General features: G+C 60.8%; 52 protein-coding genes (1 of these 52 running past the window's edge). 24 read left to right on the top strand and 28 right to left on the bottom strand.

Annotation, left to right across the window (positions count from 1 at the left end; translation table 11 throughout):
- From G3574_RS26865 to G3574_RS26780, 18 genes are all read right to left on the bottom strand, one after another.
- Positions 1-938: the 5' portion of an ATP-binding protein gene (locus tag G3574_RS26865; protein WP_163968644.1), read on the bottom strand. 448 nt of this gene lie to the left of the window's left edge; the window shows 938 of its 1,386 coding nt (coding positions 1-938); its start codon is at positions 936-938; the stop codon falls past the left edge of the window.
- The gene (locus G3574_RS26860) at positions 938-1,594 is read right to left on the bottom strand and encodes a response regulator transcription factor (RefSeq protein ID WP_163968643.1); all 657 of its coding nucleotides are present in this window, start codon (positions 1,592-1,594) and stop codon (positions 938-940) included. The genes G3574_RS26865 and G3574_RS26860 overlap by 1 nt, the downstream gene beginning before the upstream one ends.
- 13 nt (positions 1,595-1,607) lie before the next feature.
- Positions 1,608-1,844: a hypothetical protein gene (locus tag G3574_RS26855; RefSeq protein WP_163968642.1), complete on the bottom strand. Its 237-nt coding sequence runs from the start codon at positions 1,842-1,844 to the stop codon at positions 1,608-1,610.
- Positions 1,845-1,995: 151 nt separating this feature from the next.
- Positions 1,996-2,889, bottom strand: coding sequence for a LysR family transcriptional regulator (locus tag G3574_RS26850; protein ID WP_163968641.1), 894 nt, complete (start codon positions 2,887-2,889; stop codon positions 1,996-1,998).
- 203 nt (positions 2,890-3,092) lie between these two features.
- Positions 3,093-4,157: an XdhC family protein gene (locus tag G3574_RS26845; RefSeq protein WP_163968640.1), complete on the bottom strand. Its 1,065-nt coding sequence runs from the start codon at positions 4,155-4,157 to the stop codon at positions 3,093-3,095.
- A gap of 1 nt (position 4,158) precedes the next feature.
- Positions 4,159-4,503, bottom strand: a complete 345-nt coding sequence (locus G3574_RS26840) for a hypothetical protein (RefSeq protein WP_163968639.1) — start codon at positions 4,501-4,503, stop codon at positions 4,159-4,161.
- On the bottom strand, positions 4,503-5,225 hold the full coding sequence (locus G3574_RS26835; protein ID WP_163968638.1) for an ABC transporter ATP-binding protein: 723 nt from the start codon (positions 5,223-5,225) through the stop codon (positions 4,503-4,505). The genes G3574_RS26840 and G3574_RS26835 overlap by 1 nt, the downstream gene beginning before the upstream one ends.
- Positions 5,206-5,970, bottom strand: coding sequence for an ABC transporter ATP-binding protein (locus tag G3574_RS26830; protein ID WP_163968637.1), 765 nt, complete (start codon positions 5,968-5,970; stop codon positions 5,206-5,208). The genes G3574_RS26835 and G3574_RS26830 overlap by 20 nt, the downstream gene beginning before the upstream one ends.
- The gene (locus tag G3574_RS26825; RefSeq protein ID WP_163968636.1) at positions 5,967-6,980 is read right to left on the bottom strand and encodes a branched-chain amino acid ABC transporter permease; all 1,014 of its coding nucleotides are present in this window, start codon (positions 6,978-6,980) and stop codon (positions 5,967-5,969) included. Before G3574_RS26825 ends, G3574_RS26830 begins: the two co-directional genes overlap by 4 nt.
- Positions 6,977-7,846: a branched-chain amino acid ABC transporter permease gene (locus tag G3574_RS26820; RefSeq protein WP_163968635.1), complete on the bottom strand. Its 870-nt coding sequence runs from the start codon at positions 7,844-7,846 to the stop codon at positions 6,977-6,979. The genes G3574_RS26825 and G3574_RS26820 overlap by 4 nt, the downstream gene beginning before the upstream one ends.
- Positions 7,847-7,860: 14 nt before the next feature.
- A complete protein-coding gene (locus G3574_RS26815; protein ID WP_163968634.1) occupies positions 7,861-9,039 on the bottom strand; it encodes an ABC transporter substrate-binding protein in 1,179 nt (392 codons plus the stop codon).
- Between the two features lie 76 nt (positions 9,040-9,115).
- Complete coding sequence (locus tag G3574_RS26810; protein ID WP_163968633.1) at positions 9,116-9,757, bottom strand: isochorismatase family protein; 642 nt, start codon at positions 9,755-9,757, stop codon at positions 9,116-9,118.
- Complete coding sequence (locus tag G3574_RS26805) at positions 9,754-10,797, bottom strand: M29 family metallopeptidase (protein WP_163968827.1); 1,044 nt, start codon at positions 10,795-10,797, stop codon at positions 9,754-9,756. Before G3574_RS26805 ends, G3574_RS26810 begins: the two co-directional genes overlap by 4 nt.
- A gap of 25 nt (positions 10,798-10,822) precedes the next feature.
- The gene (locus tag G3574_RS26800) at positions 10,823-11,818 is read right to left on the bottom strand and encodes an amidohydrolase family protein (RefSeq protein WP_163968632.1); all 996 of its coding nucleotides are present in this window, start codon (positions 11,816-11,818) and stop codon (positions 10,823-10,825) included.
- 20 nt (positions 11,819-11,838) lie between these two features.
- A complete protein-coding gene (locus tag G3574_RS26795) occupies positions 11,839-12,354 on the bottom strand; it encodes an aromatic-ring-hydroxylating dioxygenase subunit beta (RefSeq protein WP_163968631.1) in 516 nt (171 codons plus the stop codon).
- Positions 12,351-13,661, bottom strand: coding sequence for an aromatic ring-hydroxylating oxygenase subunit alpha (locus G3574_RS26790; protein WP_163968630.1), 1,311 nt, complete (start codon positions 13,659-13,661; stop codon positions 12,351-12,353). The genes G3574_RS26795 and G3574_RS26790 overlap by 4 nt, the downstream gene beginning before the upstream one ends.
- 46 nt (positions 13,662-13,707) lie before the next feature.
- A complete protein-coding gene (locus G3574_RS26785; protein ID WP_163968629.1) occupies positions 13,708-14,964 on the bottom strand; it encodes an NAD(P)/FAD-dependent oxidoreductase in 1,257 nt (418 codons plus the stop codon).
- Positions 14,961-15,278, bottom strand: a complete 318-nt coding sequence (locus G3574_RS26780) for a non-heme iron oxygenase ferredoxin subunit (protein WP_163968628.1) — start codon at positions 15,276-15,278, stop codon at positions 14,961-14,963. Before G3574_RS26780 ends, G3574_RS26785 begins: the two co-directional genes overlap by 4 nt.
- Positions 15,279-15,722: 444 nt before the next feature.
- Between G3574_RS26780 and G3574_RS26775 the strand changes: the two genes are divergently transcribed.
- From G3574_RS26775 to G3574_RS26755, 5 genes are all read left to right on the top strand, one after another.
- Positions 15,723-18,104: a xanthine dehydrogenase family protein molybdopterin-binding subunit gene (locus tag G3574_RS26775; protein ID WP_163968627.1), complete on the top strand. Its 2,382-nt coding sequence runs from the start codon at positions 15,723-15,725 to the stop codon at positions 18,102-18,104.
- Positions 18,101-18,964, top strand: a complete 864-nt coding sequence (locus G3574_RS26770; protein ID WP_163968626.1) for an FAD binding domain-containing protein — start codon at positions 18,101-18,103, stop codon at positions 18,962-18,964. Before G3574_RS26775 ends, G3574_RS26770 begins: the two co-directional genes overlap by 4 nt.
- 4 nt (positions 18,965-18,968) lie before the next feature.
- A complete protein-coding gene (locus G3574_RS26765; protein ID WP_163968625.1) occupies positions 18,969-20,225 on the top strand; it encodes a xanthine dehydrogenase family Fe-S subunit in 1,257 nt (418 codons plus the stop codon).
- Between the two features lie 90 nt (positions 20,226-20,315).
- A complete protein-coding gene (locus G3574_RS26760; protein WP_163968624.1) occupies positions 20,316-21,128 on the top strand; it encodes an alpha/beta fold hydrolase in 813 nt (270 codons plus the stop codon).
- 85 nt (positions 21,129-21,213) lie between these two features.
- Positions 21,214-21,765 (top strand): MarR family winged helix-turn-helix transcriptional regulator, encoded by a 552-nt coding sequence (locus G3574_RS26755; RefSeq protein WP_205609947.1) that lies wholly within the window; start codon positions 21,214-21,216, stop codon positions 21,763-21,765.
- A gap of 555 nt (positions 21,766-22,320) precedes the next feature.
- Here the strand turns inward: G3574_RS26755 and G3574_RS26750 are convergent.
- Both G3574_RS26750 and G3574_RS26745 read right to left on the bottom strand, forming a co-directional pair.
- Positions 22,321-23,100, bottom strand: coding sequence for an SDR family oxidoreductase (locus G3574_RS26750; RefSeq protein WP_163968623.1), 780 nt, complete (start codon positions 23,098-23,100; stop codon positions 22,321-22,323).
- A 25-nt stretch (positions 23,101-23,125) separates the two neighbouring features.
- Positions 23,126-24,265: a 2-methylaconitate cis-trans isomerase PrpF family protein gene (locus G3574_RS26745; RefSeq protein WP_163968622.1), complete on the bottom strand. Its 1,140-nt coding sequence runs from the start codon at positions 24,263-24,265 to the stop codon at positions 23,126-23,128.
- A 227-nt stretch (positions 24,266-24,492) separates the two neighbouring features.
- On the opposite strand from G3574_RS26745, the gene G3574_RS26740 reads away from it, so the two are divergent.
- The 7 genes from G3574_RS26740 to G3574_RS26710 all read left to right on the top strand — a co-directional run bounded on the left by G3574_RS26740 (position 24,493) and on the right by G3574_RS26710 (position 32,366).
- The gene (locus G3574_RS26740; protein WP_163968621.1) at positions 24,493-24,849 is read left to right on the top strand and encodes a Zn-ribbon domain-containing OB-fold protein; all 357 of its coding nucleotides are present in this window, start codon (positions 24,493-24,495) and stop codon (positions 24,847-24,849) included.
- Positions 24,850-24,852: 3 nt separating this feature from the next.
- A complete protein-coding gene (locus G3574_RS26735) occupies positions 24,853-25,989 on the top strand; it encodes a thiolase family protein (RefSeq protein WP_163968620.1) in 1,137 nt (378 codons plus the stop codon).
- 11 nt (positions 25,990-26,000) lie between these two features.
- Positions 26,001-26,780, top strand: a complete 780-nt coding sequence (locus G3574_RS26730; protein ID WP_163968619.1) for an SDR family NAD(P)-dependent oxidoreductase — start codon at positions 26,001-26,003, stop codon at positions 26,778-26,780.
- Positions 26,781-26,825: 45 nt separating this feature from the next.
- Positions 26,826-28,010 carry a CaiB/BaiF CoA transferase family protein gene (locus G3574_RS26725; RefSeq protein ID WP_163968618.1) on the top strand — a complete coding sequence of 395 codons (1,185 nt, stop codon included), beginning with the start codon at positions 26,826-26,828 and terminating at the stop codon, positions 28,008-28,010.
- A gap of 12 nt (positions 28,011-28,022) precedes the next feature.
- Positions 28,023-28,799 carry an enoyl-CoA hydratase/isomerase family protein gene (locus G3574_RS26720; protein WP_163968617.1) on the top strand — a complete coding sequence of 259 codons (777 nt, stop codon included), beginning with the start codon at positions 28,023-28,025 and terminating at the stop codon, positions 28,797-28,799.
- Positions 28,800-29,964: 1,165 nt separating this feature from the next.
- Entirely contained in the window at positions 29,965-31,659 is a 1,695-nt protein-coding gene (locus G3574_RS26715; protein ID WP_163968616.1) for a sensor histidine kinase, read from the top strand.
- A 14-nt stretch (positions 31,660-31,673) separates the two neighbouring features.
- Positions 31,674-32,366 (top strand): response regulator transcription factor, encoded by a 693-nt coding sequence (locus tag G3574_RS26710; protein ID WP_163968615.1) that lies wholly within the window; start codon positions 31,674-31,676, stop codon positions 32,364-32,366.
- On the opposite strand, the gene G3574_RS26705 is transcribed toward G3574_RS26710, so the two are convergent.
- From G3574_RS26705 to G3574_RS26685, 5 genes are all read right to left on the bottom strand, one after another.
- Positions 32,363-33,076, bottom strand: a complete 714-nt coding sequence (locus tag G3574_RS26705) for a LuxR C-terminal-related transcriptional regulator (protein WP_163968614.1) — start codon at positions 33,074-33,076, stop codon at positions 32,363-32,365. The genes G3574_RS26710 and G3574_RS26705 overlap by 4 nt on opposite strands.
- A gap of 126 nt (positions 33,077-33,202) precedes the next feature.
- Positions 33,203-34,621: a PxKF domain-containing protein gene (locus G3574_RS26700; protein ID WP_163968613.1), complete on the bottom strand. Its 1,419-nt coding sequence runs from the start codon at positions 34,619-34,621 to the stop codon at positions 33,203-33,205.
- A 357-nt stretch (positions 34,622-34,978) separates the two neighbouring features.
- Positions 34,979-35,950, bottom strand: a complete 972-nt coding sequence (locus G3574_RS26695; RefSeq protein WP_163968612.1) for a PxKF domain-containing protein — start codon at positions 35,948-35,950, stop codon at positions 34,979-34,981.
- A gap of 1,213 nt (positions 35,951-37,163) precedes the next feature.
- On the bottom strand, positions 37,164-38,036 hold the full coding sequence (locus G3574_RS26690; protein WP_163968611.1) for a LysR substrate-binding domain-containing protein: 873 nt from the start codon (positions 38,034-38,036) through the stop codon (positions 37,164-37,166).
- Between the two features lie 67 nt (positions 38,037-38,103).
- Complete coding sequence (locus G3574_RS26685; protein WP_163968610.1) at positions 38,104-38,241, bottom strand: recombinase family protein; 138 nt, start codon at positions 38,239-38,241, stop codon at positions 38,104-38,106.
- Between the two features lie 556 nt (positions 38,242-38,797).
- Here G3574_RS26685 and G3574_RS28890 point away from each other — a divergent pair.
- The 10 genes from G3574_RS28890 (at position 38,798) to leuD (ending at position 50,101) form a co-directional block, all read left to right on the top strand.
- Positions 38,798-40,342 carry a methyl-accepting chemotaxis protein gene (locus tag G3574_RS28890; RefSeq protein ID WP_163968609.1) on the top strand — a complete coding sequence of 515 codons (1,545 nt, stop codon included), beginning with the start codon at positions 38,798-38,800 and terminating at the stop codon, positions 40,340-40,342.
- A gap of 95 nt (positions 40,343-40,437) precedes the next feature.
- A complete protein-coding gene (locus G3574_RS26675) occupies positions 40,438-41,322 on the top strand; it encodes a LysR family transcriptional regulator (RefSeq protein WP_163968608.1) in 885 nt (294 codons plus the stop codon).
- 161 nt (positions 41,323-41,483) lie between these two features.
- Complete coding sequence (locus G3574_RS26670) at positions 41,484-42,491, top strand: ABC transporter substrate-binding protein (protein ID WP_407941720.1); 1,008 nt, start codon at positions 41,484-41,486, stop codon at positions 42,489-42,491.
- Positions 42,475-43,374, top strand: a complete 900-nt coding sequence (locus G3574_RS26665) for an ABC transporter ATP-binding protein (protein WP_235953642.1) — start codon at positions 42,475-42,477, stop codon at positions 43,372-43,374. Before G3574_RS26670 ends, G3574_RS26665 begins: the two co-directional genes overlap by 17 nt.
- A 3-nt stretch (positions 43,375-43,377) precedes the next feature.
- Positions 43,378-44,229 carry an ABC transporter permease gene (locus tag G3574_RS26660; protein WP_163968606.1) on the top strand — a complete coding sequence of 284 codons (852 nt, stop codon included), beginning with the start codon at positions 43,378-43,380 and terminating at the stop codon, positions 44,227-44,229.
- A 49-nt stretch (positions 44,230-44,278) separates the two neighbouring features.
- On the top strand, positions 44,279-45,682 hold the full coding sequence (locus tag G3574_RS26655; RefSeq protein WP_163968605.1) for an MFS transporter: 1,404 nt from the start codon (positions 44,279-44,281) through the stop codon (positions 45,680-45,682).
- Positions 45,683-45,823: 141 nt separating this feature from the next.
- Positions 45,824-46,735: a hydroxymethylglutaryl-CoA lyase gene (locus G3574_RS26650; RefSeq protein ID WP_163968604.1), complete on the top strand. Its 912-nt coding sequence runs from the start codon at positions 45,824-45,826 to the stop codon at positions 46,733-46,735.
- A 42-nt stretch (positions 46,736-46,777) separates the two neighbouring features.
- Positions 46,778-48,016, top strand: a complete 1,239-nt coding sequence (locus G3574_RS26645; protein WP_205609946.1) for a CaiB/BaiF CoA transferase family protein — start codon at positions 46,778-46,780, stop codon at positions 48,014-48,016.
- 26 nt (positions 48,017-48,042) lie between these two features.
- On the top strand, positions 48,043-49,443 hold the full coding sequence (leuC, locus tag G3574_RS26640; protein ID WP_328804869.1) for a 3-isopropylmalate dehydratase large subunit: 1,401 nt from the start codon (positions 48,043-48,045) through the stop codon (positions 49,441-49,443).
- Between the two features lie 13 nt (positions 49,444-49,456).
- Positions 49,457-50,101 carry a 3-isopropylmalate dehydratase small subunit gene (gene leuD, locus G3574_RS26635; protein WP_163968602.1) on the top strand — a complete coding sequence of 215 codons (645 nt, stop codon included), beginning with the start codon at positions 49,457-49,459 and terminating at the stop codon, positions 50,099-50,101.
- 190 nt (positions 50,102-50,291) lie between these two features.
- Here leuD and G3574_RS26630 read toward each other — a convergent pair whose 3' ends face one another.
- Complete coding sequence (locus G3574_RS26630) at positions 50,292-51,020, bottom strand: TetR/AcrR family transcriptional regulator (RefSeq protein WP_235953641.1); 729 nt, start codon at positions 51,018-51,020, stop codon at positions 50,292-50,294.
- 29 nt (positions 51,021-51,049) lie between these two features.
- Here G3574_RS26630 and G3574_RS26625 point away from each other — a divergent pair, with 29 nt between their 5' ends.
- Positions 51,050-52,165: a DUF2855 family protein gene (locus G3574_RS26625; RefSeq protein ID WP_163968601.1), complete on the top strand. Its 1,116-nt coding sequence runs from the start codon at positions 51,050-51,052 to the stop codon at positions 52,163-52,165.
- A 160-nt stretch (positions 52,166-52,325) separates the two neighbouring features.
- On the opposite strand, the gene G3574_RS26620 is transcribed toward G3574_RS26625, so the two are convergent.
- Together G3574_RS26620 and G3574_RS26615 are read right to left on the bottom strand one after the other, a co-directional pair.
- A complete protein-coding gene (locus G3574_RS26620; RefSeq protein ID WP_163968600.1) occupies positions 52,326-53,453 on the bottom strand; it encodes an ABC transporter substrate-binding protein in 1,128 nt (375 codons plus the stop codon).
- Between the two features lie 705 nt (positions 53,454-54,158).
- Entirely contained in the window at positions 54,159-54,407 is a 249-nt protein-coding gene (locus tag G3574_RS26615) for a hypothetical protein (protein WP_163968599.1), read from the bottom strand.
- A 698-nt stretch (positions 54,408-55,105) separates the two neighbouring features.
- Here G3574_RS26615 and G3574_RS26610 point away from each other — a divergent pair.
- Positions 55,106-57,559: a bifunctional diguanylate cyclase/phosphodiesterase gene (locus G3574_RS26610; protein ID WP_163968598.1), complete on the top strand. Its 2,454-nt coding sequence runs from the start codon at positions 55,106-55,108 to the stop codon at positions 57,557-57,559.
- Positions 57,560-57,671: the final 112 nt, after the last annotated feature.

Here is a 57,671-nt window from a genome sequence, read left to right as displayed (position 1 = left end):
ATGCCCCGGCTTCCGCCGAGCAGGATGGTGTCGGCGATGGCCTTGCGCACCACGTCGGCCAGAGACGCCCGCGTGCCGTCGGCGCGCTCGGGAACGCGTTCCTGGCGCGCCAGCGCAAGCAATTGCTCGATCAGGCGCCGGGAACGCTCCACGCCTTCGGCAAGGCGGCGGGTCGCCTGTTCCTTCGCCTCCGGACTCCGCGCGCGCGACAAGGTCTGGATCTGCAGCGTCAGCGCGGTCAGGGGCGAGCGCAATTCATGCGCGGCGTCGGCAATGAAATGCTGCTGGGAATCGATTGCCTTGGCCAGTCGGCCGAGCAGCGAGTTCAGTTCGGCGACCAGTGGCATCACTTCGCGGGGAACGCCGAGGTGGGACACCGGCGTGAGCGACATCGCATTCCGGTCCGCGAGCTCGGCGCCGATGCGGTTGACCGGCCGCAGCGCGCTGGTGACGACCCACCAGGCCGCGCCGAACAGCAGGAAGGCCACCGGCAGCAAGGGCCAGACGGATTCGAAGGCGATGGTCATCGCGCGGCTGCGGCGGCGGTCGAGCAGCTGGGCGATCTGCACCACGCGGCCATTGCTTTCCACCTTGTAGGTGCGCCACTTGCCCATGCTGGACTGGATGACGCCGTATCCCGTCGGCCCCGGCGGCGGCAGGTTGCGGTAGCTCGGCGTCTGGTAGACCCGTTTCCCTTCCGCCGTCCAGACCTGGATGATGAATTCGAGGAAGGGGCTTTGCTCGTTGTTCGGCAAGGTCCATTCCGGCTGGTCGAAATTGCTGTCCTGCAAGGCGAGCGCCATCTGCCGCATGTGGAAGTCGAACAGCGTATCCGCACGGTCCATGGAGGTGCGGAAGGTGGCGGCGAACTGCGCGATGGTCGCCAGCGCGATGACCACGCCGAGCAGCAGCAGCAAACGGATGCGCAGGGAATACATCAGCCCTTCCCGATCATGTAGCCGAGGCCGCGCACGTTGATCACGAAATGCTGGCCGAGCTTCTTGCGCAGGCCGTGGATGTACACCTCCACCGCGTTGCTTTCCACTTCGCCGGACCAGCCGTACAGGCGAGATTCGAGCTGCGCGCGCGACAGGATGGCGCCGGGACGCGCCAGCAGGGCTTCGAGCACCGCCCATTCGCGGGCCGACAGCATGACCTGATCCTCGCCGAGGAATACCTGCCGCGTCTCGAGGTTGACGCTCACGTCGCCGTTGCGGTAGACGGTGGCGTTGCCCCGGGCCCGCCGCACCACGGCCTGCAGGCGGGCGATCAGTTCCTCGATGTCGAATGGCTTCACCAGGTAATCGTCCGCCCCGGAACGCAGTCCGAGGACCCGCTGCGGCACCGTGTCGCGCGCGGTCAGGACGAGCACCGGCGTGCGGTCGCCGGTGGCGCGCAGGTCCTTGAGCACGTCGATGCCATCCTTGCCCGGCAGACCGAGGTCGAGCAGGATGGCGTCGAAACTGTGGGTGCGCAAGGCATTCTCGGCGGCGGTCCCGTCACGCACCCAGGCGATCGCCATGCCCTCGCCGGCAAGCGCGACCTGTATGCTCTCGCCGATCATGCGGTCATCTTCGGCCAGCAGGATGTTCATGACTGATCCCCGTTCAGGATGCCGGGCGGCCCTTGCCCGGCCTGCCGCACAGTATAGCCTCCTCTTCCTCGGAGAAGGCATGGGTGAAATACAGGGTGTCGGGGTCGGCGCTGGTCGTCCAGCCGCAATGCGGGCAGGCGATCGTGCCCGCCGGAGCCGGGCAAGACATTCCCGCGTCGAAGCGATTGACCTGGAAGGGACGGCCGCACGCGGGGTCCTTGCAGAAATAGGGAGTGCGGTGTTGAGGCATGATGTCGACTGCGCCGGCGGGGCCGGCTTGCTTGCTGCATCTGGAATTGTCGCGGCAAAGACTTAGGGGAATCTTAAGAGGAGCATCGAATCATTTGCCGCGGAGCAAGCTTTTCGCCTCCGGACCACCCTGCCGCACATTTCCGGAATGATCAGACAGGCGCGTTGGCCAGGATGAAATCGATGAACACGCGTGCCTTCGAGGTCAGGTAAAACCGCCCTGGATAGGTGATGACGAGATCGGCGTCGGCGCACCGATATGCGCCGAGCACCTGCCGCATGTTTCCCGTCTCGATCACGTCCTTGGCGAGCAACGCGGGAAGCCGTCCTATTCCAAGGCCATTGAGCACGCACTGGTAGACCATGGCCGTCGTGTTACACGAAATGGCTGGCTCCATCGAAAAATCGATCAACTCGCCGTTCGGCCCGGCGAGCTGCCAAGTATCGTTCCACAACCGGCTTCGCTTGACCGTGATCCGTTGATGGGATCGCAGGTCGTCGATGCCGTCCAGGCGCGGACTGCGCGCCAGATAAGACGGCGTGGCGCAAAGTATCGTTTCCGCGGACCCGAACTTTCGCACCACGACATCGACCCCGGTCACGTTCTCGGCAAGCGCGAGGTAGACGTCGCAGCCGCTGGCGATGAAGTCCACGGGATCATCCGTGAGCAGGATGTCAAACTGGACCTGAGGATATTGCTCCTTGAACCTGGACAACAAGGCGGGCAGGACATACAAGCCATAGACAGCGGTGACGGCGATCCTGAGCGTGCCGACGACCATTGCCGCCGCCGAACCAACGCTGCTTTCCGCGTCAGCAACCTCGGCCAGGATGGTCTTGACCCGCTTCAGATAGATTTCACCGCGCTCGGTCAGCGTCAGGCGTCGCGTCGTACGTACCAGAAGCGGCGTTCCCAGGCGTTTTTCGAGCGACGCGACGTTCCGCGTCACCACCGCTGGAGCGATTCCCAGGTGGCCGGCGGCGCGCGCGAAGCCGCCGCGTTCGACCACCTCCATGAAGATGCGCATTGCCTGAAGCTTGTCCATGCTACGTTGCGCCGTAGGCATCCACCGCCCGGGATCGCACCAGTCCTTTCATCTTGTCCGGGCGTGCGTTCCAAGCGGGTGCTTGAAGGTCCTTTGAATTAACTTGAACACCATTGATCGTGCTCTGTCATCCTCGCCTGCGCGGGGGTGACAGAGGTGGTTTGGGAGCATGCGGTCATGTCACAACACTTCCATAGACCTGCTTAGGACAACGGGGACGTGCCGCACAGCCCCGGTCCGGATGGTCCTTCATCGATGGCGTGAAGCCGCTTCGCCTGGGCGATATCCGCTTCCGGCGGCAACCTGACCTCGTTCTTCACCGCGACGACTTCGGCCATGATGCTGACCGCGATTTCAGCCGGCGTCTTGCTTGCGATGAAAATCCCGATCGGTCCCCGCAGCCGCTCCAGTTCCTGTTCGGACTTTCCGAAGTGTTCCGCCAAGCGCCGATGGCGTGCCTCGGTGTTGCGCCGGCTGCCGATCGCGCCGATATAGAACGCCTCCGTATCGAGCGCCTCGAGCAATGCCAGGTCGTCCAGCTTCGGATCGTGGCTCAATGCGATCACGCAGCTGCGGCGATCGGGCCGGAAGGCCGCCAGCGCATCGTCCGGCATGTCGCGGACCAATGCAACGCCTGGAACGCTCCATCCGCGAAAATACTCCTCCCGGGGATCGCAAACGGCTACCGAGAACCCATTGAACAGCGCCATGGTGGCAAGGTATTCGGCAAGTTGACCCGCCCCGATCAGGAACATGCGATAAGCCGGACCGAAGGTATTCACCAGTGCATCGCCAATGCTCAACTGACCGGGCGCGGCGGCGGTTTCCAGCTCTACCCTGCCGTCACTCAGGCGCACCGTCCGCTTCACCAGCTTTCCAAGTTCGAGCGCGCGCACGAGATCTTCCAGCTTCGCGAAGTCGGGATCGAACTCGATCACCAGCTCCAGCGTTCCACCGCAAGGCAAGCCAAACCGGTGTGCCTCGTCGGCGCTGATCCCGTACCGCAGGAACTGCGGCCGAGCCGCGAACACGCGGAGATCGGATTCACTGCCTGCCAGGGCGTCGACGTAGCGCAACTTCAGATCGTCTTCGATGCATCCGCCAGACACCGAACCCACCGCGCTGCCATCCTCGCACAACGCCATGATCGAACCGACCGGACGTGGCGATGACCCCCATGTGCGCACGATGGTCACCAGCAGGGCACGTCTTCCCGCCGATCGCCAGTCGCGCAAGGTCCGCAGGACCAGGATGTCGAGGCTTTCCAATTCATCGACCGCTCATGGCGACATCCGGACCGAAGGCAGCGTCCTTGATGGCCTTCGGGTTCAGAATCTCCAGCAGCCGGGCGACGAACCTGGAGTTGAATGCATGGTACTCGGCATCGCTCGTGCTCTGCGCTTCCATGGCCTTTCGTTCCGAATTCCGGAGGTCGCGGCGCAGCGCTTCAAGCAGCGCTTCTCTTTCGTAGTCGAAGAGGAATTCCATATTTTCCATGTGATCACCTGCACTTCCTTCCTGCCTGCCTGCCGCACCGGAAGCCCGGCGGAAAACATCCGCCGGACATCGCGAGAACATGCCGCAGGCAGCTTCACTTCCTTTCGGATTCGACATCAGCATTTCTCGAGTCCGATGGTGCGGTTCAACAGCGCCGCATCTTCGCTCAGTTTCGCCGTCGGGCCGGAAAACGCGGCGACACCGCGTTCGAGCACGATGACGCTGGAAGAAAATTTCATCACGACGTCCACGTGCTGCTCCACGAGGACGCAACCAACGCCGAACTGCTCGCTCATGCGCACGATGGCGTCCATCAACTCGTCGCGCACCATCGGCGCAAGGCCTTCCAGGGGCTCGTCGAGCAGCAGGATGCGCGGCTTGCCAACGAGCGCCCTGGCCACGGACAGCATTTGCTGTTCGCCGCCCGACAATTTCGTGCCGCCGTTGTTCCGCCGCTCCTTCAGCCGGGGAAACAACTTATAAACCTGTGCCAGCGCCTCGCCCGCCGAGCGCCCCTGGAGGCCCGCCAGCAGGTTTTCCTCGACCGTCAGCGAAGGAAAGATGTCGCGGCTCTGGGGAACGTAGCCGAGGCCGGCACGGGCGCGCGCAAAGGTGCTCGCCCGGCTGATGTCGGCTTCGCCAAGGTAAATGCGGCCATCGATCAGATCGGCCAGGCCCATCGCCGTCGCCAGCGTTGTCGTCTTTCCGGCGCCATTGCGGCCGATGAGCCCCAGGCGCTCGCCTTCGCGCACGGTAAAGCTGAGGCGCTCGACCACGGGAAGATTGCCGTAGCCGGCGGTGACGCCTTCGAAGCGCAGTTTAAAAATGGGCTTGGCCATGTCCGTCCCGTCCAAAATAGATCTGTTTCACGCGTTCGTTCGCGGCGACTTCCCGCGGCGCGCCTTCCGCCAGGACGGCGCCCGCCGCCAGGACGATGATGTGCGAGGCAAACCGGAACACCAAGTCCATGTCGTGTTCGATCAGCAGCACGGACAGGTCCTTCGGCAAGCTTTCGACGGCGTCCATGATGCGGCCGCCCTCTCCTTGCGGCACCCCCGCGGCAGGCTCGTCGAGCAGCAGTACCCGCGGCTTCATCGCCAGTGCAAGCGCGATTTCAGCCAGGCGTTGCTCGCCGAGCGCCAGCTTGCCAACGACACGCCGCGCGTACGGACGAAGTCCGAGCAGCCCTAGCGTCTCGTCGACCTCGTCTCGTACCCGCGACGTCCGGGCGCGCGAGGGCCACCATTCCGTCGCAAGGCGAAGCCGTTGCAATACCGCGATTTCGACGTTTTCGGCGACGGTCAATTCCTTGAACAGGCGGCTTATCTGGAAGGTCCGCACGATTCCGCTGCGCACCCGCTCGTACTGCGGCAACTTCACGATCGACTGCTCGCCCATGAGGATGTCGCCGGAATTGGGACGGAGGACTCCGCTGAGCAGGTTGATCAGCGTGGTCTTCCCTGCCCCGTTGGGACCGATCAGCGCGGTACGGGCGCCCTCAGCGAGGGAAATGTTGACGTCGCGCGTGACCGCCAGTCCGCCGAACGACAGGGAAAGGTTCCGCGTTTGCAGGCTATGCTTCATGACGGCTTCCCCTTTCGGTCAAGGCGCGCGGCCAGCAGGACCGCGCGATCGACGATCCCGACCAGGCCCTCCGGCAGCACGACGAGGACGACGATGAGCATCAGCCCGATGACGAACAGCCAATGGTGCGGATTCAAGGTCGATGCAATGTGATGGATGGTCATGAAGGCAACGGTTCCCAGGATGGCGCCCGACAGGCGGCGCCGGCCTCCCAGGACCATCATCACCACCACGCCGGCGGAGGTCTGGAAGTCCAGCATGCCGAGGTTTGCCACGTTGCTGGTCTGCGCCGTCAAGGCGCCGGCAATTCCGGCGACCATTCCGCCCACGGTGTACACCGCAAGCAGGTGCGGATACACCCGCCCGCCCAGCGCTTCCACCCGTCCGGCGTCCTGCCGGATCGCCTTCACCGTCAAGCCGAAGGGAGATGCGATCAGGACGCGCATCAGGAAATACACGATGACCAGCACGCCCAGCGCATAGAGAAACCCGGTCTGGCCAAGGAAGTTGAACTCCCAGATGCCGAACAAAGGCCCGATGCTGAAGCCCGAGAGACCGTCATCGCCGCCCGTGAACTCGCGTGCCCAGTTTGCCAGCTCAAGCAGGAACTGGGCGGCGGCGATGGTCAGCATGACGAGCGTGAGCTTGGTCGACCGCAGCACCACCGCGCCGCTCAGCAATGCCACCAGGCCGCCGCCCAGGCCGCCGAACAGCAATCCGACGAGCGGGTTCGTCGAGAAATGCAGCGCGGTCCAGGCTGCCACGTAGGCGCCGGTGCCATAGAGGGCTGCCTGGCCCATCGTCGCGATGCCGGCTTGCCCGAGAACGAGACTCAGCGACATCGCAAAGATGGACATGGCGGCCATGTTCGTGAGCAGCCCGAGGTTCTGGGGAAACAGCACGTAGGCGAGAAGGCCAGCCAGTACCAGCAGGATCTCGCCCTTGAACCGGAACCGTTGCTCCGACCCGGCGGGCGTAACCACGAAAAGAAAATCCTTCGTCATGCTCATGCGTTTCTCCCGAACAGGCCATGCGGTCGCACCAGCAGGACGATGAACATCGTCAGGAAGAACGCCGCCGATGCTAGTTGCGGCACCATGTATTTCATCGAGGTTTCCACGATGCCCAGCAAGAGGGCAGCAAAGAACGAACCGAACAAGTTTCCATGGCCGCTCACCGCGACCACGGCAAGGAAAGTGACGAGGTACTTGGACGCATAAGTGGGCTCCATCGGCAGCAGCTCCGCGCCGGCGATCCCGCCCAGTGCAGCGAGCATGGCGCCGAGCGCGAAGGTCATGGCGTAGATGGTCGCGGTGTTGATGCCGATTGCCCGTGCGATGGGAGCGTTGTCCACCGATGCCCTGACGCGGATGCCGAAGGACGACTTATCGACCGCGAGCCAAAGAACCGTGACCACCGCCAGCCCGGCCGCGACGACTACCAGGCGATGCCGGGCGATGGACCGGAACCCGAGATCGACCGTCCCGGTGAACGCCTCGGGAAGCGGTACCGACGAAAGCGCTGAACCGAACAGCAGGTTCGCGGCGGCCGTCGCGACGAACATCAGGCCGATCGTCACCAGCATCTGGTCCAGTTCGTCGCGCCGGTAGAACCGCCTGATGAGTATGCGTTCGATTGGCACGGAAATCAGTCCGACCGTTCCGATCGCCAGCACGAAGCCCACCCAGATGGGCAGGTTCAAGGCCGAGGGAATCTTCGCCGCGAGAAACCCGCCGAGCATGGCAAAGGCGCCATGGGCAAGATTCACCACTCTCATCAGGCCCATGGTCATCGACAGGCCCACGGTGATCATGAACAGGATCATCGCGTAGGCCACCCCGTCGATCAGGATGCTGCTTATAAGGGTAAGAGACACTGCACACCTCTTGGTTATTTCGCCGCGGCCGGTGCACGCCCGTAATCGGGTTGCATCTCGAAGGTACGGATTTCACGGTTGATGTAGCGGCCGGCAGGATCCTTCTCGACCACGCGCATATACACGTTCTGCAGCAGGTCGCGGGTGTTGGGATCGATCTTCAGCGGACCGCGCGGACTTTCCCAGGAAAAACCCTTCGCGCTCGCGATCGCCTTGGCGCCGTTACGCTGTCCGTTCGTCGCCTCAACCATGTGGTAGATGACATGCAAGCCATCGAAGGCATTGACGAGCTGAACGGTCGGGACCGCCTTGGGCGCGACCTCGCGCAGCGCCTTGACCGCCGCATTGTTTACCGCCGAATTGTGCGACGCCGAGTAGTACATGCCGGTTTCGAACCCAATGACCTCGGGACCCATGGTCTGCAACTGATCCTCGTCGGTTTCCGCCGTGCCGAGGAAACGGACGCCGGCGGCTTTCAAGCCCGCCTCGTTGTAGGCCTTGATCAATGCATAGGTCAGCGGGCCGCCGGGAGCGAACACATACAGGGCGTCGGGCTTCAGCGACTTCACGCGCTGCATGAGCGGACCGAAGTCGGTGGTCTTCAACGGGGCGCGTATGTTTTCAAGGAGCTTGCCGCCGCCAGCCGCGAATGCCGTGGTGAAGGCCTTCTCCGCGTCGAGTCCCGGCCCGAAGTCGCTGACCAGCGTGACCACCCGCTTTACGTTCTTTTCCAGGGCGTACTTGGCGACGGGGACCCCCACCTGGGGCAGCGTATAGGACGTGCGCAGCAGATACTCCGACTTGTCGAGGATCGCCGATGTCGACGCGTTGAAGATCACGACGGGCACCTTGGCTTCCTGGGCAAGCGCTGCGACGGCCAGCGCGTCCGGCGTGAAATACAGGCCGGCAAGATACTGCACGCCTTCCTTGACCACGAGCTCCTGGGCAAGCGCCCGTGCCTGCGCCGGGTTGATCTCCGGCATGTCACGATAGATCACTTCGATCGTATGCCCGCCCGCGGTCGTTCCATGCAGTTTCTGGTAGGCCTTGATTGCGCCTTCCCACGTTTGTCCCGTCAAGGCGAACGTCCCTGACATCGGCGCAATGACGCCGACCTTGATGACGTCGGCCTGGGCCGTCCCCACGCTCATCGCGAGCGCAACGGTCAATGCGGCGGAAAATCTTGAAATCATCCTTGTCTCCTGTGAACTGGTTTTGCTGAGTGAATGTTGTCTTGCGCTTTTCCTGGATGACCGTCCCGCGGCCAGGTCAGCCCCGCGCCGCGATCTCCAGCGCCGCGCTTGCTTCGAGCGCTTCTTCCCTTGCCATCAAGGTCGCGTATTTCTGATTCATGTCGAACAGGTTGGCTTCATGCGCCTGCAGCGAGCGGTCGCCGACGCAGTCCGTGATCACGAATGGCCTGAAGCCGTGGCACATCGCATCGAGGACGCTGGCGCGCACGCATCCGCTCGTCGTGCATCCGGCGATGAACAGGGTCTGCACCCCGCGCTGGGTCAGCCAGCTGGCGAGCGTCGTGCCGAAAAACGCGGAGGGATAGGTCTTCCGGATCACCAGCTCTCCCTTGGCGGGTTGCAGCTGCGGCACGAACTGGCTTCCCGGCGCATCCTCCAGCAAGGTGACAATGGACGGCACCTTCAAGGCAAAGATGTTGGCGTCGGCGCCATCGTCCTGATACACGACACGGGTATGGGCAACAGGCCATTTCCGCTCGCGTGCCGCGGCGAGTAGCCCTTCGGTGCAGCGGATCGCTTCCGCGATGTTTCCGCCGCCGAAGCTGCCGGGGTCGGCAAAGCCATTGATGAAGTCGATGACGACCAGGCCGAACGGCGCCTTGGGAGGCATGGTCGTGCCAAAGCCCTGTCTCTGGTAAACCGTGGTGTCGGCACTCATTGGAATGCCTCGTCGATCACTTTTCCATCCCGCACCACGACGACGCCATCGAGCGCGACGGTGCAGTTCCGCAGCGGGATGTCGAGGTGGCAAGGTGTCATGCGCGGTCCGCCAACCTCGTTGTTCGGTCCGAGGGAAAACAGGAAATTGCCCTCGAAGGCGCGCGCATCCTGGCCGGTTGTCTGCTCGCGGTCGAACAGCGACAAGGTATGCCAGAAGCAGCGCGGCTGCATGCCCCAACCGATATGGGCGATGGCATACGCCTCGGGATCCTTGTAGGCCTCCATGAATTCGCGCATCAGGTCGGCATCGACACCGCCCTTGATGTCGCGCACGAAGCCGCCCCGGACGTCGAGCGTAACCTTCTCGGAGAGGTAATTCTTCTGCGGCAGCAAGATGTCCCCGCGGTCGATCACGATGGTGCCTTCGCTGCCGCCCTCGTTGGCAAAGGTAAAGAGAAAGCCGCTTGGCCAGTGATCCCATCGTCCCGGCTCCTCGCAGAAGCCGTACTCGCTGATGGTCGGGTACTCACCCAGCTTGAAGGTGATGTCCGTGCCGGCCGGCGAGGTGACGTGCATTTGCTTCGCGGCCCGCAGCAATTTCGACGCCGCCACCACGCGCTGGCGGTCTGCCTCGGTCGCGATGGTCCGGACCAGTACTTCCGGCGGCTCCACCGCCAGCAGGATCTTGGTGCCGGATTCCAGGATTTCCATCTGCTCGGGGGAGAAGAGCAACAGCATCAAGTCAAGCACGAGGTCGCTGTTCTTGAGCGCGGCGAGCGCAACCGGATTGTTGGTCAGCGGCGTCTCGCCGAGGTAATTCATCAGGTCGCGCGTCGTTGCCTTCTCGGCGTTGATCGGCTGCAGCTCGATCCTGGTAACGACCGCACCGGCTGCCTGCGCGGCGATCGTTGCGGTTTGCAGCGTCTGTGGATGGGTGTGCGGGCCGCAGAGGATAGCCACCTTCTGGCCCTTCTCCAGCTTGCTCAGCCTGAGCACCTCGCCCCAGGCCTGGATCATCTGAAAATCACTGACTGCCATCATTCGTCCTTTCAAAAGGAAGTTATTAGCACTGCAAGAGCGCAAGTTCGTCCCGGTTGCCGATCTTGAAGATCCGGCGCGCATTGCCATGGCACACGAGCGCCCGCGCCTTCTCGTCGAGCGGCGCCTGCTCGATGAAGGAGCACGCTTCGGCTGTCGACTCGTAGGGGTAGTCGACGGAGAAAAGCACCGCTTCCGGCCCGATCTCGCCGATCGCGCCCAGCAGGGAGGGCGCGGAGCATACGCCGGCGGTGGTGATCATGATGTTGCTGCCGATGTATTCGCTTGGCTTGCGCTTCAGCTCTATCCCCATCGGGCATGCGGCGAACCGGCTGTCGATGCGCCAGCGTTGATAAGGAAGGAATTCCCCCATGTGGCCGAGGAGCAATACGAGCTTGGGAAAGCGGTCGAAGACCCCGCCAAACAGCAGGCGCAAGGCATGGCCGGCCGTCTCCACGCCCCAGCCCCAGGAAGCGCCTTGCAGCACGGGCATCCCGTCGAGCAGCGCCGGCGTCTGGCTGAAGGCCGTGGGATGCAGGTAGACCGGCACGCCGAGCGCTTCCGCCCGTTCCCAGAACACGTCGAACTCGCGCCCCTCGTAGTAGCGGCCTCGCGTATGGCCATTGATCAGCGCGCCCTTGAAGCCGTATTCCACGACCGACCGTTCCAGCTCCCTGGCAGCGGCAACGGGATCTTGCATCGCCACGTGGGCAAAGGCGCCGAACCGCGTCGGATGGCGGGCGATCCGGGCGGCGAGAAAATCATTGTTTTCCCGCGCGCGGCTTATCGCCACGGATGTATCGGCTTCCGCCTGCACGCCCGGCGTCGTCTGCGACAGGATGGCGTATTCGATATTGCCGGCGTCCATTGCTTCCAGGCGCTGCTCATCGAAATCGGTCAGCTTCGCCGCCAGGTTGGCGAGGAATTCCGCCGGGAGCCCCCGCACGAGGTCGGCGGAATACGCGTGGAAGCCAGGCGCCGAGAAATGTTCTTCAATTGCGACTTTCGGAATGCGATTCACGTTGATCATCCTCAGCAGGGTTAAACGGGGTAAGCCAATGCGGTATCAAGGATCTGGGTGTCGTACACGACTTCCCGCCTCGCAATGAGCAGCCTGTCTTCCTGCCGCACGAACACGTCGTGATACACGCCGCATAGATGGATGGTGGAAGGCCCCTCGATCAGGGTTTGCATCAGGATGAACGGCGTCTGCGCGCGGATCGTGGCGCCGTCTTCTTCCAGCACGCGGGGAATGCCGAGGACGTGCAGCATGTGGCGCGGCGCGAACATCTGGGAATGCGCGACCGCCAGCGCCCGGTCCACGATCATGTCCCGGCCTTCGCAATACACGAGGCCCACCGGCATGTCCAAGGACGCGTTTTCACGCGAGGTGATTCGATACGTCGCGTCGGCGCTGAAGAAATCCGGCCAGCGCTCGATGTCGTTCGCATCCAGCACGGCGCAGTACTCCACATGAAAGGACTCGATCTCGGGGCGCAGCTGCGTTGCGCGCGCGGGAGAAACCGCCGGAGTCGTGTAAGCAAGCTGGATTCTCATGCTGCACGCTCCGCCACGCGGATGTCCATCACGCTCCGATAGTGTTCATACAGCGAGCGGATGCAGGCTTCGGAAATGAGGTTGCGCGTGGTGCCGACATACCCCGAGTCGAGCTTCAGGACATTGTTGTCCGTGCTGGACTGGCGCAAGCCTTCCTGCACGAACTTCAGCGCCTCGTTGTCTTCGAGGCCCAGAAAGCCGGAGGGGCCCATCAGGTTGCCCTGGCGGAGACGGTGGCGCGTCATTTCAGGCGTGTCATCTTCATAGCCGAACATGGTCCACTGCATCACCATGCTGTTCGGTCCATTCGGAATGATCTGGCGCACGCCGAGCGTATTCATCTGGCGCTGCACGATCAGGTTCGGCCATACCGTCATCATGTTGGCAGACCACGGCGACTCGAACTCGCGGACGAAATCGAGGAAGCGCTCATCCTTCAGGCGCAGGTTATCGCTGAACGAGCGCATTTCGGCCTTGTCGTTCTCCGCCACCGTCGCGTAGATCTGGTCAGGCTTGGAGGAAGCCATGAAACCGTGGCGTCCGTGCTCCTTGTCAGCGAACACGATCGACTTGATGCCCGGAACCAGCAAGCCGAACACCACCAGGAACGAATGCAGCAACGTCGCGTGATAAGGATCCTTGAGGTTCTCGTGGTACATCTTCCAGTTGCATGGAAGCTCGTTTCGGCAATAGCCGAGAATCTTCAGCTTCTTGCCCGGGAATGCGACGTCGAACTCGTCGACGATCTCCTTGGTGAGATACTCTTCGAGCGGCGGCGTCTTGTCGGAATAAGTCGCGAAGATCACCCCGTTGCGGGTGGTCACGCGCAGCTGGCGCGTACTGTGGTCGGAATTCTTGAAGTCCGGCGGCATGCCGCCCACCTTGTTGATGCCCCGCTTGAACGGAACTCCCTGCAGGTTGCCTTTCAGGTCATACGACCATTGGTGATAGGGACAGACGAATTCCTTCGTATTGCCCTGGTTCGCGCGGCAAAACTCGGCGCCGCGATGGGCACACCGGTTCTCGAAGACGGCGATGGTATTGTCTTCCGCGCGCGCCACCACGACGGCGGTCGATCCGACATAACCGCGCTTGTAGTCTCCGGGATTGGGAATCTCCGCTTCCAGGGCGACGAAGTTCCAGGTGTCGGCCCGGAAAATCCGCTCGATTTCCCGGTCATAGTTTGCCTGGCTGGTGTAGACCCAGTCTGGGATATTGTTCAGCGCGTCCGCTGGCCAGACGCATTCCTCCAGCGGAGGATTCTTTTGGGAGTTTGTGATCCCGATGGCCGCCTGCGATTGATACATGATTGCTCCTAAGGCTCTGGTAGGTCGGTTAGGTCTATTAGGTCTGTTAAAGGGCAACGGCTGCCTGGGACTGCATCTGCTTGGCCCAGGTGCGGAGATTGACGGCGTCCGAGGAGAATTCCTCGAGTGAAACGGGAATGCCCTTTTCGAAGAGCGGCCGTATCGCCCGCAAATCGGCTCCTGCATTGAATGCGACGCCATGCACGGGGACCGAATGGCGGTGCCCGATCCACAAGGCCTTGCCTGCGGCGGGATTGCCCCGGCGGACGTACTCGAGGCCGGGTGCCGGATGTCCGAGGATCTGGATATTCAGGCTCCCCTGATCGGTCCAGAACCACGGTACGGGAGCCGCCGGCGGCGGCTCCGCGAGCATGGCGGCGGCAGCCATGCGCGCTTGCTCGTTGGCGTTCTGCCACGACTCGAGCCGCGTCGGCCTGGCCTGTCCCGGACGAAGCTGGCTCGTGCAATCGCCGCAGGCAAAGACGTGCTCGTCGCTAGTACGGCATGCCGTATCGATCCACACGCCGCCACCTTGGGCGATGTCGAGGCCGGCGTCCCGCGCCAGCGCGTCGTTGGGCTGGAGACCGATTGCGACGACCACCTCGTCGGCGTCCAGCGCCAGGCCGGTATCCGTTTTCAACTGGATGGGACCATCGGGGGGCGTACAGATAGTCGAGACTGACGAGCCCAGCAACACCTGCGCACCGGCGGCGCGCAATCCGGACAACACATGTGCCGAGGCTTCCGCCGTGAGGAACCTGTCCAGCAGGCACGCCGCCTGCTCGACCACGGTGACCGACGCTCCCGCGGAGAGCGCCGAATGAGCCACTTCGAGACCAAGGAACCCGCCGCCCATGATCGCGACGCGCGGCTTGTGTCGAAGGACTTCGCGCAAACGCCGCGCGTCGTCGAGGGTGCGGAGGTAATGCACGCCGCGGAGCGAACGAGGCAGGCTATCGTGCACCCTCGCTTCGCCACCGGTGGCAAGCAGGCACTTGTCGTAGTCGAGGACACGGCCGTCCGACAGGCGGACCTGCCGCTTCTCCAGGTCCAAGGCGATCACGTCGATCCCGCCCGCGAATTCAATGTTGCAGCGTGTCCAGGCGTCCTCGGCGAGCACCTGGAGCGCAGGCTCTTCGGCAGCGACCAGCACGGCCTTGGACAAATGCGGCCTTTCGTAAGGCTTGTGCCGCTCCCGGCCCAGCATCGTGATGCATCCCTGGTAACCGTGTTCGCGCAAGGCATGGGCAGCGACCGCAGCCGCCTGCCCTGCACCGATGATGACGATCCCGGGCTGTTTCATTTTTCGGCACCTACCCAGACAAGGACGTCGTCGCCATCGCGCTTTACCAGATGGGTGCGGATGTTCACGGTCGCTGGCGCGCACATCGCCTGCCCAGTACGGATATCGAAACGCCCCTGGTGCAGGGGGCACTCGACACATCCATCTTCCACGTAACCTTCGGAGAGCAATGCGGCGCCATGCGTGCACATGCTGTCCGTCACAAAGAACTCATCATCGATCCGGTAAAGCGCGAGGCCGCACCCCCCGGCAGTGACCGTCTTTGCTTCGTCGTTATCCAACTCCTGCGCCGAGGCGACCTTGACCCAACTCATGGCAGTGTCTACTCCTTGAACAATCAAATTTTTATTCAGTGTACTTGCATATTAAACGAGTTCTTTTTCGTGTCAAGCATAAATTTCGACCGGACGCAGCGGTTCCGCATCAAGCTTCCCTTAAATTCATGATGCGCGAAATTCGGCGCTATATATAGGGAAAACGGGGAAAACTATGCCGAATGAGGGGCTGGAAATGCGAGTTGATGATCCGCCTTTCACAATCGCCCGGCATGGTCTATACTTATGCAATAACACTGCCTATCTATGATTTCCCGGCAGACAGACGAGGACATTCATCGAAGGCACGGGCCTTATCCCGGGCGTTGTGGTATTGCTCTAGGCGTTCGCAAGCAAGATGCATGGCTTTGCACGGAATGCAGGGCGTCGCATCCTTCGCCATCCATACACCCCAAGTCATCAAAGCAGTGATAAAGGAGAGACATGAACCAATCTGATACCCCGGAGAGGCTGCTGAAGCGCGAAGGCATCGGCGCCCGCGTGCCTCGGAAGGAGGACGCGCGCCATCTCGTTGGCAAGGGGAATTTCGTCGGTGATTTCGTCATTCCGGGCATGCAGGAAGTTGCCTTTTTGCGCAGCCCGTTGGCGCATGCAAAGATTACCGGCGTCGACATCCCCGAAGAACTGGCTGGACAGGTATTCGTGCGGGAGATGCTGACCGACGCGGCGGATATCGGGTCGCCGTCCGCGGTGCCGACCTACCAGTACTCGGCACTGCCGCCATTGGCGTCCGGCAAGGTGCGCCACGTCGGGGAAGCCATCGCCATGGCGGTCGGGACGACGCGCGCCATCGCGGAAGACATCCTCGAGGAAGTGGAAGTCTCATTCGACGAATTGCCCGTCTACCATGATGTATGGACCTCCATGGCAGCCGAAGGAAACCTGCTTCATCCGGACTGGAAGGACAACAACTTCCTCACCCTGCGCGCCAACCGCGACTTCGACGAGCAAGCCGCCAGGGCGGAAGTCAAGGTCAGCCGCACCGTCGAGCTGTCACGCCAATGCATCGTTCCGCTAGAAGGAAAGTCGGTGCTGGCGTACTGGGACTTCCAGACCGATCAGCTCGTCGTGGTCAGCGCCACCCAGGTCCCCCATCTGCTTCGCGTCGGCATTGCGCAGCACCTCGGCATGCCCGAGGAAGGGGTGCGCGTGGTGTCTCCCGATGTCGGCGGCGCCTTCGGCTACAAGGGTCAGCTTTATCCGGAAGACCTTTGCGTGGCCTGGCTGGCCAAAACGTATCGCCGGCCGTTCCGCTATCTTGAAGACCGGCGCGAACACCTGATCGTCGGCGCCAATACCCGGCAACACCATTACCAGCTCACGGCATACGCCGACCGGAACGGCAAGCTGCTGGCACTGGACGCCGTCATCACCATCGACGGCGGCGCGTATTCTTACTATCCCTTCTTCGTCGGCCTGGAGCCAGGCCAGGCGATCGGCAACCTGCCCGGTCCTTACATCATTCCCGGCTATCGCTGCGAGACGGTCTGCGTCGCCACGAACAAGCCGGGATTCATGGCATACCGCGGCGTCGCACGCACGGGCGTATGCTTCGCGATCGAACTCCTGATGGATGCGCTAGCGCGTGAAGTCGGCCGGGAGCCCTGGGAAGTCCGGCTGGAGAACCTCGTTCCTCCTACGGCCATGCCCTACGTCAATGTCGCCAACAAGCATTTCGACAGCGGCGATTTCCCCGCAAGCTTGCGGCGGGCAGTGGAAATGATCGACCTGCCCGCCGTGCGGGACCGCCAGGCTCGCGGCGAAGCGGACGGGCGCCGCATCGGATTCGGCTGTGCCACCTATACCGAGCAGTCGGCGCACGGCACCTCGGTATTCGCAACCTGGGGGCTGCCGGTGGTGCCCGGATTCGACCAGGCCGTGGTCAGGATGACCGCGGACGGCGGGCTCGAGGTGCGCATCGGCGTGCATTCCCACGGACAGGGCATGGAGACCAGCTTTGCGCAAATCGCGAATGACGTCCTCGGCATTCCGGTATCGCGCATCCGCGTCATCCATGGCGATACGGCGCTCACGCCGTTCTCCTCGGGCACCTATGCTTCGCGTGCGACAGTGATGTCGGGCGGCGCGGTATCGACCGCCTGCAAGGAGCTCCTGCCGCGCATCCAGGCGATTGCCGGGCATTTGATGGGCGCGGATCCGCAGGAGATCACCCTGCTCGATGGCCGTGCACACGCCGGCGACAAATCGATCCCCTTGTCCGAGGTAGGGCGGGCCTGGTATCTCACGCCGCAGGAACTGCCCGCGACCGTCCACCTCGGCGGCCTGGAAGTCTCGCGTGCCTACAAACCCAAGGTGGACACCGGGACCTTTTCCTACGCGACCCACGCGGCGGTCGTGGCGGTCGATACGGAGACCGGCGAGGTCGAGATCCTGGACTATGTCGTGGTGGAAGACTGCGGCACCATGGTGAATCCGATGATCGTCGAAGGCCAGACGATAGGCGGCATTGCGCAAGGCATCGGCACCGCGATGTATGAAGAAAGTCCCTATGACGACCAGGCCCAGCCGCTGGCGTCGACGCTGGCGGACTACATCCTTCCCGGCGCCACGGAGATACCGCGCATCCGGATCGAACACTTCGAGACGCCATCTCCCCATACCGAGTTCGGCGCCAAGGGCGTCGGCGAAGGCGGGGCGATCGCGCCGCCCGCCGTCATCTTCAACGCGGTGAACGACGCCCTCAGGGGTACCGGCGCCGCCGAAGTGATGATGACTCCCCTGACCCCGCGCCGCCTGCTCAAGGCGATCGAGGCGGGCAGGCTTGAAAAGGAGCAGGCGAAGTGAAATCTTCCAAGTTCATTTATACGCAGGCGCTTGAAGTCAACGACGCCTTGCAAGCACTGGCAGCGGGAAATGGCGCGGCAAAGCCCATGAGCGGAAGCCAGTCCCTGGGCCCGATGCTGAACCTGCGGCTGGCCCGGCCTGCGCAAGTCGTCGACGTTGGCCGCATTCCGGGCTTGCGCACCGTTCGAGGAGCGGGCGACGTCGTCGAGATCGGTGCCGCCGTCACGCATGCCGAGATCGAAGATGGTGTGCACGAGCCTCTGGCGGACCACCCCATGCGGAAGGTCGCCGGCGAGATCGCCTATCGCGCGATTCGAACACGCGGCACGGTCGGCGGCAGCCTGGCGCACGCCGATCCCGCCGCCGATTGGGTCGTGACGCTTGCGGCCCTGGATGCACGCGTCCGCCTGGCTTCGCCGCGCGGCGAGCGGGAGGTGCAAGCCGATGCATTCATGCTCGGCGCCTACACCACGGTGCTCGAGTCCGACGAGTTGATCGTCGCGCTGATCGTTCCGCGTTCGTCACAGACCTTGCAGTGGGGTTACCACAAGGTATGCCGCAAGCCTGGCGAGTTCGCCGAAGCGAGTGCCGCCGCGTATTTCGATGTGACGCGCGGATGCGCGAGGATCGTCCTGGGCGCCGTCGACGGACCGCCGATATTGCTGCACGAACTCTCGGCCGCGGTCGCCAATGCGTCCGCCCGGCGCGAGGCTGGCGCCGTCACCCGGGAGCACCTGCGGCAAGCAATCGCGAAAGCGCTTCCCGCTCGTGACGCCATCGACAGGAAGCTTTTCACGGCATGCGTGGAACGCGCCATCACGCAATCCGGCGTTCTGGCAAACCTTTACCACGGGGAGTAAGGAAGTGGAGTCGATTTCCATTCAAGTCAACGGCCGCAGCGTATGCAGGGATGCCGAACCAAGGACTCACCTCGGAGACTTCCTGCGTGACGAGCTGCACCTGACCGGTACGCATCTCGGTTGCGAGCACGGGGTTTGCGGCGCATGCACCGTGCTCCTCGACGGCCAGCCCGTGCGCTCCTGCATCACCTTCGCCGTGGCTTGTGCCGGCCAGGAGGTCACCACCATCGAGGGCTACGACGGCGACCCTGTCATGCAACTGCTGCGCCCGGCTTTCACGCGCCACCATGCCTTGCAATGCGGATACTGCACGCCCGGCATGCTGACGACGGCACGCGACATCGTCCTGCGCATTCCGGACGCGGACGAGGCACGCATCCGTCTCGAGCTCTCCGGCAACCTGTGCCGATGCACCGGCTACCAGGGCATCGTGAACGCGATCCAGGATGTCCTTCAACAGCAACGCGACAATCCCGATCCTCGGATCGAGGAACTCCGGCAGATGCCGCGCTCGCGGCCGACCCCGGCAGCAACGGCAGCCGCCACGGCGCAGCCATCGGTGGTGCGTCTCCCGACGCCGCAAGGGAAAACGCAGGAGCGGCCGTCATCTCCCGCTCCTGCGAATCGATCAAGCGGCGGAACGGCGGAAAGTGCGTCACCTGCCGACAGCCAGCAAGGCACCGCCACGAAAGCCAAGGGCAAGGGCAATACGATCGATGCCTTCTTTGACGTTCCGTTTCCGCTGGAACGGGTGTGGCAGTTCATGGGCGACCTGCCGGCAATCGCGTCCTGCCTGCCGGGCGCAACCATCGAATCCCAGGAAGGCGAGAAGGTCAAGGGAAGCATCGCCATCAAGTTCGGTCCGATGTCGGCCGCATTTGCCGGGGCGGCGCGCCTGGAACGGGATGATGCCGTCAAGCGCGCGGTGCTGCGCGGCGCCGGGCAGGACAGCCTCAGCAAGTCGCGCGCCCAGGGGGACATTACCTATGAACTGCAAGCGATCTCGGCGGAGAACACGCGCGTGAACGTGAACATGGTCTACGCACTCCAGGGTCCCCTCGCCCAGTTCTCCCGTTCCGGCCTCGTCAAGGATTTCGTGAGCCGGATGGTCGCGGATTTCGGCAAGCAGGTGACGCGGCGCCTCGACGGACAGGCGCCATCAGCCACCGAGTCTGAGCCGTCGATATCGCTTGCCGGGATGATGTGGAGCGTCCTCTGGAATCGCGTGCGCGGCTGGTTCGGGAGATCGCCGAAGCCATGACACGGCTCACCCCGGCATGAGAGCAGCCATGCCGGGGCGCCTGGAATGCCATCGTCTCGTCCGCCTGTTCCTATTTTTCGGAGATCCACCATGAATTCACTGCCTTACGGCTACCACGTGCGCGCCAACGGGGTGCGCCTGCACCTGATGCACTATGCGGGGAACGGACCGCGCCTGCTTCTGCTGCCGGGCATCACCAGCCCGGCCATTACCTGGGGTTTCGTCGGTGCCCGGTTGGCGCGCCACTTCGACGTCCATATCCTCGACTTCCGCGGCCGGGGGCTCTCCTACAGCGAACCCGGCATGGTGGCAACGCTGGACGCAATGGCAGCGGATGTGCTCGGTTTGCTGGAGGCGCAGGAGTGGTCGTCCGTAACGCTGCTAGGCCACTCCATGGGCGCCCGCGTCGCCATCCGGGCGGCGGCACGCGATGCGGAACGCATCGGAGAATTGCTGCTGATCGATCCTCCGGTTTCGGGCCCGGGCCGCCGGCCCTATCCTTATCCGCTTTCCTGGTATATCGACTCGATCCGGCTCGCGATCCAGGGCACGACCGCGGAAGCGCTCCGTCCGTTCGCGCCTACCTGGACCGAGGAACAATTGCGCCTGCGCGCCGAATGGCTGCACACCTGCAATGAAGACGCCATCACGCAAGCACATCTCGGATTCCATGACGACGACATCCATTCGGATCTGCCCAGGCTGCGCACGCCGGGACTCTTGATGGCAGCCGGGCGCGGCGACGTCATGCGGCCGGAAGACCTGGCGGAATTCAGGACGCTTGCCCCCGGCCTCGCACAGTGCGTCGCTGCCGGCACGGGGCACATGATTCCCTGGGATGACGAGAAGGAATTCTTCCGCCTTCTCGGTGACTTCCTGAGGGTCGACCTGCTCGATCGCTGACGATCCGGTCGGTCTTTTATACCGCGCCAGTGGCTGGAACAAGCTGGTACAATCAGTGAACATACGACAAAATCGGCGATCCGAGATGGCAAAAAAGCGCGAACCCGTTCAAAAAAAAAGCGTATCAAGCGCGCCGGCCACCCCTTCCCCAGCCCCAACTCCCACCCCTTCGGCTTCGCCTCCATTTAACCCCCTGCGCCAAGTGATGTGGGGCCGCCCCGGCTTCCTCATCCGCCGGCTGACACAGATCGGCCAGGCAATCTTCTTTGACCTGTGCAAGTCGGAGAGCATTACCCCGCTTCAGGTCGGCATGCTCACTGCCCTGTCGATGAATCCCTGGCTCGATCAGAAAGCAATCGGCCGGGAGCTCGCGCTGGACCGCACCACGACGGCCGAAGTACTTAAACGGCTGGGCGACAAGGGCCTGGTTGAAACGCGGGTGAATCCGGATGACCGTCGCTCCAGGCTATCGGTCATCACGAAGCAGGGGCTCAGGCTAATCAACGATTTGCAGGAAAGCATCGCCCGTTCGCAGGAGCTTCTGCTTGAGCCATTGACCCCGGAAGAGCGCGCTGTCTTCATGAAACTGTTGACCCAGCTGGTCGATGCGCATGAAAAAATGAATACCCGGGAATGATCGTTTCCGGATGCGCCACTGCCGCTTTCACCGGCGGCGTCCCGAATTCGAAAACGTTTTCCAAGCGGGTGCTTGAAAGTCCTTTGAATTAGCTTAAACACCATTGATCGTGCTCTGTCATCCCCGCGCAGGCGGGATGACAGAGGTGGTTTGAAAGCATGCGGTCATGTCAAAAAACTTCTGTAGATCTGCTTAGAAAAGAAAAAAATGGCTCGTCGCGAAACGAGCCGAAGTCTCGCCGATTGCGGACGAGGAGGAGAGATGCTGTCTTACATCGCGTGCACGCGGGCTTGTCTTCCAAGCGTTTTATTCCATACCCGAGTCCATGGCGCACAATCGACCATCCCCGATTGACGCCAGTTGCGCACAGGTTTCAATATCGGCCCTGAGTCGCTCGAGGTCAGGCAGCGGCATCCGGATCTTGCTTCGAACAAACAACCAGTTGCGGATGGCTTCCTTCGCAATGGGGCCTTGCCCTTCCCTGCCGGCATGCCGGATTGGTAAAGTCGTTTTCATTGGTTCAAATTCGGCATCGGGACCGATGTCCGTTCGTGTTCACCTGTAGGACCGGGCGTGTGTGACGCCACCGTCGACGACCAGCGTCGATCCCGTCACGTAATCCCCGGCGCGCGAAGCCAGGAAGATCGCTGCGCCGGCCATGTCTTCCGCCGTGCCGATACGTCCCGCAGGAATATGCCTGGACAACTCGTCGGCGTTGTCGCGCGCATTGCGGTTCATCTCCGAAGCGAAGGCGCCAGGCGCGATGGCGGTGACTGCGATGTTGTCCCTGGCGAATCGCAATGCCATGCGGCGCGTCAGGTGGATCAGACCCGCCTTGCTGGCAACATAGGAATAATTCTCCTGGGGGTTGAGCCCGATGCCATCGATCGATGCAATATTGATGATCTTGCCGACATGGTTTCTGGCGGCTGCCCGCAATGGCACGGAGAGAGACTTCGTCAGGAAGAAAGGCGTTTTCAGGTTCAGGTCCAGTACCTTGTCCCACCCGCTCTCGGGAAACTGGTCGAAGTCTTCGCCCCAGGCGGCACCGGCATTGTTGACCAGGATGTCCAGGCTCGTTTCGTTCCTGCCGTAGGCCGAAGCCAGCTCCTGGCAGCCATCCGGCGTGGATACGTCGCAAGGCAGGGAGACGCAGTGCCCATGCCGTTTCAATTCCTCCGCCGTCTGGTCGCAAGCCGCGGCTTTGCGCGCGCTGATGTAGACGCGCGCACCCTGGGCGAGAAAGCCTTCGGCAATCATGCGGCCGATGCCGCGCGACCCACCGGTGATGAGCGCGGTGCGGCCCTGCAAGGAAAACAGATGTTGCGTGTTCATGTCGAATTTCTCTTCAAGAATGAAATCAGTTCTCTTCAAGGAGCCGACGCCGGATGTAGGCGGTTCCATCGAAGAGCCGCCTGGCGGTGCGCGTGAAGTGAACCTCGCGTACGGTCCATTCGCCTTCCGCCGCCTGCTCGACGTGCGCATAGATGCCAAGCACGCCGCTGGGGTGACCGATGCGGATCCGCGCCGGGCTGGCGTGCCTTCCGCGCGCCTCGGCCGGGATGGTGCCCGGGATCTGCGCGGCAACCGACAGGCAGACCGATCCACCGCCCGGAAATGCTTTGTGCATCACGCCGTCCTTGATCACCATGCGGGCGACGAGATCGACCTCCGATGCCTTGACAACGCGATCGCCGGCATTGTTTTGATAATCCTGCGGCGGGCCGATGAGGATCTGGAAAGGGGTGAGCGCGGCATCCAGCTTGCATCGCTCGGCCGCCCAGCGACGGATCTCCTCCGCAATGTCGTGGATGTCCGGATCCAGCCGCCCGGGAAGTTCGGTGCCCGTCACGCCCAGGTCGGCGGCGCGGATGAACACGCATACCGTGCCCACGTCCACGATGGAGACGGAAACCTCCCTGCCAAGCCGAGGCACATGGACCTTGTCCTGGGCCTGCCCGGTTGGCAGCAGCCTGCCCGTGGCGCCGCCGCTCGTCCCTGAATAATCGAGGGCAACCTCGGCACCCGTGCCGGGCACGCCGTCCACCTCGCAGTCGCCTTCCACCAGCGGCTCGCCATCGGCGCATTGCACCTTCATGCGCAGGATCTTTCCCGTGTTCGTATTGTGCACGCGAACGGTGGTGATCGGTTCCTGCACCGGCACGAGCTTTTCCTGCAGCGCGTAGACAGCAGTCGCCGACGAGATATTCCCACAGACGATTTCATAGCTCACGGTCGGTTGATCGATGCCGATCTGCGTGAAGGTGTAGTCGATGTCCGCGTCGGGATGCGTCGGCGGCCCGATGATCGCGCACTTGCTGGTCAGGATGTCCGCGCCTCCCAGCCCGTCGATCTGGCGAATGTCGGGACTGCCGAAGAGGGCGAGCAGAAAGCGGTGCCGGACTTGCAGGTCCGCGGGCACGTCTTTTTGCGCAAGAAAGACGGCCTTGCTCGTGCCGCCACGCATGAGGACGACTGGTACGCGTATTTGTTCTTTCATGGCGTCGGAATGTCCTTTCAGGAAGGGAATGGGTGCGACGTCACTGGAGTATGCGCGCGGACCGCTTACCCGTCTCTTCAATTCGGCTGCGCTTGCTTTAGCAAAGCTAAACGGTCCCGGCACACTTAAGTATCCCTAAACAATCATGAGCAGAACTCCAATGACATGAGGGTGACGGAACGGGAAACTAGCCGTCATGGCCGGCATGGCTTGAATTGGAGAACACGATGAAGATCAGTAAATGGATGGGGCCGCATTTCCGCGAAACTCCCCGCGGCATGGTGCTCGTTGCCACGCAACTTGCGGGCGCGCCCGCGCAGTTTCCTCCCGTCGAATTCCTGCACGGCGACCAGCGCCCCGCGGAGGTCGAACTCGGCCCGTCCGGGCACCTGTACAGCTATACCGTCGTACATGCGAGCAAGGACAAACCGCCCTATGGCCTGGCCATGGTCGATTTCGAGCCTGGCGTGCGCGCGTTCGGACGCTTGCTCTTCGATGGACAGCCGCCGGCGCTCGGCAGCCGCGTCAGGGTCGTCCCTTTTGCGCTGCAGGACGGCACACCCGATTATGCCTTTCAGGAGTAACGCATGAAGCAACCCATGATTACCGGCGTCGGCATCACCGATTTCGGCCGCTTTCCCGAACTGACCGAAGAATCGATGGCCCAATCCGCCATCCTCGACGCCCTGAGCGATGCGGGCCTCGCGATCTCCGACATCCAGGCGTTTTACTGCGGCAACGTGTTTGGCGCGATGCTGCCCGGACAGCGGGTATTGCGCGAATTGCACGCGGCCGGTGGCGCGGTGTACAACGTGGACAATGCCTGTTCCGGCGGCGCGACCGCATTGAACCTGGCGCTGCAGGCGCTCAAGGCCGGGCAGTACGACACGGTGCTCGTTTTCGGCATGGATCACCTGAGCAGTCTCGGAGGCGGTCCGCTTCCCCTGGGCCAGCGGGACTGGAACAACAAGCGCGGCATGATCATGCCCGCCTTGTACGCCATGCGCGCGAGGCGCTACATGCAAGATCATGACGTCAGGCCGGAGACGCTGGCCGACATCTCCGTCAAGAACCGCAAGCATGGCTTGCTGAATCCGATCGCCAAGTTTGCGAAGCTTGCCACTCGGGAGGAAATCCTTGCCTCGCGCCCGGTGGCCGAGCCACTGACACTGCTCCAGTGCTGCCCGGCCGTCGTGGACGGAGCGGCCGCTCTCGTCCTGAGCACCAGGCCCTCCCGGGGCACGGCAAAGCCGGTGCGTGTCCTGGCCTCGGTGGTGCAATCCGGTATCTTTGAAACGGCGCCGGTGGACATGACGGAAGCCGAGATCACGGCCCGCGCCGCACGCCTGGCATACGAGCAGGCGGGCGTTGGTCCGGGCGACCTGAGTCTGCTCGAGGTCCATGATGCCTTCACCATCTCCGAACTCCTCTACTACGAAGCACTTGGATTGTGCGCGCGTGGCGACGCGGCCCGCCTGCTGGAGAGCGGCGCCACCGCGCTGGGCGGACGGGTCCCCGTCAACCCCAGCGGCGGACTGCTGGCCAAGGGACACCCACCCGGGGCGACCGGCGTGGCCCAGATCGTAGAAGTATGCGAACAGCTCCAGGGACGCGCCGGCGCACGGCAGGTGAATGGCGCACGGATCGGCCTTACCCAGGTAACCGGCGGCGGCATCTGGGGCGTGGACCACGCGGCCTGCTCCATCCACATTCTTTCACTTTGATCGGAATCGACATGAACCAAACCACCCTCTCCTCCCCTGCAAGCCTGGATGGCCTCGTCGCCGTCGTCACGGGCGGCGCGAAAGGCATCGGCCTCGGCATCGCACGCGAACTCGCCCGGGCGGGCTCCCGGATTGCGCTGTGGGACTTCGACGAAGCCGCACTGCGCGAGGCAAAGGACGCGCTTTCTGGCGAGGGCGCCGCCGTCGAGACCCATTTCGTGGATGTCAGCTCCGTGGAACAGGTTGAAGCGACGGTCGCCCGCATCGTGGGCTCCCATGGCCGCATCGACATCCTCGTCAACAATGCAGGCATCGGCGGCGACAAGCTTGTTTCCAAGATGGACCTGGGCTTCTGGAAACGCGTCATCGAAGTCAACCTGGATTCCCAGTTCATCTGCTCGAAGGCCGTTCTCGCGCACATGGCGGAAGCCGGGTTCGGACGCATCATCAACATCAGCTCGCGCGCGTGGCTGGGCAACCGTGGCCAGGCGGCCTATTCCGCATCCAAAGGCGCCGTCGTCAGCCTGACGCGTTCCCTCGCGCTGGAATACGCGCGCAAGGGCATTACCGTGAACGCGATCGCTCCCGGCATCGTCGAGACGCCGCTGTTCGCAACGCTGACCGACGAAGTAAGGCAAGGGCTGCACAAGACGGTGCCGATGCAGCGCATCGGCCAGCCCGAAGACATTGCGCGCGCGGTCCGCTTCTTCGCCGAGCCGACTTCCAGCTACGTGACCGGCCAGCTGCTCTATGTCTGCGGCGGACGCAGCCTCAGCAGCCCGTCGGTCTAGGACAGGTCGCAAGTTCATGTTCAACCAAACAGCTTCAAAAATCACATGCTTGCAAACGCATTGAACGGATTGAAGGTGGTGGACTTCACGCAAGTGATGGCCGGCCCCACCTGCACGCTTTGCCTGGCCGACCTCGGCGCCGACGTCGTGAAGGTGGAGGCGCCGACGGGCGACCTCTGCCGGGCGCTCTCGCCCTGGGTGAATGGCGAGGGCGTTCCCTTCCTGGCGCTGAACCGGAACAAGCGAAGCATCGCGCTGGACCTGAAGCGGCCGGAGCACAGGCAGGTCGCCCAGCAGCTGGCCGCCGGCGCCGACGTCGTGGTGGAAAGCTTCCGACCGGGCGTCATGGCGCGGTTCGGGCTTGACTACGCCACGGTATCCGCGTCCAATCCGCGGGTCGTCTACTGCTCGGTATCGGCATACGGCCAGCATGGGGCCGCCAAGGATTTGCCGGGTGTCGACGGGGTGCTGCAGGCGGTGAGCGGCCTCATGAGCGTCACCGGCGCGCCGGGGGGCGAACCGTGCAAGGTCCCCGTCCCCGTGATCGACCTCATCACGGGTCACCTTGCCACGATCTCGGTCCTGGCCGCTCTGGCGGACAGGCAGCGAACCGGCCTGGGTCAGCACGTCGAGGCCAGCATGTTCGCCAGCGCCATTGCCCTGCAACACACCAATTTCGCCACTTACTTCGCGGACGGCCAGGTGCCGGGACCGCAGGGGAATGCAGCGCCTTATTCGACGCCGAACGAAGCGCTGCGATGTGCGGATGGCTGGATCATGGTCGCCGCCTATCATCCGGAAAGATGGGTGGCATTGTGCGAGGTCATCGGCGCGCCCGCGCTCGCCACCGACCCGCGCTTCGCCGACAACCTGAGCCGGCTGAAGCATCGCGGCGCCCTTCTGCAGGAGCTCGAAAGGCAGATGCTCGCACAACCGCGGGCGTTCTGGCTCGAGCGATTCGCAGCCGTGGACATCATCTGCGGCCCCATCAACGACTACGCCGAAGCGGCGAAGTCGGCGCCTTTCGTCGAAGCGGCGCTGGCCGAGGCCGTCACGCATCCGGTTGCCGGCACATTGACGATGCCGCGCAGCATGATCAACGCCGTCGGAGAACGGCCTCGTACCCGCCGGGCCGCTCCCACCATCGGGCAACACACCAAAGAGGTCCTCGCCGACCTTGGCATGTCGAGCGAGGCCATCGAGGCCATGTTCGCCCCCGCAACCACCTGAATCGAGGCATCCATGACTATCCTTACCAAGATCCAAGACGGCATTGCGCTGGTTACCCTGAACCGGCCGCAAGCCATGAATTCCATCGACCCCGAGCTGAACGAGCGCTTGCTGCAGACCTGGGATGAACTGGCGCGCGATCCGGAAGTGCGCGTCCTCGTCCTGACGGGAGCGGGAGATCGCGCCTTCTGCACCGGGGCGGACCTCAAGAAAACCATGCCGCCCGCCATCAGCGCGGCCAGCCAGATGTATGGCGGCGGTAACAAACCGCTGAACTTCGGCTCGCTCCAGATCGATAAGCCGGTCATCGCAGCCATCAATGGCTATGCGCTTGGAGGCGGACTGGAACTGGCGCTGCTGGCCGATATCCGCATCTGCTCCGAAAACGCGCAGTTCGGCTTGCCGGAAGTGCGCGTGGGCAGCATTCCGGGCGCTGGCGGCACACAGCGACTCATCCGCGCGGTTGGCCAGTCGGACGCGATGCTGATGCTGCTGACCGGCGAACGTATCGGCGCCGACGAGGCGCTCCGGATTGGCCTGGTCAGCAAGGTGGTGCCCCGGGCCGCCCTGGAAGACACGGCGCTCGGCCTGGCAAGGGCGATGGCGGCCAATGCGCCGCTGGCAGTCACGGCCGTCAAGCGCCTGGCATTGACCGGGCGCGAACTTCCCCTCGCGAGCGGGCTGGAGCTGGAACGGCAGGCTTTCGGTCTGTTGCGGGACTCGGAAGACCGGCTGGAAGGACGCCGCGCATTCTCGGAAAACCGCAGCCCGGTCTTCCGGGGCCGCTGATCCTCCCTGCGGCGTGACGGGCCTGGCGTATCCGCCTTGCGAAAGATGCCAGCCCGGCCGATGCGGGGTTGTTGTTTGCCTTCGGGCGCCGCAGTAATTGCAACTGGCGTTTCGGTTGTTTTGCAGTCCTCCATGCATAGTTTTGCATGGAGGATTTTTAACTTCCGCTTATCGCTGCAGACCTGCCCTTCGCAGTGGCATTGCGCAAGCCACAAATGGCAACACTCCCTCCTTCCGCAAGCGCACCAAAGCCCTACGATCTGGAAATGCTGCTTAATGTCCAGGAAACCCTCTCCACAAACGCGCAATGTCGGGATAGGCCAGCCCAAGGCATGGCAGGACCAGGCATTCTAAGCGCCAAGGGGGTGGTTAGTTACTGACGACACACGCAACAGTTGGCTAGCCTCGATGCGCCATATTCAAACTGAAGGCCAGTGCTTTGTACCTTCGCTTAAACATTGCCAGTCTCAAGATTGCAATCCAGCATGGCTTGGGCGCAGCCTAGCCCTGTTTGTGCGCTGGAAGGAATTGGCTGCTTAGCTACGTAGCGCCGATGCGATGCCCAATCGCTGAAGGCCATGGCGATCTGTGGGCAGAATGTAGCTCGCGCAGGAAAAAGATAGTTTGCATAGCTTTCACTTCTGATTCATATCAAACCTCGTTGCATGTCACTCGGCTGTACCCTTCACGCGCTTGAATTGCGCCTTGCGCGCCCTAGACTTCAACGACCGGCGGTTTACTGGCTACGACCGAAAGTGGCGCTATATCAGCAGACTGCCTAAAACAGAGGCGTACGAAGGAGACATCATGGTCCTGCTCACCCTATTCTGGGCGGTCGTGGCCATCGGCTGCTGTGTCTGCTACCCACTGTTCCGGCAGCATGGCCGCCTCTGGCTCATCTCGATTCCCTTCAACGGCAACTCGCCGAAGTCAACCGGCGTAGTGCCCAGTCCATGCTTAATGTTTCGACCGCTTAAGGATCCTTAGCTTTAAACGATAGACAGACTGTGAGAACACATTCCGTAAATCATGGAAGAAGCGGTATTGAAAGCTCATGAATCAATGACGGAAAGCGGTCAATACAACAAGGTACGTGCGGCGAACCATGGCATTAAGATTTTTAGTCCGAGGTACGTGCTGCGAATTGCCTCCTATAAACAAGAACATGGCCTCAAGTCAAAAATTTAGTGACTTGTCGATTGAAGAAGCTGCATCGAAAGTGAGCCACGCTGTTCCTATGGTCGATGGCATTCGCTTGATGCTTGCCGCGATCGCACTACTGGCTCATCTCATTGATATTCCAGGCACGGTACGCTCCTCGGACGCTATGTGGTTCCTGCTGGCTGGCTACTTTGTATATGCAGCCCTTCCTTTTGCTGTCCGTACTCAAGGCCGAAAATTTTTTCGGCGCAAAATTGCCCTTTGGTGCGACGTGACATGGTACGCGATGCTCATCGCGGTGACTGACCCGCTCACGACCGTTCTGTTTTTGTTTTTTCCCTTTGCCATTCTCGTCGCCTCCTTTGAACACGGTTGCAAGGAGGGACGACGCATCACGATCGGCTCGGTGGGGCTGTATCTCGCAACAGGGATGCTGGCCGGAACCACAACGCCGGACTTCGAATGGACCTGGCTTTTTCTGCGCGTTGTCTTCCTGCTGAGCCTGGGTCTCATGATGGCGTATTGGGGCGGCGCGGAAGTCGTCTACAAGCAGCGGCTGGCCCTTTTGCGCGAGATGAATTTCATCTCGAACCCCCGCTTTGGGGTCGACCAAAGCATTGCATCGATCATGGAGAAGTGTCGGGGATTCTTCAAGGCGAATGCCTGCGTGCTTCTCATCCACGACACCGATTCCGACATCTATTGCATGCGGCAAACGGATGCAACCGATATGTCCCGCGCCTTGCATGCGCAGCCATTGCCTGCCGACATGGCTCAGCCGCTGCTGCCATTCCCGGCTGACCACCTCGTGCTGTTTGGCCGCACATCAGGGTTGACCATATTCGGTCGAACTCGATGCCGGCTCTATAACGAGCGAACCCAGCAGTGGATGACGGATGCAAACGGCCATGGCGAGCGGGTGGCCGACCTGTTGAATACGGAAGCGTACATCGGCGCGCCCGTGAACTGGCGCAGATACGACGGACGCGTATATCTCACATCAAGCCGGGATGCCTATGGTCCGGAGGACGCATTGTTTTTGATGCACACGGTTGAACAGGCATTTCGCCTGATCGAGCACATTGATGTCCTGGACCGGCTCGCGTCCGGAGCAGCGCAACAGGAGCGACAGCGCATCGTCGGGGATTTGCATGACTCGGCCATCCAGCCCTATATCGGCTTGAAGATGGGGCTCGAAGCGTTGCGCGAGCAGGCACGACCAGACAATCCTTTGGCGCCGCAGATTGGCAAACTGATCGGTATGGCCACGCATACTCTAAATGAGATGCGGCAGTACGTCACCCGCCTCAAGGATCAGCATGCCCTATCGGGCAGCGTGCTGGCCGCCGATATTCGCCAGTTGGCGATCCGGTTCAACGAATTTTATGGAATTTGTATCGAGGTGCATATCGATGGCGAGCTTCACCTCAATGACCGTCTGGCCGCTGAAGTGCGGCAAATTGTCCATGAAGGCTTGAGCAATATTCGAAAGCATACTACTGCGCAGCAGGGGCGCATTGCAGTCGCGTGCGCTTCTGGCGTGCTGCAGCTGGAAATCTGCAATGCCAATGACGGCTCGTGCACTCGACCTTTTATGCCGCGCTCCATTGTCACACGGGTGGAGTCGCTCGGTGGGCGCGTGCGGATTGCGCATGACGCAGGATGCCTAACCGTCGTCTCGATCAGCCTTCCTATTTGATCCCGGCGGCAGCCATGAAACCGCTTCCCTCATCTATTCGCATTCTGCTGGTGGACGATCACCGCACGGTGCTGTGGGGCTTGCGGCAATTGATCAATGCCCAAAAGCCGAAAATGGAGGTGGTGGGAACGGCTACTGACGCGCAAGTTGCAGTGGACTGCGCCCGACAATTGCGGCCGGATGTCATCTTGCTCGACTTGGATCTTGGCGGCTGCAGCGCGTTAGATATCTTGCCCGAACTGGTTTCTTCCCCGTGCGGTTCCATTCTCTTGCTGACTGGAATTCGGGACGAGTCCATTCTGGACCGGAGCATCCTGCTTGGCGCACGTGGCTTCGTGCACAAGCAGGCAGAGCCTGCTCTCTTGTTGCGCGCAATTGAAGCTGTGCATGCGGGACAACTTTGGCTTGATCGGGATGCAGCCGGGCGAGTCGTCCTCAAACAGCGCACAATTGACCGGGAACACGAGGCGGCGCAGCAGAAGCTGGCACGGCTGACCGGCAAGGAACGAATGGTGGTGCAAGCGGTCGCCCGAGAAGCGGGCATTCCCAACAAGGTCTTGGCCAGCCGCCTTGGCATGAGCGAACATACGTTGCGCAACCATCTGGCGGCAATCTATCACAAGCTGGAGGTTAAGAACCGAGTGGCACTCTATCTATACGCCACGGAGCACGTACTGCCAGGTAACGAAACCATGCCGCCGTCTTAAAGTGGACCAATGCCACTGCCTCTGGAAAGCGCCGCGCGGTTGCCGAGGCCATGTTCGAGTACATACAGATATAGTTTGACCCGGCTTTCAACGCCCATCTTTCGAAACAGCGACGTTAAATGCTCACGCAAGGTGTACTCGCTAATGCCAAGGCGGCTGGCCAGGGCCCTGTTCGCCGCGCCGCAGTTTCCCATGATCGCCTCCAGTACCTTCCATTCCTTTTGGGTAAGGCAATCAAAGGACTTGGCCAGCGTATTTGCCAATCCGTTCCGCTCCCGCAGCTTTTGCAGAACTCGGCTGGTTGCCGCACGGTTCAGCCACACTTGGCCCACGCAGACCTTGTCAATGGCCTGCACCAGGACATCGAGCGAGGACTCCTTGCACACGATGCCACATGCTCCTTGCAAGATTGCTTCGTCCAATATCATGCTGTCGCGTATCTGTGTAACGATTAAAAGCCGGGCGCCTGTGACGTTCAGCAGTTGTGGAATGATTTCCAATGCATTGCTTTCTCCGAGTTCAAGGTCAAGCAATACAAGGTCTGGTTGCAGCGATCGGGCCTTGTACACCGCGTCGACTGCAGATACCGCGCTCCCTGCCACTTCCATGCGTGGGAACTGGCTCATTATCAGCTGCTCCAATCCCCACAAAATGGTTGGGTGGCGGTCCACTAGCATGATGCGGATTGGAGAGCAGAGCGATGCCATCATGGTTCACCCGGCGCAGGCGAGCTGGCCTGCTGGTTATTGCGCTGCCACAGTTCTGAGCGATAGCAATAGTCTTTGCGCACCGATGGCGCCGAGTCATGGACAGACCTTGACGCAGCGCCGTTGGCCTTATTTGCTGAGGTTGAAGTAGGCGGAAAAGACCTGGCCGGTATCGAGCGTCACGAACATCGTGTAGCAGCCGGCCGGCGGCGTGCTCCAGTTGTAGATGTACTGGTTGGCGGTCGCGTCGTATCTCAGGCCAGTGCCGCCAGTCGCAGTGGTTTCCAGCGCATCGGTGGGATCGTTTGAGAAATTGCCACACTGGGTTACCTTGGCGGTAACGGACTTGACGGCGTTGAGGCTGGTGACAAATGCACCACTGTCATCTTTCAGTTGCCACTTAACCGGGTAGGTCCTGCCTGCCTTGCCGGTATTGACAGTATCCGGATTATTAACCGGTGCTAGGAAACCGATAAAGGTATAAGGCTTGACAGCGGGAGGAAGAATGGCAAGGCCATGGTAAGCGCCTGATGCAATCGCGGTTACGCCAGTCAAGCCAACGGCACCGCTAACCTGTCCGTAGGCATTGCTGCCCCAGCCCACCACCGTTCCATCGCTCTTGAGCGCCAGGCTGTGGTCGTAACCTGCTGCAATCGCGGTTACGCCAGTCAAGCCAGCGGTACCACTAACCTTTCCATAGGCATTGCTGCCCCAGCCCACCACCGTTCCATCGCTCTTGAGCGCCAGATTATGGCTGCCGCCTGCGGCGATCGCGGTGACGCCGGTTACGCCGGTAGCGCCACTGACCTCTCCATTGCCATCGTAGCCCCAGCCCACCACTGTCCCATCGCTCTTGAGGGCCAAACTGTAGTCGATACCTGCAGAAATCGCGATCACGCCAGTTAACCCATTGGGGACATTAGTTTGTCCAAAGTTGTTATAGCCCCAAGCCACCACTGTTCCATCGGTCTTGAGGGCCAGGCTGTGATAATGGCCTGCTGCAATCGCGGTCACACCAGTCAGTCCGGCGGCACCACTGACTTGTCCAAAGTCGTTATATCCCCAGGCCACTACTGTCCCATCGCTCTTGAGTGCCAGGCTGTGGTTGCCCCCTCCTGCAACCGCTTTCACGCCACTCAAGCCAGCGGGGATGTCGACCTCTCCCGTGCCATTGTAGCCCCAGCCCGCCACCGTCCCATCCGTCTTGACGGCGAGATTAAAGGAGCCACCTGCGGAAATCGCAGTCACGCCAGTCAGGCCGGCGGGGACGTTAGTCTGTCCACAACAATTTTCACCCCAGCTCGCGACCGTGCTTGAGGTCAAGGCTTGAGCCTGGGCAGTCGATGTTCCCACCGCTGCCAATACGACTGTGGCTAGTAATAAATGCGCTTTCCCGAAAATAGAATGAAGCGACCAGATCCAGGTATCGGCAATGGCTTGCGGTGAAAAGTGAATCAGCCAGTGCCGGATGCTGCATGTCGTTGTTGAGTAGCGCCTAACCATTTTATTTGCCTCGTAAGGTGAGAACCAGTGCAGGAAGCCAGCCACGACAGGTCAGGCTTCGCATGAGCTTAGTTGAGACTAGGTATTGCAAACTATCTGCCGAACTGGAAAGATGCATTGTGGTCAGTGCTGGACGGTGCCAGCGGCAGCGGCACACCCATGGCGTTCGGGTGAAGTCCAGGATGTCGTTGACCTTGATTTGATGCGTTCTGCCGAGGTCGGAATGCGAGTAATCGCCCTGGTCTGCTCACCGCCAAGTGAATCAGTGCGAGAAAGTAGCTCGCGGTCAGATGAACCGCCACGTTCAATGGGCCAATTGGCCAGTTAGGGTCCGAGCATAAGACGCATTGGTCAAGCATCGCATCGCGCCTTCGCTCGGACGCACCAAGCAGTTACTGCTGACTATTTGGTGAACTGGAACATCGCCGTATGATCCGTACCGTCGTTCAGTCTGACCGTGAGCTGACGGCATGTGTTAACCCAGGCTTTTTCGGTTTTCCAGACAAACGTGTACTGGTCCGATGCTGCGTCGTAAGTCAACCCGCTGTTGCTGGCTGCGGACACTTCCTCAATGGTGTCGGTAGGTGAGCCATTTGGACAGGCAGCAGTGCTGGAAGTAGGGAACCCTGACGCGAAGATATCGAGCCCCTTGTCTCCACCAAGCGAAAACTTCACAGGAATAGCGCTCCCGCCCTTGACCGTGTTCACTGTCGGCAGGTTGTCGACAGGCTGTTTGAATCCGGAGAAGGGATAGGGCGGAACCGGACAAGCCAACGGTGGCTCAACGAGCGACCCTGAGTCGATCCGGAAATTGTCGTAAGCGACGCTCGACTCGCCTTGTGGACCAAGGAGGACCAGCGATGCGATGATGTCGCTGCCCAAGCCAGATATTGAGAAGTTCGCTGCTCCGTTGAAATACGTGGTGACCAACCCGCCGCTACGGACGATGCGGAATGTCCCGGAAGATGCTGGGTTATAGCTCACATACCCATTGATGATTCCGCCGCCCAACTTGGCGACCGTTTGGATGCCATCCACGCCTCCAGGACCGCGAATCCTCTTGATGTGGAGTTGATTGTCTGGATCTTGGTAGATGTTTAAGTACGCTTGAGTGAAGTTAGTACTTGATCCCACGAAACTGCTGAAATCCACCTGTAGATCGAAGTCGCCCGATATCTTCCGTCTAAGGGCAACTCCAGCTCCGGGACCGAAAATTCCAGGAGTATTGCAAAACCCCGCTCCTGACCCATCGCTTGTCAAGAGTAGCGCGTTGTTTTGCGTGACAGTCGATGCCCCCAGCGGCCCACTAATCTCCCATTTTTGGCTGTCAATGACGTTCCCGTCGAACGTATCAATTTGAGGCAAGGCAACCATGACGCCTGCCAATCGCGAAGAAGAGTTCCATGGCAGGCTGCTATCGGCTCCGTCACCGCCCCCACACCCTGCAATTACGATTGCAAGTATCGTCGCTGCATTTCTGCGTGCGTACCATTGTCCAAGGCACATACTCATGATGTTCTTCCTTCCTAATCTGGTTGGAAAATGGAGCCATCATTAGCTCCCTTCTGTGAGATGTTAGGGACAGATTAGACGGTGAAAATGAAAAACCCATGGTACATGCGGACTAGCTCGTCTAGTAGACTTGTACTTGTCAAAATAACCAGTGCTGCTGCCCTTGGCTGTTTCGCGAGCTTAGTGATGGCTAGCGATTTTTAGTTGACGAATCCCGCATGTGCCGGTAACACCATTCGTCGAAGATTCGCGCAGTGTAGTTAGAGGATCCAGTAAGCCAGTTGGCGAGCAGCGTAGCGCCTCGGACTGCGACTTACCGTTTGCCATGACCTCGGCCACCACATCAAACTTGTGGTCCATGATTTTTACTTTCTCAGCGGCCAACTCCTGCCCAATGTTTGATTCTTATACCGTTCTGCCATGCCAGTAGTTTTATTCAACCTATGCAGGCAGCGTATTGAATGAAGCCATGGCGCGGCTCCACTGTCCCAAATTGGCATTGGACCTGATTGCCAGGTTGTTGGATGCCTCCCGCTCATCAATCAGCGAGCGCACCCGGCTTGGCAAACTTGGTGTATAGCCAGGCGATGGCGAGACGGTTGCACTATCCGGCAAGGTAAGCGAAGCGAGGACTGGCTGTACCGCCGCAACGGCGTGATGCTCCCTAACATTGGTCTTTTCGTGAGATCACGAGTCGAACGACCCGCGTAGCGGCGTTGTTCGCCGCCATAATCTATACGGGCAGAAGATTCAACGCACGGTGAAGCGAGCGGTATTGGCGGCGAAGCTCACCAAGGTGGCGTCGACCCACATCATCTGATTGAAGCCGGCTATGACATCCGGACCGTTTTTCCCGTTGCCAGGCAGCTTCGGGCCACCAAGCCGACGTTCCTGGAGCGAAGTCGACCGGCAGAGGTCGTTCGGGCAGCCCCCGTCCCGCCGCGTCGGTTTCAACCCCAATTTCGGTTACATGACCGGATGCTTCCAAACCACCTCTGTCATCCCCGCGCAGGCGGGGATGACAGAGCACGATCAATGGTGTTTAAGTTAATTCAAAGGACCTTCAAGCACCCGCTTAGCGCACCGTGCGTATCCATTCACGAAACCGCTTCACCGGAGCGGAACTCGCCTTCAGCGGATCGCAGACCAGGTAGTAGCCAAGTTCCGTGCGCGCGACATGGTCTACGGCGATCACGAGACGTCCGCTGCGAAGATCGTCTTCAATGTAGGCCCGCTGGGCAATCGCCACGCCCAGGCCGTCGGCCGCCGCCTGGTAGCACAGCGCGGCATTGGGCATCGTCATCTCCCGGAAACGGGGCAGGCCGCCGAGATCCACGGAATTCAGCCACAAGTCCCATGCTTCCGGACGCATCATGGAATGCAGCAGGTTGGCCCGCAACAGGTCGCGCGGCGCCCGCAGATGACTGGCCATGCCGGGTGCGCAGACGGGAACGAATTCGTCGTCGAACAGATGATCCAGCTCGAGATCCATCCACTCGCCCATGCCATGACGGAAGGTGCAGTCCGCCCCCTCGAGCCGCAGGTCATCCGCGCGCGCGATCGTGGCGATCTCGAGGTCCATGTCAGGATGTTGGGCGTAGAAGCTGCTCAGGCGGGGAACCAGCCAGCGGATGGCAAGGCTAGGCATCACCTTCAGCCGGAGTCGCCGGTCCAGCCGGGAATCGGCCGCATCATTCAGCGCATTGTTCAGGCGATCGAACGGGTCGCAGATGCGCTGGGCAAGCCGCTCTCCCTCGGCGGTCAGTTCGATCTCGCGCCCGGACTTCTGGAGCAGCTGCACGCCCAGTCCGCTTTCCAGCTGCTTGATCTGCTGGCTGACCGCCCCCGGGCTTACGTGCAATACCTCCGCGGCGCGGGTAATGCCCTTGGCGCGGGAAACCGCATCGAATACCCGTAGCGGGCCGAGAAGCGCACGAAGTCTTTGCATGAAATAGGACTATGTCAAAACCGCTCGTTACCAAGCTTGAATACCCGGCACCGCCATCCAGCCAAAATCAACACTGCAGCAAGGTGCGCACGCTTGCGGTGTACCATCGAGCGCCGTTCGGACCGCGCAATCCGCGCTGGTTCAGGTCAGCGGCCAGCGCGCTGTAGGATTCGCCGAGCGCCCGGCGCCGCTTCAGGTCGGACAAGACCAATTCCGTCACCGGCTGCCTTGGGACTCTCTGCGAACTTGAAGCCTGGGACCTGGAACCGGCCGTTGCCACCGTGCTGCGCCTCGCCAGTTTTTCACCCCGGTGCTGCTCCCGCATTGCCAGGGAGAGTGCTTCAAGTTGCTGCAACATGAATAACATAACGCAACGTTTCAAATCCATCTCGGGCCCGCCGCCCTCCAGGCGAGTCGACTTCATAGAAGGGCGCAGCGCATTCATCGACCAAGCCGTTCGCCAGCCTGGTTCGGGTATGCCGCTCCGCCCGGCTCCGGAAGGCGCGCTTCCTCCATGCCATTCACCGGCAAAGTTTTATGTAAGTACACTGACTACTTACACGTGGAGTATAAATCAGGCGTCGCCGCTGTCAAGGCCTTTATCCGCAATATCCTTACTTGCAAGCTAATTTTTTAGATTTCGCAAAAAACTCTTCTCACCTGAATTTTAGTCAGTACACTTTCATTCCTGGGAGACACGGCTCAAGCGAGTTTGCCCGGGCCGCCAGCAATTTTCTAACCATTCAGGAGGAGAAAAAGGGATGTCCTTGCGTAACTACACTATCGGCGTGCGATTGACGGCGGCTTTCGGGGTGCTGCTCGCCCTGCTCGCAGTCGTCCTCTGCCTGGGTCTGAATTCCATGCGCCATATCCAAGGCCGCCTGGAAAATGTGGTCGATGAAAACAACGTGAAGGTTGCCGCGGCAAACGAAATGGCGAGCCTGTTCAGGGATACCGCTCTCTACACCACCCGCATCGTGTTCCTGACCGACGCCACAATGCTGCAGTCGCAACTTGCAAAGCTCCAGGCCGCCCGGAAAAAGTATGCCGCCGCCAAGGCCGTCATCGCCAGGCTGGCTGACACTGACGGTGAAAAAGCGATTTTGGCGAAGCTGGATGCGGGACTGGCAGTCGCCGTCCCGATCAGCAACAAGACGGTTCAGCTGGGGCTGGAAGGAAAGAAGGAAGAGGCGATCGAACTGTTGTTGAAGAAGCACCTCACAGGAATGGAGGATGGCCTCGCGATACTGGAAGAGCTGGTTGCGCATGAACACGGACTCGTCGCGGCAGCCAAGGCGCTGGCCTATGAGGAATATGTTCGCGCGCGCACCCTCATGCTGATCACGACCGCCCTGGCCATCGCCATTGGCATGGTCGTTGGCTGGCTCACCACGCTTTCCATTACGCAGCCAATCCACGATGCCGTGAAAATCGCGGAGACCGTCGCGGCCGGCGACCTGACCTCGCGCATCGCGGCTACCGCCAGGGATGAAACCGGCCGCCTCTTGCAAGCCCTGGACGCGATGAACCTGAGCCTGGTAAAGATCGTTCGCGAGGTCCGCTGCGGAACCGACGCGATTGCGGCGGCGTCAGGCCACATCGTTTCTGGCCACGAGGACCTGTCCGCGCGGACGGAACAGCAGGCGGCCTCGCTTGAAGAGACCGCCTCGTCAATGGAAGAGCTGACATCGACAGTCAAGCAGAACGCGCACAACGCACGCGAGGCAAGCCAGATTGCGGCGTCAGCCTCGGGAATCGCGGTCGAGGGCGGCCAAGTGGTCGCGAAGGTGGTCGAGACCATGGCGTCGATCAGCACCTCATCGAGAAAAATCGTCGACATCATCGGCATGATCGACGGCATCGCCTTCCAGACCAACATCCTGGCGCTCAATGCGGCCGTCGAAGCCGCGCGCGCCGGAGAACAGGGCCGCGGTTTTGCCGTGGTGGCAGCGGAGGTGCGCAGCCTCGCCCAACGCTCCGCCACGGCGGCAACGGAGATCAAGGAACTCATCGGCAGTTCGGTCGAGGAAGTCGAGACGGGCAGCCGGCTTGCCGACCAGGCGGGCGATACGATGCAGGAAGTCGTCCGCAGCATACAACTCGCCACGGAAATCATGAACGAGATTTCCTCGGCAAGCCAGGCACAAAGCGGCGGCATCGCCCAGGTCAACGAGGCCATCAACCAGATGGACCGGGCGACGCAGCAAAACGCCGCTCTCGTGGAGCAGGCTTCTGCTTCCTCCCGTGACATGCAGGATATGCTTGGCCAGCTCAGGCAAGCGGTCGGCATTTTCAAGCTGGCCTGATGCCCGGCGCGTGATTGAAAGCCAGGAAGCAGCCTTGCACCAGCGCCTGGTCCGTTTGAAATAGAATTCGATCATCTCACCGGTGCAGGAACATCATGAAGATCGATCCCGTTTCACTCCGCCTGTTCGTTGCCGTCGTCGAAGAAGGCAAGATCGCCGCCGCCGCGCAAAGGGAGCACCTTGCGACGGCGGCCGTCAGCAAGCGCCTCAGCGAGCTGGAGCAGCAGCTGGATACCCAGCTGTTCAACCGGTCGAACAAGGGAATCGTGCCGACCCCCGCCGGGATGGCTCTGCTCAACCTCGCACGCGGCGTGCTGAACGACTTCGACAACATCGCCGCGCAAATGCACGACTTCGCCAGCGGAACGCGAGGCTCGGTGCGGGTGTTGGCGAATATTTCCGTGATCACGCAGTTCATGCCCTTGGCCCTCAAGACCTTCATGGAAGAGCATCCGCTCATCCAGATCCATCTCGAGGAAAAGATCAGCAGCGCCATCCTGCGCGGCGTCGCGGAGAACATGGCGGACATTGGCATCTTCGCGCAGGCGCCGCACCCCGAATCGCTGGAAGTCACCCCGTTCCGCACCGACGAACTGGTCGTGATCCTGCCCGCCGCGCATGCGCTTGCGGGACGCAGCAGCCTGCGCTTCGCCGAGTTGCTCGACGAGCAGTTCGTCGGCCTGCATGCGGGCAGCAGCCTCAACTACCAGATGATCAAGGAAGCCAGCGAGCTCGGCCGCACCGTCAAGATGCGCATCCAGGTGACCGGCTATGACGCGCAGTGCCTGATGGTGGAAGCCGGCCTGGGCATCGGCATCCTGCCGCGCGCCAGCGCCGGGATCTACCGCGCGCTGGCAATCAAGACGGTGCCGCTGGACGAGCCATGGGCGCGGCGCCAGCTGAACATTTGCGTACGGGCCTATTCTTCCCTGCCGCCTGCGGCGAAACTGCTTTTCGATCATTTGCTGGCTAAGCGCTGAAGCGAAAGCGCGGATGAAGCCAGCCATCGCCAACCGCGATGGCAGCTTCGCAAAATGCAGCTTTACAAGGTCTCCCTTGGATTCCACCATGCCGTAACAACAAAAGTCGGCGGTGTCCGCCATCCCCTGGAGACGACATGCAATTCATTCCTTCCGGCCGCATGGCCTGTGCCCTCGCGGCAACCCTCATCTTCGCGTCCTCCGGCACGCTCGCGCAAACCCTGGAAAAGCCGAAGGTATCGATCGCCGTCGGCGGCAAGAACCTGTTCTATTACCTGCCCCTTACCGTTGCCGAGCAGCTAGGCTATTTCAAGGATGAAGGCTTGCAGGTGGAAATCAGCGACTTCGCCGGTGGTTCCAAGGCACTGCAGGCGCTGGTCGGCGGCAGTGCGGACGTGGTGTCCGGCGCCTTCGAGCACACCATCGACATGCAGGTGAAGGGCCAGAACATCACCGCCTTCGTGCTCCAGGGACGCGCGCCGCAGATCGTGCTGGGCGTTTCCACCAAGAACCTGCCGAATTACAAATCGCTCCAGGACCTCAAGGGCAAGAAGATCGGCGTGACGGCGCCCGGGTCGTCCACCAACATGCTTGCCAGCTTCGTGCTCGCCAAGGCCGGCATCAAGCCCGGCGACGTGTCTTACATCGGCGTGGGCACCTCCGCGGGCGCCTTGTCGGCCGTGCGGTCGGGCCAGATCGATGCGATCGCCAATCTCGATCCCGCGATCACCATGCTGCAGCAGAAGAACGACATCAAGGTCATCGTCGACACCCGTACCATGAAGGACACACTCGACGTCTTTGGCGGGCCAATGCCCGCCGCCACGCTGTATGCCTCCGGCGCATTCATCAAGAAGAACCCGAACACCACCCAGGCATTGACCAACGCCATGGTGAAGGCATTGAAGTGGATCCAGACCGCCGGCCCGGACGACATCGTCAAGGTCGTGCCGGAGAGCTACATGCTTGGCGACCGCGCCCTCTACACCGCAGCCTTCCTCAAGGTGAAGGAAGCCTATTCGCCCGACGGCAAGATCCCTGACGAAGGCGCGCAGACGGCATTGAAGGCCTTGCAGGCATACGATCCCAAGATCGCGGGCAAGACCATCGATCTCACCCGAACCTACACCAATGACTTCGTGAGGAAGGCAAATGACAAACAGCGTTAATGCCAGGGTCACGCCCATGCAGCGGACGGGAACGGTCAGCCAGGAAGCGGCGCAGCAGCCGGGCCAGCAGGCGGCGCATGCCGCGCTTTCCCTCGACAACATCACCTGCACCTTCGTGTCGCGGGAGAATCGGGCGCAGCGCTACACGGCCATGGCCGACACCACGCTCAACATCGCGCCCGGCGAATTCGTGTCGGTGGTCGGACCGACCGGCTGCGGCAAGTCGACCCTGCTCAACGTCGGCGCCGGCCTGCTGCAGCCCTCCTCAGGGACCGTCAGGGTGTTCGGCGAGGAACTCACCGGCCTGAACCGACGCGCAGGCTACATGTTCCAGGCGGAATGCCTGCTTCCCTGGCGCAGCGCCCTCCAGAATGTCGTTGCCGGCCTGCAGTTCCGCGGCATGCCGGAAGGCGAAGCCAACCGCCTGGGCGAAGAATGGCTGGCGCGCGTCGGGCTCAAGGGATTCGGCGACCGCTATCCGCACCAGCTATCGGGCGGCATGCGCAAGCGGGTCGCGCTGGCGCAGACCCTTGTGCTCGACCCGGACATCATCCTGATGGATGAACCGTTCTCGGCGCTGGACATCCAGACCCGCCAGCTCATGGAGAACGAGGTGCTCGACCTGTGGAGCGCCAAGAAGAAGGCGGTGCTGTTCATCACCCATGACCTCGACGAAGCCATCGCCATGTCGGACCGCGTGGTGGTGCTGTCGGCCGGACCGGGCACCCATCCGATCGGCGAATTCGTCATCGACCTGCCGCGGCCGCGCGACGTCGCCGAGATCCGCGCCCATCCGCGCTTCGTCGAGCTGCACGCCCAGATCTGGGACGTGCTGCGCGAGGAAGTCCTCAAGGGATACCAGCAAACCAAACAAAGGGCCTGAGCCATGTGGAACCTCATCAAGCCGCGTCAATCCAGCCTGCGCTTCTGGCAACTGGCCGTCCTCGTCCTCCTGTTCGCGGTCTGGCACGGCATCTCGCGCAATCCGCAGGGCGCGTTTTTCTTCGGCGAACCGCTGGCGGTGCTGGTGCGCATCTGGCAATGGTTCACGGTGGGCAACGGTTCGCTCGAGGTCAGCCTGGGCGAAACGACCTTGTTCACGCTGAATTTCCCCGCCGAAATCTACCCGCACCTGCTGGTCACGCTGACGGAAACCGTGCTGGCGTTCGGCGTCGGCACCCTGCTCGGCCTGGGTTTCGGCCTGTGGCTTGCCTTGTCGCCGATGGCTTCCGCCATCCTCGATCCCTACATCAAGGCGGCCAATTCCATGCCGCGCGTGATCCTTGCGCCCATCTTCGCGGTCTGGTTCGGCCTGGGCATCTGGTCCAAGGTGGCGCTGGCGGTGACCCTGGTGTTCTTCATCGTCTTCTTCAACGTCTACCAGGGCGTCAAGGAAGTCAGTCCGGTCATCCTTGCCAACGCCCGCATGCTGGGCGCCAACCGCAGCCAGCTGCTGCGCCAGGTGTACCTGCCCTCGGCCACGTCCTGGGTATTTTCCAGCCTGCATACCTCGGTCGGCCTGGCCTTCGTCGGCGCGGTGGTGGGCGAGTATCTCGGTTCGGCGCGCGGCGTCGGCTACCTTATCCTGCAAGCCGAAGGCAGTTTCGACATCAATACCGTCTTCGCGGGCATCCTGGTGCTCACCGTATTTGCCCTTGCCCTCGATACCATCGTCGGCGTCGTCGAGAAGCGCCTGATGAAATGGCAGCCGAAGTCCGGGGAAACGGAAAAGCTTTGATCGTGCCGGGCCGCGGAGACCGCTTTCCGGACGGCATCGCCGGACATTGATGGCAACCCCGGCAAAAGCGGAATCCGGCCCGGCACCGGACGGCTTGCCCGCAGGAGAGCGCCGCCTCGCGATGCTTTCCGTGGCGGCGGGGGTCGGCATGGCTTCGCTCGACACGTCCATTGCCAACACCGCCCTGCCCGCCATGGCGTTGCAATTGCAAGCCACCCCGGCCGACTCGGTATGGATCGTGACGGCCTACCAATTGGCCATGGTGGCAACCCTGTTGCCGTTCGCGGCGCTGAGCGAAATCGTCGGCTACAAAAAGGTGAACCTTGCCGGCCTCTTGCTGTTCGCGGCGGCATCGCTCGCCTGCGCGCTCGCTCCCAACCTCCCCGTGCTGATCGGGGCGCGCCTGGCACAAGGCCTTGGCGCAAGCGCCATCATGAGCGTGAACGGCGCGCTGCTGCGGGTGATCTATCCGTCTAGGCTCCTGGGACAGGGATTCGGTACCAATGCCTTGGTCGTCGCGGTGGCCTTCTCTCTCGGGCCGGCGCTCGCGTCGGCCATCCTTTCCGTCGCGACCTGGCCCTGGCTGTTTGGCATCAACATTCCCTTCGGCGCGATCGCGCTCATCCTGGGCTGGCGCGCCCTGCCGCGGCGGCGGGCCGCGCCGGCGGCAGGCCGGACTCCCTATGATGTCCCGGCCGCACTGTGCAACATCGGCGCATTCGGCTTGCTCATTTTTGCCGTCGGAGAAGCCGCGCATCACCGTCATGCCGGCGTGACGTCTCTTGAACTTGTCGTCGCGGCCGCGCTGCTCGGCCTGCAGGTGCGGCGCGAGCGAAGCAGCGCCTCGCCGATTTTCCCGGTGGACTTGTTTCGCCGCCCGCTGTTTTCGCTGTCCGCGCTGACCGCCACGCTCACGTTCGCGACGCAAAGCCTCGGCTTCGTCGGCCTGCCCTTCTTTTTCGAGGCGGCCCTGCATCGTTCCGCGGTCGACATCGGCCTGCTCATCACGCCATGGCCGGTAGTCGTGGGCATCATGGCGCCCATCGCCGGCAGGCTGTCCGACCGTTATCCGCCCGGCGCCCTCGCCGGCATCGGGCTGGCGATGCTGTCGGCCGGAATGGCGGCGCTGGCCACCCTGACGCCGCAGGCAACGGTTCTGGAAATCGCCGCACGCATGACGCTGTGCGGAATGGGCTTCGGCTTTTTCCAGGCACCCAACCTGAAGGCGATGATGAGCAGCGCGCCGCCTCACCGCAGCGGCGGCGCCAGCGGCATCATCGCCACCGCGAGATTGACGGGCCAGGCAAGCGGCGCGGCGCTGGCGGCATTCTGCCTCTCGCTCTCGGTGCCGCAAGGCGCGCGCTACGCGCTATGGCTCGCCGCCGTGTTGTCGGCGACCGGGAGCATCGTGAGCGTCAGCCGGCTGTTCGTGCGGCAAGACGCGATGGATTAGCCTGCCATCGCGTCATGCGATGGCATATTCGCCAATGACTGCTTTACCAGAGTTCGGGGCGATTGCATCATGAACGTCAATACGGCAGCCTCCGTGCCGGCGGCACGAGACATGAAGGCACATATCAATCGGGGAAGAAGCATGACCTCATCGAAAAGCATTTCTCTCACCGAAGTTGGTCCGCGCGACGGCCTGCAAAATGAAGTGCGCAACCTCCCGACCTCGGAAAAGATCGCCTTGATCGAACGGCTCAGCGCCGCCGGTTGCAAGGAAATCGAGATCACCTCCTTCGTCAGTCCGAAGATGATCCCCAACCTGGCGGATGCCGCGGAAGTGGTTGCCGGCACGTCTTCGCTGCCATTGACGCGCTTCGCCCTCGTTCCGAACACCAGGGGCTACGAACGCGCGCACGCGGCGGGCGTGGAGGGCGTGACCCTTGTCCTGTCGGCCACCGACAGCCACAACATGAAGAACCTCAACCGCACCACGCAGGAATCCATCGCCGACCTCGTGCCGCTGTTCGAGCGAGCGAGGATGGATGGCTTGCAGGCGCGGGTATCGATTTCCATGGTGTTCGGCTGCCCCTTCGAAGGCAATCCCGGCCTCGGCAGGATAGAGCGCCTCGTCGGCACGATGGCCGACAAGGGGTTCAGGCGCATCGGCCTGTGCGACACCATCGGCATCGCCAATCCGAACCAGGTCTTCGACTGGATGAGCGTGCTGCGCCAGCGTTTCAGCGACGTCGAGTTCGAGCTGCACTTCCATGACACCTACGGGCGCGGCCTGGCGAACCTCATGGCCGGCATCGCAGCCGGGGTCCGGCGTTTCGACAGCTGCATCGGCGGCATCGGCGGCTGTCCGTACGCCCCCGGCGCGACGGGCAATATCGCCACCGAGGATGTCGTGTCATTGCTCGAGGCTTCCGGCTACGATGCCGGCATCGCGCTCGACGGCTTGCTCGGCGCATCGGACTTCCTTGCCGATCAGCTCCGCAAATCCATGAGCAGCAGCATCTGGCGGGTACACCACTCGCAATGCGCCAAGGCTGCCTGACCATCCCCCCGCACTTTCCCGCACATCCCTGCGAAATCCGACATGAACGACATCAATTCCGAATCCACATCAACCAAGGTGCAGCCTGCAAGCGGTCCGCTGGCCGGCGTCAAAGTGATCGAAATGGGCACGCTGATCGCGGGTCCGTTCGGCGGACGGCTGCTGGCCGAATTCGGCGCCGACGTGATCAAGATCGAGGTGCCGGAAAAAGGCGATCCCATCCGCAACTGGCGCATCCTGCACGACAACGGCACTTCGCTGTGGTGGTACGTCCAGTCGCGCAACAAGCGCTGCATCACGCTCGATTGCGGCGATCCCGAAGGCCTGGACGTGCTCAAGCGCCTGCTCAAGGAAGCGGACGTGCTGATCGAGAACTTCCGGCCCGGCACGCTCGACAAATGGGGACTGACGCCGCAGGTCCTGCAGGAAATCAATCCGAGGCTGGTCGTTTCCCGCATTTCCGGTTTCGGCCAGACCGGCCCATACAGCAAACGCGCCGGCTTCGGCGCCATCGGCGAGTCGATGGGCGGGATTCGCTATCTCACCGGCTACCCGAACATGGCGCCCACGCGCGTCGGCATCAGCCTGGGGGATTCGGTGGCCGCGCTGTATTCGGTGATCGGCATCCTGATGGCCCTCTACCATCGCGACTGCAATGGCGGCGGCGGCCAGGAGATCGACGTCGCGCTCTACGAAGCCGTGTTCAGCCTGATGGAAAGCATGGTGCCGGAATACGACAAGAAAGGCATCGTGCGCGAACGCACAGGCTCCATCCTTCCCGGCATCGCGCCCTCGAACGTGTACCCGACCAGCGACGGCAAATACGCGGTGATTGCGGCGAACGGCGATGCCATCGTGCAGCGCCTGCTCACGGTCATGGGACGGCCCGACCTGATCGACGACGACCGCTTCCGCAACAACGCGGCCCGCGTCAGGCACATGGAATTCATCGACGCCCTCATCACCGGGTGGACCGAGACGCGTACCCTCGCGGAATGCCTGCAGCAACTCAATGACAACGGCATTCCCGCCGGCCCGATCTACAGCATCGCCGACATCTTCGACGATCCGCAGTATCTTGCCCGCGACATGATCCTCGACGTGCCGCATCCGGAATTCGGCACGCTCAAGGTGCCCGGCATCGTCCCCAAGCTGAGCAAGACCCCCGGCAAGATCGCGTGGCTAGGACCCAAGCTGGGCGAACACAACGTCGAGGTGCTGCGCGACGCCGGAGTGAGCGAGGAACAGATCGCCCGCATGGCGGAGCGCGGAATACTTTAATCAAGGACGGCGCAGGAGAAGCCATGGTGGCAAGAACCCTTTACGAAAAGCTGTGGGACCAGCACGTCGTGCATGAAGACGAACATGGCACCGCCCTGCTCTACATCAACCGGCACCTGGTCAACGAGGTGACCAGCCCGCAGGCATTCGACGGGCTGCGCCTGAACGGCCGCCCGGTCTGGCGCATCCATGCCAACATGGCGGTGGCCGACCACAACATCCCTACGGTCAATCGCAGCCAAGGCATTCCCGATGCCGTATCGCGCACCCAGGTCGAAACGCTGGCGCGCAACGTCGATCAATTCCACCTGCCTTACTTCGGGCTGGACGATCCGCGCCAGGGCATCGTGCATGTGATCGGCCCCGAGCAAGGCGCGACGCTTCCAGGCATGACGGTGGTGTGCGGCGACTCCCACACGTCGACGCACGGGGCGTTTGCCGCGATGGCGTTCGGCATCGGCACCTCGGAAGTGGAACACGTGCTGGCGACGCAAACCTTGCTGACCAAGAAATCCCGAACGATGCTGGTGCGGGTCGACGGCAGGCTGGCACCGGGAGTGAGCGCCAAGGACATCGCCCTCCACATGATCGGCACGATAGGAACGGCGGGGGCGACCGGCTACGCCATCGAGTATGCCGGCGAAGCGATCCGTGACTTGTCGATGGAGGGGCGCATGACCCTGTGCAACATGTCGATCGAGTCCGGCGCCCGCCTGGGCATGATTGCGGTCGACGACAAGACGATCGCCTACCTGGAGGGCCGGCCCTTCGCGCCGAAAGGAGCGGACTGGCAGCGCGCGGTATCGCAATGGCGCGGGCTGCATTCCGATCCGGATGCGCCTTTCGACCGCGAGGTCCACCTGGATGCGGCGGCGATCCGTCCGCAGGTCACCTGGGGCACCTCGCCCGAGATGGTGTCGAGCATCGATGGGCAGGTGCCCGATCCCGCAACGATCGCCGATCCGGTGCGGCGCGACGCCATGCAGCGCGCCCTGGAATACATGGGACTGCAGCCGAACACGCCGATCCGCTCGATCATGCTCGACAAGATTTTCATCGGTTCCTGCACCAATTCAAGGATCGAGGATTTGCGCTCGGCCGCCGCCGTGGTCAAGTGCAAGTCGGTAGCCGGCAACATCCGCCAGGCGCTGGTCGTGCCGGGCTCGGGCCTCGTGCGCCGGCAGGCCGAAGCGGAAGGCCTGGACAAGGTCTTTACCGATGCCGGATTCGAATGGCGCGAACCGGGATGTTCCATGTGCCTTGGCATGAACGATGACAGGCTGGGCAGGGGCGAACGCTGCGCCTCCACCTCGAACCGGAATTTCGAGGGCAGGCAGGGCGCGGGCGGCCGGACCCATCTGGTCAGTCCGGCGATGGCCGCCGCCGCCGCGATCGCGGGACATTTCGAAGACGCCAGCCGCATTTGAGGAGAAACACCGCATGCAAGCATTCCAGCGTCTGCAAGGATTGGTACTGCCTCTCGACCGGTCGAACATCGACACCGATGCCATCATTCCGAAACAATTCCTGAAACGCGTCACCCGGACCGGATTCGGTCCCAACCTGTTCGACGAATGGCGCTACCTCGACCACGGGGAACCGGACATGGACTGTTCCGCCAGGCCGAAGAACATGGATTTCGTTCTCAACCAGCCGCGCTACCAGGGCGCCGAAATCATCCTTGCCCGGGAAAACTTCGGCTGCGGCTCGTCCCGCGAACATGCGCCGTGGGCATTGCTGGACTTCGGCATCCGCGTCATCATCGCACCCAGTTTCGCCGACATCTTCTACAACAACTGCTTCAAGAACGGCTTGCTGCCGGTCGCATTGCCGCCCGAGGCCGTCGACCTGTTGTTTGCCGAAACCTTATCCACTCCCGGCTATCGGCTTGACGTGGACCTGGAAACCCAGCGGGTACGCACGCCGTCCGGCACCGTCTTCGGCTTCGACGTCGATACGTTTCGCAAGCACTGCCTGCTTCATGGGCTGGATGACATTGGCCTTTCGCTGCAGCACGCCGGGAAGATCCGGGCGTATGAAGAGCGGCTGAAGGCCGAATCGCCCTGGCTGCTCGACCAGAAGTGAAGGCTACGCCAGGTTGCCGGCGCACATCGGCATAAGTACGCTCACATCCAAATGCTTGTTCACCAATAAGCGTCAGGGTGTGGGCGTATTTGCTTCTGGGGCTGAACCTTATTGGTTAAGCTTACATGCGAATGTCCGCTGCTCTAGGCCTTGATTTGTTTTGTATCGACGGCAATTCATGGGGTCGTTTTCATATGTTCTGAGGCGAAGGTTCTGCTTCGTACCCCAGCGCCTCTACCCCGACCGAGGTGGCGATCTGTTGCAACCGCGACAAGCACGATTGCGTCGTCTCCTCGATCCAGCGCCGCTGGAAGCCTTCGTCCATGTCCAGCAGCAGGAGATATCGCCTCGCTCCCCATACGGAAGCAAACAGGATTTTCACGGTGTCCGGATCCAGCCTTCCAGGGAAATCAGGACATGCTGTCATTGCCTTGATCCACTTTGCGCAGAGCTCCTCGAACACCCGTCGATGATGTTTTGGCTCCGCGATAACACTTTCCAGCCGTAGCATCGCCACGTCAAAATAGGGCAGGTCTTGAGGTTTGATCTCCCCGGTCAACCGGACCAGACGACGCATGCGCTCATCCCAGGCGAGGCCCACCGGTTGAATGACCTGGACCTCGATCGCGACGAGGAGTGCATCAATGCAATGACGGACATAACCCGATAGCAGCGCTTCCTTGTTGGGGAAATAGTCATACAGGGTTCCTACGGAAACCCCTGTTTCCAGCGCAACCGCGCGCGTGGTAACGCCCTCCCATCCCTTGGTCCGCCAAATCCGAACAAATGCGTCAAAAATCGCCTGGACGGTGAACTTGGCGCGGGCCTGGCTTGGCCGTTTGAGAGGTTTGGCGGCAGACCACCCGGACGAGCTTTTTCCGAACCTGTCGGCTGCCCGCTTTCGATACATTGTAGGCATGCATCTTTACCGTAAAAAAGGAGAGAGAGATGAGTGATTCCTTGAATGTAACACGCCTGCTGACCAATAAACGCGCACTTGGCGAGAGCCGGATCGATACCGTGGAAATGCCGTTGGCATTGGCGGAAGGAGAGGTGATACTGAAAATCGACCGCGTGGCCGTGACCACGAACAACATCACTTATGCTGCGTTCGGAGACGCGATGCAATACTGGGGATTCTTCCCCACCGGAGAACCTGGCTGGGGACATATGCCGGCGTGGGGGTTCGCCGATGTCATCAGGTCGAATGCCGAAGGGGTGGAAGTTGGGGAGCGCTTCTACGGTTACTATCCCGTCGCCAGTCATATCAAGATGAAAGCCGTGCGGGTAAAGCGTCGTGGTTTCTATGACGGCGCCGAGCATCGCCTGCACCTGACCTCCGCATACAACCAGTACATGCGCTGCAGTGCCGATCCGGCATACCGGCACGCCTTGGAAAATTACCAGATGCTGGTTCGCCCCTTATTCATCACTTCGTTCATGGGCGCCGACTTCTTGCAGGACAACGACTTCTTCGGCGCCCGGCAGATCGTCGTGTCGAGCGCCTCCAGCAAGACCGCCTACGGGACGGCTTTCTGCCTGATGGGCAAGGCCGATGTTCGATTGATCGGCGTGACATCGGCAGGCAACCAGGAATTCGTCGATGGACTTGGGTGCTATCACGAAAGCGTCACTTATGAGCAGATTGACCGCCTGCGCGCTGATGTGCCGACCCTTTACCTGGATTTCTCCGGCAATGAAGACTTGCGCGCAAAAATCCACCACCGCTTCGCCGACTTCCTGGTCTATGACTGCTTCGCCGGCTCGGCGCAAAACACGTCCTTCCTGCGCGATACCGCTTTGCCAGGCCCGAAGCCGGAGTTCTATTTCGCTCCTGTACAGATCCGCAAAAGAAACAGCGATTGGGGACATGACGTCGTCAACCAGCGTTTCAATGCTGCGCAAATGGACTTTATCGGTTGGGTGAGTGATGAAGGACAGTTACGCATGGAAGTCGCGGAAAGCGAAGGTTACGAAGAGGCGCGGCGCCTGATCAAAAACCTCCACGTTGGCTGGATAGATCCGCAGAAAGGACATGTCGTGCGTCTGGACCAGACGGCCTGACTGTCTAAGGGTGAATGGAAGAAACGTTTTCACTCGCCCTGAACCCATTGCTGACTGTGGTCTATCCGAATACTGCCCTTCACTTAAGTATCGCAACGGACTTAAGAGTTCTTTGTGCAAGCGGCCAGCTTCGTCCACTGCTATAGCTCACAAAAATTCTTCAGTAGGACAAGCGGGCATTGCGACCAATCACAGCAATATCCAGATATGACGATCCGCGTCGATTGGTGTCCGTAAAATTGATTGCAAATCCGCCTAACTTGAAGTTTTTCATTGATGTCAACGCCTGCGTTACTTTCTCCGCTGTCGGCTGAGGTCCAGCAAGCCTGATCGCTTCCACCGCCAACCTGACATTCAGGAAGGCCTCGAAGGTGAGTGGACTGGCCACGGCTCCTTTCGCATATGGCGTTTGCATGAACGTCTTGAATTCTCTGCTCAGTGGTAGCGCACTCGAATTCGGATTTGGAACGACCTGGCTAATCCCGATGCCGCGAATTTTCTCCTGACCGGCAAAGTCAGCCAGCCCTTGCGGCGTCACGAATGAAAGCGCGTAGATCTGTGCCGCGCCAATTGGGGCGTTGTACGCCTTCATGAAGCGGTAAACGGCTTCTGGCACACCCATCAGAAGAATTGCCTGCGGCTTTGAGTCGGAAATATTATTCGCGTGCGTGGCAAAATCACTTTCTCCAAATTTGTAGCTTTGCTTTAGCGTCACATCAAACTTGAACTCCTGTGATGCTTTGCTTACGCTATCCATAATGCTGGCGCCAAAAGCGTCTTCCTGATACAGGACCGCAACACGCTTCAGCCCAAGCGTCGACAATAGCCGGCAAATCTTGACGATTTCGTCGTTGTAGGACGGTCTCGTATGGAAAATTTGTTCGGAGCCCGTGCCGCGGATCGCTTCGGAGCCACTAAATACCCCGACCAGAGGCACCTTATGCTTGTTCAATACGCCTGTCTTGGTCAGTACCGCCGTATTTGATGTGCCTGCACCGTTGACTAGCGCAACGACGTGGTCCTTTTCGATGATATCTTCAACAAGCGGGGCAGTTTTTTTGGGATCGTAGCCATCATCGCGCGTGACCAACGTCAGTTTGTTCCCGTTGATGCCGCCCTGATCGTTAACCATCTCCAGATATCCATAAGTCATCTTGAGGATGTCCGTCGTGGTAAGGGCTAAGGGGCCGGTGATCCCAGTGACGCTGCCGATTTTAACTTCACCCGCAATGGCAAAATTAAAGAATAAGCCGGCTGCCAATGCAGCGGCTATAACATGTGACTTCATGGTGTCTCCTCTTTGGGTTTTTGGTTTTGCGCGACTTCACTCGCAATGTTCCTTGCGTTTGTCACGAGTGTAAAACGACTTCAGGTCGGTGTCAGTCACATTCGAGACAATTTCACAAGTTTTTATCTTGCTGCGATTTCAGGTAGCAGCCTGGCCGGATGCGTGATCAATTTATGGCGCTTGTGACGTAATGATTTTGCAAAGAGCGATCGTAGGGCGTCAAAGCGAGGCGGCCTTGCAGTCATGGTTACTGCAACTGACCTGCTTCCCACCACAGTCCCTACACTTGGCTTTTGGAGCTTTAATCCTGCCTGCACATCGTCATAAATACGCTCGCGCCCAACTGCTTATGAATCAATAAGCTACCGGGTGTGAGCGTATTTCTTTTTGTGGGTGAAACGTCATAGTTAAGTTCACATCCGAAGGTCTGTTCTACGGAGTTAAGCCGACGTAGCCGAGATGAAGGCGACCGGCTCAAAACGACCCTAAGCTGTCATCGCGGCATCCCGATAGCGGCCATTTACCTACAACTAGTTAGGGTGGCGCACGGTCTTAGCGTTTTCATACGGCATGGACCCATGGTGGGCAGCGGGCTTTTCCCGAACTGACGGCCGACACATTTGTAGATGACTCAACTTGCATGTTAAGTTCCACGATTGCAGTATGTGCTCAAGTGAGAAAACACCGCGGATAAGGTAACTGGATTTAGTCATGTGGTTTGTAAAGTGGCGACGAGTGGTGTAGCTCTTCCAGCCACCGAACTTGTGTGGCGGCGTGCTGGATGGCTTGTTCCTCGGTACTGAATCGAAGCCCGGAATAATCACCGACGAGAGTCCACCGTCCTTGGTCTTCCGGGTCTTTGCGGAACACCTTAAACGTGAACTGTCCATCGGGAAGACCAATTACGTCAACGCAATTTAAACCGTACCGATCCTCAATGCTGTTGATGATCATTTGGTGTCTCATCCACAATGAATTTATCAGACCATTATGCGGCAAGCCTGCACCTTGTCTGAAGTGATGCACATTTGATTTGTCAGCACAGCAACTATAGGCAGCTTTCCAAACCGTCACCGGCAGGGGGCGAACGAGGGCTAACGTGCGCTCGTAGCTACATCAATCTAGGTGCACGCTAACCGGACCCATTTTCTGGAGTTCGCAATATTACCGAGACTGGACAACACCTTTTCCCACGTTCCAGACATCGGTTTGCTAAACATGAACTGCCGGGTGTGGCCCAGACCGGAAGTAGCCTAATCTCGATAGCTGACGTGCATTAACTGGATCAAGTGCATCGAGTGTGTCTACGAAACCTCTGACAATTCATTCTTAGAGTTGAGCGGGTTTGAACGCTATAGCGTCGGCGGTCTTGGACCCGCTTGCGCTGAATTGATATTGCCCCTCCTTTTTCCGGTGTATGGCAACGCTTTTCCAACAATGAATTCTGTCTCAGACGTCGCCTCTAACGCTGTCAATGCAGTCAATCCCGTTTCAATGTTGCAAACTTCCCGCGAGCGTTCCTTCTTATGCCGTTTGACAAGTTTTATAGCAAGCAACCTTCGAAAAGAGGTCACCTATCTCAGGGATGGCGGCTGGCCCTCGCGACAAGTCTATTGCTACTAAGTTTGTTTGCGACTACGAGTGCCGTTCTTGTGCTCGGCTATCGTGATACTTTGCATCAGGAAGCGACGAATCTACGCAATCTTTCGACGGCTTTCGCTGCGCAAACACTGGCCGCAACACGTGCCATCGACCAAATCCTGCACCAGGTTCAACAAGACTTTCTGCATGCGCCCTTGAACTCGCCAGTTAGGCTGGATTACCTTGAACAGGACTATCCTGCTCAAAAGTATGTTATCGGTCTATATGTGTTCGACAAATACGGACGTATCCTGGCTCAACGTCGTGCAGAGCGGACACCGAGAGGCGGAAATCCGACGTCGGCGCCAGTCGTGGGGTCGACTGGAGCGTCCATTGGATCTCTTCATGTCGACGTAGCAAATATTGACGAACGCTCAGGCCATGCCACCTTGCGCTTCTATCGCCCGTTGCTCGATAAGCTAGGAGTCCGGGTTGGCACCATTGTTGCCGAGAGTGATTCATCAAGCTTCCAGCAGATATTTGACTCTGTATCCCTTGGGCCTGGTGGCTCTGTTACGCTGCTAAATCTCAATGGCACCATGCTAGTGCGCGGACCGAGTCTGGCTAACACAATCGGCCATTCTTTTCGGTTCACGCCCTTATTTCGGCGCTATCTTCCTCAATCTGGTCACGGGGGATTCGAAACCGTAAGCCCGATTGATGGAATCAAGCGTATTTATGGTTACGACGTGACTGGCGACTATCCACTAGTGATCATCGCGGGTCTTGACAAGTCCGCCGCACTCGCATCGTGGCGCCAGCAGATGCAAATAGCCATTGCCTTGCTCTGCCTAATATCCTTTATCGTCATTTTTCTTGCCTGGCATATCGCTCGCAATGCGACGAGACAGGCGGACCTCATTGCCAAACTCAAAGCGAGTGAAGCTCGGAATGTCAAGAGTGCCGAATACCTGAAGGCTACATTGAACACGCTTGCCACTCCAGTCTGGGTAGTTAACGCCAAAAGACGCATGGTTTTGCTAAATGACGCCTTTGCCGCCTTTACAGGAAAGTCCGTTGACATGCTTATGGGATTGCCTGAAGAAGAGGCATTGGATAAAAATGGGGTGGTCGAACGTAATGAAGCTTATCGCAAAGTTCTAGAAGGAAACGGCGCTGTCACCCTTGAGACCGATCTGCGCGATGGACAGGACCGACCACGCAGTTTCATCCAATTGACATCTCACCTGATCGATGAGGATGGTCAACCGCAGTTAGTCAGCGTCTTGACAGACATTACGGAAAGAAAGAATGCCGAGCGGCGTTTAGCTTATTTAGCCGATTTCGACTTACTTACCGAGTTGCCAAACCAGACACAATTTAGGCGAGTTCTGCATGAAGAGATCGCGACCGGCACCGCCACGGGTGGCCACCTCGCAGTGTTAGCTGTATCGTTGGAACGACTGCAGGACATTATTGATCTTGCCGGACACGCAGCTTGCGACGATGCGATGCGCCATGTCGCTCACTTGCTGTCCCAATTCAACGGACAAGTGAACTGCATAGCACGCGTCAAAAGCAATGAATTCGCCATCCTGATCAGGTTTGAGGGTACGGCCCATGCCATCAGACAATTTGCCATCGAAATCAACGAAAGCCTGTCCGCACCAGTCGCGCTTGGACAACGTGAATTCTACCTGGGCCCTGTTATTGGAATTTCACTCTTCCCCCAGGATGGTCATGGTGCGGATGAGTTGCTGCGACGCGCGGACGCCGCCAAGCACCGTGCCCAACGAGACAATCTCGATCCTATTCATTTCGTCGCTGACGACGCGCAACGTGCACTCGACGAACAGTTGAACATCGAAGCGCAGCTACGGCGCGCTCTGGGAAATAGGGAATTCCGGGTTGTCTATCAGCCAAAGGTCAATATCAGAACGGGTCGCATCGCCGGTTTCGAGGCTTTACTTCGCTGGCGCAACAAACAGCTAGGTGAGATTGCGCCAGCGCGTTTCATTCCTTTGGCTGAAAGCACCGGCCTCATCGTCCCCATTGGCGCGTGGGTAATTCGCGAATCCTGTCGCCAGGTCCGGACGTGGAGCGAACATCTGCACACTCCCGTAAAAGTAGCTGTCAATCTGTCACTGCGGCAGTTTCATCAACCCGACTTGATTTCGATGATCCAAAGCTGCCTCGATGACATTCACTTGCCCCCCGATTGCCTGGAGCTTGAAGTAACCGAAAGCACAGCAATGAGTCGTGCCGAAGAGGTTGATCGGCTGTTGCACGAAATTCGGTCCCTCGGCGTGGCATTGTCCATCGACGACTTCGGGACCGGCTACTCCAGTTTGGCGTATCTTAAGCGTTTTCCTGTCCAGGCATTGAAGATTGATCGCGCATTCGTGCGCGACTTGGGAACGGATGACGACAGCACGTCTATTATTCGCTCCATCATCGGGCTTGGCCATAGCATGAAGCTGCGAATCGTAGCCGAAGGCGTCGAGACAACTGTAAGCGTCCTTTGAGAGCCGTCTGGACGAAGTGATGTGCCGTCGGCATGATTCGACCGGTGTGGCACGCCTGGTTTGTGTCCACAATCGACATCATGGACATAATGGATCGACCGGTCACTTCCAC

This window comes from Noviherbaspirillum galbum (assembly GCF_010974945.1).
Lineage (GTDB): Bacteria > Pseudomonadota > Gammaproteobacteria > Burkholderiales > Burkholderiaceae_D > Noviherbaspirillum > Noviherbaspirillum galbum.
Note: the sequence above shows the minus strand (reverse complement) of the source record. Positions and strands in the feature narration are given on the sequence as shown.

Bases quoted from the DNA above. Each gene is read 5' to 3' on its own strand.
- leuD (WP_163968602.1), top strand. From the start codon at position 49,457: ATGCAAGCATTCCAGCGTCTGCAAGGATTGGTACTGCCTCTCGACCGG.
- G3574_RS26620 (WP_163968600.1), bottom strand. From the start codon at position 53,453: ATGAAGTCACATGTTATAGCCGCTGCATTGGCAGCCGGCTTATTCTTT.
- G3574_RS26645 (WP_205609946.1), top strand. From the start codon at position 46,778: ATGAACGACATCAATTCCGAATCCACATCAACCAAGGTGCAGCCTGCA.
- G3574_RS26710 (WP_163968615.1), top strand. From the start codon at position 31,674: ATGAAACCGCTTCCCTCATCTATTCGCATTCTGCTGGTGGACGATCAC.
- G3574_RS26790 (WP_163968630.1), bottom strand. From the start codon at position 13,661: ATGTATCAATCGCAGGCGGCCATCGGGATCACAAACTCCCAAAAGAAT.
- G3574_RS26785 (WP_163968629.1), bottom strand. From the start codon at position 14,964: ATGAAACAGCCCGGGATCGTCATCATCGGTGCAGGGCAGGCGGCTGCG.
- G3574_RS26690 (WP_163968611.1), bottom strand. From the start codon at position 38,036: ATGCAAAGACTTCGTGCGCTTCTCGGCCCGCTACGGGTATTCGATGCG.
- G3574_RS26630 (WP_235953641.1), bottom strand. From the start codon at position 51,020: ATGCCTACAATGTATCGAAAGCGGGCAGCCGACAGGTTCGGAAAAAGC.
- G3574_RS26810 (WP_163968633.1), bottom strand. From the start codon at position 9,757: ATGAGTGCCGACACCACGGTTTACCAGAGACAGGGCTTTGGCACGACC.
- G3574_RS26660 (WP_163968606.1), top strand. From the start codon at position 43,378: ATGTGGAACCTCATCAAGCCGCGTCAATCCAGCCTGCGCTTCTGGCAA.
- G3574_RS26720 (WP_163968617.1), top strand. From the start codon at position 28,023: ATGACTATCCTTACCAAGATCCAAGACGGCATTGCGCTGGTTACCCTG.
- G3574_RS26815 (WP_163968634.1), bottom strand. From the start codon at position 9,039: ATGATTTCAAGATTTTCCGCCGCATTGACCGTTGCGCTCGCGATGAGC.
- G3574_RS26830 (WP_163968637.1), bottom strand. From the start codon at position 5,970: ATGAAGCATAGCCTGCAAACGCGGAACCTTTCCCTGTCGTTCGGCGGA.
- G3574_RS26760 (WP_163968624.1), top strand. From the start codon at position 20,316: ATGAATTCACTGCCTTACGGCTACCACGTGCGCGCCAACGGGGTGCGC.
- G3574_RS26675 (WP_163968608.1), top strand. From the start codon at position 40,438: ATGAAGATCGATCCCGTTTCACTCCGCCTGTTCGTTGCCGTCGTCGAA.
- G3574_RS26650 (WP_163968604.1), top strand. From the start codon at position 45,824: ATGACCTCATCGAAAAGCATTTCTCTCACCGAAGTTGGTCCGCGCGAC.
- G3574_RS26850 (WP_163968641.1), bottom strand. From the start codon at position 2,889: ATGGACAAGCTTCAGGCAATGCGCATCTTCATGGAGGTGGTCGAACGC.
- G3574_RS26835 (WP_163968638.1), bottom strand. From the start codon at position 5,225: ATGGCCAAGCCCATTTTTAAACTGCGCTTCGAAGGCGTCACCGCCGGC.
- G3574_RS26860 (WP_163968643.1), bottom strand. From the start codon at position 1,594: ATGAACATCCTGCTGGCCGAAGATGACCGCATGATCGGCGAGAGCATA.
- G3574_RS26750 (WP_163968623.1), bottom strand. From the start codon at position 23,100: ATGAACACGCAACATCTGTTTTCCTTGCAGGGCCGCACCGCGCTCATC.
- G3574_RS26825 (WP_163968636.1), bottom strand. From the start codon at position 6,980: ATGAGCATGACGAAGGATTTTCTTTTCGTGGTTACGCCCGCCGGGTCG.
- G3574_RS26705 (WP_163968614.1), bottom strand. From the start codon at position 33,076: ATGATGGCATCGCTCTGCTCTCCAATCCGCATCATGCTAGTGGACCGC.
- G3574_RS28890 (WP_163968609.1), top strand. From the start codon at position 38,798: ATGTCCTTGCGTAACTACACTATCGGCGTGCGATTGACGGCGGCTTTC.
- G3574_RS26665 (WP_235953642.1), top strand. From the start codon at position 42,475: ATGACAAACAGCGTTAATGCCAGGGTCACGCCCATGCAGCGGACGGGA.
- G3574_RS26780 (WP_163968628.1), bottom strand. From the start codon at position 15,278: ATGAGTTGGGTCAAGGTCGCCTCGGCGCAGGAGTTGGATAACGACGAA.
- G3574_RS26795 (WP_163968631.1), bottom strand. From the start codon at position 12,354: ATGAGAATCCAGCTTGCTTACACGACTCCGGCGGTTTCTCCCGCGCGC.
- G3574_RS26805 (WP_163968827.1), bottom strand. From the start codon at position 10,797: ATGGCAGTCAGTGATTTTCAGATGATCCAGGCCTGGGGCGAGGTGCTC.
- G3574_RS26740 (WP_163968621.1), top strand. From the start codon at position 24,493: ATGAAGATCAGTAAATGGATGGGGCCGCATTTCCGCGAAACTCCCCGC.
- G3574_RS26840 (WP_163968639.1), bottom strand. From the start codon at position 4,503: ATGTCGAATCCGAAAGGAAGTGAAGCTGCCTGCGGCATGTTCTCGCGA.
- G3574_RS26725 (WP_163968618.1), top strand. From the start codon at position 26,826: ATGCTTGCAAACGCATTGAACGGATTGAAGGTGGTGGACTTCACGCAA.
- G3574_RS26855 (WP_163968642.1), bottom strand. From the start codon at position 1,844: ATGCCTCAACACCGCACTCCCTATTTCTGCAAGGACCCCGCGTGCGGC.
- G3574_RS26730 (WP_163968619.1), top strand. From the start codon at position 26,001: ATGAACCAAACCACCCTCTCCTCCCCTGCAAGCCTGGATGGCCTCGTC.
- G3574_RS26745 (WP_163968622.1), bottom strand. From the start codon at position 24,265: ATGAAAGAACAAATACGCGTACCAGTCGTCCTCATGCGTGGCGGCACG.
- G3574_RS26655 (WP_163968605.1), top strand. From the start codon at position 44,279: ATGGCAACCCCGGCAAAAGCGGAATCCGGCCCGGCACCGGACGGCTTG.
- G3574_RS26755 (WP_205609947.1), top strand. From the start codon at position 21,214: ATGGCAAAAAAGCGCGAACCCGTTCAAAAAAAAAGCGTATCAAGCGCG.
- G3574_RS26715 (WP_163968616.1), top strand. From the start codon at position 29,965: ATGGCCTCAAGTCAAAAATTTAGTGACTTGTCGATTGAAGAAGCTGCA.
- G3574_RS26625 (WP_163968601.1), top strand. From the start codon at position 51,050: ATGAGTGATTCCTTGAATGTAACACGCCTGCTGACCAATAAACGCGCA.
- G3574_RS26670 (WP_407941720.1), top strand. From the start codon at position 41,484: ATGGCCTGTGCCCTCGCGGCAACCCTCATCTTCGCGTCCTCCGGCACG.
- G3574_RS26775 (WP_163968627.1), top strand. From the start codon at position 15,723: ATGAACCAATCTGATACCCCGGAGAGGCTGCTGAAGCGCGAAGGCATC.
- G3574_RS26695 (WP_163968612.1), bottom strand. From the start codon at position 35,950: ATGGTTGCCTTGCCTCAAATTGATACGTTCGACGGGAACGTCATTGAC.
- G3574_RS26615 (WP_163968599.1), bottom strand. From the start codon at position 54,407: ATGATCATCAACAGCATTGAGGATCGGTACGGTTTAAATTGCGTTGAC.
- G3574_RS26735 (WP_163968620.1), top strand. From the start codon at position 24,853: ATGAAGCAACCCATGATTACCGGCGTCGGCATCACCGATTTCGGCCGC.